Source organism: Vibrio sp. 10N.286.48.F5 (genome assembly GCF_041469785.1).
GTDB classification, from domain to species: Bacteria; Pseudomonadota; Gammaproteobacteria; order Enterobacterales; family Vibrionaceae; genus Vibrio; species Vibrio crassostreae_C.
Map to the genome: position 1 here is coordinate 1 of NZ_JBFRLG010000027.1, position 57671 is coordinate 57671.

Below are 57671 nucleotides of genomic sequence, written 5' to 3' on the forward strand. Positions count from 1 at the left end.
AAAACTTTTTTCAAGCGCTTGGCTTGGCTAATTTGGCTTGCTGATTCGTTCTGGTTTCCTAAGAAGCCATCCCGTGTCAGCGAGGTGGCATTATAGAGATTTCGATCACACTGGCAAGCCCTTTTTTAAGTTTTTTTCGTTTTTTTATTCGTTCGATTAAAAAGAACTCAAAACGCCTCAAAAGTAGGCTTTTATCTTACATATTCTTCAGTTTTTCAGTGAACAAAGATACTTTTTCCCAGTTTGTGTACTCAACTTCCTTCGTTGTATCCGTTTCACCACCTGTCATATTCATAATAAAGCGGATCATGGTTCTATCGAACCAGTTATAACGTGGGTAATAGAGGGCACCTGCAAATACACCGATTAAAGTCGGCTGCCATGGAGACTTGGTAAGGAACTTCTTAATATACGCACTGCCTTCTGGTGTATCTTTGCCTTGGTCTTCTTTACGCGCCGTTAAGTTAACACAGAAGAACGCAACCTTGCTTGATTGCAACTGAGTAAGGTTGGCATCAATAAATTGATATAGCTTCTTATTAAGGTGGCCATAACGAATCGATGCGCCAATCAACACTCTGTCGTACTGAGCAAAGTCCACCTTGCCAATAGTGTGCAGATCTTGAAGCTCACATTCGAACTCACTCATTTCTTCTTTTATATAGTTCAAGATTTTCTTGGTCTGCCCTTCACGGCTTGAATACAAAAATAGAGCTTTTGCCACAATGTTGTCCTTAGCTACGCCAAAACGTAGGGGTCAATAAGATTAATAAGGTGAATATTTCTAATCGGCCAAACAGCATAGATACGATAAGTACCCATTTTGCTTTGTCGTTCACATCGCCAAAGTGCACCGCGACTTCACCAAGGCCCGGGCCAAGGTTATTTAATGTCGCCGCTACCGCAGAGAAAGCACTCAACTCGTCCATACCAGTTGCAATAAGAGCCAGCATACAAACCACAAACACTAATGCGTATGCAGAGAAGAAGCCCCAGACCGCATCTACAACACGTTGTGGTAGTGCAGAACCGCCAACCTTGATGGTATAGACAGCCCGTGGGTGAACAAGACGCTTCATTTCACGAGCACCTTGCAGAGTAAGTAGTAAGATTCGAATCACTTTCATACCACCACCCGTAGAACCTGCACATCCCCCTATAAAAGAAGAGAACAAAAGCAGTACGGGTAAGAACAATGGCCACTCTGAGAAACCCGTCGTTGTAAAACCCGCGGTCGTAGAGATAGACACGGTTTGGAACAAGGCTTGGTCGAAAGCATCGTAGTACGAATCATAAGAGTGATGATTGAGCAGTAATAAGAAACAAACCAAGAACAGTACTGCTTGAATAAAGATAAAGGCGCGGAACTCAGGATCTTTCCAATAATACTTAGGATGCACACCACCTGAAGCAAATGCAGCAAAGTGAAGCGAATAGTTACATGCGGATATAAGAAGGAACACAACTGTAATCATGTTGATCGCAGGGCTATTGAAATACCCCATGCTCGCATCGTGAGTCGAGAAGCCACCAATCGCAATAGTAGAGAAGCTATGACTGATGGCATCAAAGAAGCTCATCCCAGCAAGCCAAAACGCCACTGCACAAGCAATGGTTAAGCTCAGGTAGATGTACCAAAGCGCTTTTGCCGTTTCAGCAATACGCGGAGTCATCTTGCTATCTTTTACTGGACCCGGGATTTCAGCACGATATAACTGCATACCACCGATACCCAGAACAGGGAGGATAGCTACCGCTAATACGATGATACCCATACCACCAAACCATTGTAGGAACTGACGATAAAAAAGAATCGCCTTAGGCAGATCATCGAGGCCGACAATTACGGTCGCACCTGTCGTAGTTAAAGCAGAGAAGGATTCGAAGAAAGCATCGGTTACCGACACATTGGGGTTATCGGCGATCAAAAACGGCAGCGCACCCGCACTACCGATTACCGTCCAAAACAGAACAACAATCAAAAAGCCATCACGCGCTTTCAATTCATGCTTATAACGTCGGTTTGGAAACCAGCAAGTTGCTCCACAAAATAAGAGAACGAAGAAGGTCGTCACAAATGGCACACCCGCACCATCTCGATAGATCAGTGCGACGAGCGCAGGAGCAAGCATTGATACACTAAAAAGTGCTAATAATAATCCGACGATTCGAATAATTGAGCGAAATTGCATGAGCTATTGAACGAAGCGAAATGCTTCACACTTCCTAGTTGTCTTTGACTTTCGTTACCAGTGCCTTAGCACCGCTTTTATTGATCATGGTTTGGGTAAACGAATCTACCTGAAGGAGCTCTATTTCAATAATAAGCTCAACTTGAACACCATAATCCGCTTGGACCTCAACAGCCTGATGCTGAGCCATGATGGATTGTGCGATCGGCACAAAGCCATAGTCTAACTCTAGCCGTAATTTTGTGGTTATTTTTTTCTCGATAGTTTGAAGCAGCTTGAGAGCTTGTTGTACGCCACCGCCGTAAGCCTTAACCAAACCGCCGGTTCCAAGCTTAATTCCGCCAGAGTAGCGCGTCACAACAGCCGTTAATTCACCGACACCAGAGCCCGATAGTTGCGCCAAGATAGGCTTACCCGCTGTACCCGAGGGTTCACCATCATCACTGAAACCCCAAAGCATTGAGTCTTCAGGTCGACCTGCAACAAAACCCCAACAGTTATGTCGTGCTGAAGAATGCTCTTTTTTCACCTGTTCTACGAACTGTTTTGCAGCTTCAACACTTGGAGTATGAGCAAGATGCGTAATAAAGACGCTCTTTTTTATCTCTTCTTCAAACAGAGCCGACGCAGAAGGTATTAAATAAGGCTGTTCATTCATATCGTTAACTTAGTTAATAAGAGCGACGAAGTGTATCACGCGTGAATAATAAGGGTTAGAGGATCTGTGCCATCGCACAATGTTAAACAATTGTTTAAAAAATGTATTGAAATTAATCAAGCAGAGGTACAGACTAAGATAACTGGTCTTACCAGGTATTCTACAATAATAGAAAGATAACAAGATTCTCTCAAACAATCGTGGATTGTATGTCATGGAGATAGACAATGATTTACCAAGCTAACACCCTACAGGTAAAGGAATTACAAGATGGTATTGCGGAATTAAGCTTCTGTGCACCAGCCTCTGTAAACAAACTCGACCTTGCTACTTTAGAATCACTAGATAAAGCGTTAGATGCTCTTAATGCTCACGCAGGATTACGTGGTTTAATCTTAACTTCAAACAAAGACGCGTTCATTGTAGGCGCAGACATCACTGAATTTCTTGGCCTATTTGCTAAGCCAGAAGCAGAACTTGATGAATGGTTAAGATTCGCTAATTCAATCTTCAGCAAGCTCGAAGACCTTCCTGTCCCAACTCTTTCAATGATGCGTGGCCATGCCCTTGGCGGCGGCTGTGAATGTGTACTCGCTACCGATTTCCGTATCGGTGACAAGACCACCAGCATTGGCCTACCTGAAACCAAACTTGGCATCATGCCTGGTTTTGGTGGTTGTGTACGCCTACCTCGTGTTATCGGTGCTGACAGCGCAATGGAAATTATCACGCAAGGCAAAGCATGCCGTGCAGATGAAGCGCTTAAAGTTGGCTTGTTAGATGCGATTGTTGAAACAGACCAGTTACTAGAATCGGCAATCAATACCGTTTCTCTGGCTGCTAATGAAAAATTAGACTGGCAGCTACGCCGTAAACAAAAGACATCAGCGCTTTCACTAAGCAAACTCGAAGCGATGATGAGCTTTACCATGGCGAAGGGCTTAGTTGCTCAAAAAGCAGGGCCTCATTACCCAGCTCCGATTACTTCTGTGATTGCGATTGAAGAAGCAGCACGCAGCAATCGCGATGCAGCACTCGACATCGAACGTAAGCACTTCGTTAAGCTAGCGAAATCGGAAGAAGCAAAAGCATTAGTTGGCTTATTCCTGAATGACCAGTACATCAAAGGCTTAGCGAAACAAGCGGGTAAGTCAGCAAACAAAGCAACTGAGCGTGCAGCCGTACTTGGTGCAGGTATCATGGGCGGCGGTATTGCTTACCAATCAGCTCTAAAAGGCGTGCCAGTGATGATGAAAGACATCGCACAAGCATCGCTTGATCTTGGTATGAATGAAGCGTCTAAACTATTGAATAAGCGTCTATCTCGCGGTCGCCTAGATGGTTTTAAGATGGCAGGTATTCTCTCTTCTATCACTCCAAGCTTGCATTACGCTGGTGTTGAACAGTCAGATGTGATTGTGGAAGCCGTTGTAGAAAACCCTAAAGTAAAAGCAGCAGTGCTGAGTGAAGTTGAAGGTCTCGTGGGTGAAGATACAGTTCTTACATCAAACACCTCAACAATTCCGATCAACCTGTTAGCGAAATCTCTAAAACGCCCTGAAAACTTCTGTGGCATGCACTTCTTTAACCCAGTACACCGCATGCCTTTGGTTGAGATCATCCGTGGCGAGCATACTTCAGAAGAGACCATCAATCGCGTGGTTGCTTACGCAGCGAAGATGGGTAAATCCCCAATCGTTGTTAACGACTGCCCAGGCTTCTTCGTTAACCGTGTACTTTTCCCTTACTTTGGCGGTTTCAGCATGTTGCTACGCGACGGTGCTGATTTCACTAAGATCGATAAAGTGATGGAGCGCAAGTTCGGTTGGCCAATGGGCCCGGCTTACTTACTAGACGTTGTAGGCCTAGACACTGCACACCACGCACAAGCTGTGATGGCGCAAGGTTTCCCAGAGCGTATGGGCAAAGAAGGTCGTGATGCGATTGATGCACTTTACGTTGCTGAAAAATACGGTCAGAAAAACGGTAGCGGTTTCTACACATACAGCGTAGACAAGCGTGGTCGTCCGAAGAAGACCTTCTCTGAAGACATTCTTCCTATCTTGGCTGACGTATGTCAAGCACCACAAGATTTTGATGACCAAACAATTATCCAGCGCGTGATGATTCCAATGATCAACGAAGTGGTGCTTTGTCTAGAAGAAGGCATTATCGCGACACCGCAAGAAGCGGATATGGCACTTGTTTACGGTTTAGGCTTCCCTCCATTTAGAGGCGGCGTATTCCGCTACTTAGACAGTGTGGGCATTGGTAACTTCGTTGAAATGGCGAAAGGCTACCAAGACTTAGGTGCAATGTACCAAGTTCCTCAGCTATTGCTTGATATGGCAGCGAAGGGCGAAAGCTTTTACGACAGCCAACAAGCCAGTTCTCTGTAACCCACATTTGGAAAAGGAATAGCAAAATGAAAAATGTAGTTGTTGTTGATTGCCTTCGCACCCCAATGGGACGTTCCAAAGGTGGAGCTTTCCGTCACACTCGTGCTGAAGATCTGTCTGCACATTTGATGAAAGGCATTTTAGAGCGCAACCCAGAAGTAAACCCTGTCGAAATTGAAGATATTTACTGGGGTTGTGTACAACAAACACTAGAGCAAGGCTTCAACGTTGCACGTAACGCTGCCTTGCTTGCTGGTCTACCGATTGAGATTGGTGCTGTAACAGTCAACCGTTTATGTGGTTCATCTATGCAAGCTTTGCATGATGCAACTCGCTCTATCATGGTTGGTGATGCTGAAATCTGCCTGATTGGTGGTGTGGAGCACATGGGCCACGTACCAATGAACCATGGTGTTGATTTTCACCCAGGCATGTCAAAACACGTAGCAAAAGCGGCCGGCATGATGGGGCTAACCGCTGAGATGTTAGGCAAAATGCACGGTATTAGCCGTGAAGACCAAGATGCATTCGCAGCACGATCACATGCTCGCGCTCAAGCAGCTACGGTTGAAGGTCGTTTCAAAAATGAAATCCTGCCAACCGAAGCTCACGCTGCAGACGGTTCTCTGTTCACTCTGGATTACGACGAAGTCATTCGCCCAGAGACAACAGTTGAAGGCTTATCCCAGCTGCGTCCGGTATTTGACCCAGCAAACGGCACAGTAACAGCAGGTACTTCATCAGCTCTGTCTGATGGTGCTTCTGCAATGCTTATCATGAGCGAAGAGAAAGCTAACGCACTTGGCCTTAAGATTCGCGCTCGCGTGAAGTCTATGGCTATCGCTGGCTGCGATCCTTCAATCATGGGTTACGGCCCAGTACCAGCAACCCAAAAAGCACTTAAACGTGCAGGACTAACCATTGAAGACATGGGTGTGATTGAGTTAAACGAAGCGTTTGCTGCTCAATCTCTACCTTGTGCTAAAGACTTAGGTCTACTGGATGTTGTTGACGAGAAAGTAAACCTTAACGGCGGTGCGATTGCTCTGGGTCACCCACTAGGCTGTTCTGGTTCTCGTATCTCGACGACGCTAATCAACCTGATGGAAGCACAAGACGTGAAATACGGCTTGGCGACTATGTGTATTGGTTTAGGCCAAGGTATTGCAACGGTATTTGAACGCCCATAGCGTTTACTGACTGTAATATTTGAAGGGTAATCTTTTGTGCAGCTATATTTATATAGCTGCACTTTTTATTGCTTGGCATCCAACAATGCATCGATTGTGTTCAGCGAACTCAACGAGAGAAAAACCAACCCTGACATCTATGCACAAAACGCATATATTCAATGTTGATGTTTCATTATTTTTTCTCGGATGATTCAACTAAAGTTACTTCAGTTTCCTAATATTCCTCCACGGAGCAGATCATGTTTAAAGCACTTGTACTAAACCAAGAAGACAAAAAAACTATCGCGTCAGTTTCTCAAATTGAAGAATCTCAATTACCAGAAGGTAACGTGAAGATTGATGTTAGCTACTCTTCTTTGAACTACAAAGATGGTTTGGCGATTACAGGTAAAGGGCGCATTGTTCGCAACTTCCCTATGGTTCCTGGTATCGACCTTTCTGGTGTGGTTTCACAATCTGATGACCCTCGCTACAAAGCAGGCGACGAAGTGGTTCTAACTGGTTGGGGTGTTGGTGAAGGTCACTGGGGCGGCATGGCTGAGAAAGCAAACCTAAACGGTGACTGGTTAGTGCCGATGCCTAAAGGTCTAGACGCTAAGAAAGTAATGGCGATTGGTACAGCAGGCTTCACAGCAATGCTTTGTGTTCAAGCTATTGTCGATGCTGGCATCAAGCCTGAAGACGGTGAAATCCTAGTTACCGGCGCAAGTGGCGGTGTAGGTAGCGTATCTATCACTCTACTAAACCAACTGGGCTACAAAGTGGCAGCAGTGACTGGCCGTGCTTCTGTAAACGGTGAACTACTTAAATCACTAGGCGCGACACGTATTGTAGAGCGTGCTGAACTAGAAGAACCAGCTAAGCCACTAGAAAAACAACTGTGGGCTGGCGCTATCGATACGGTAGGCAGCAAAGTGCTTGCGAAAGTATTGGCGCAAATTGATTACAACGGTGCGGTTGCGATGTGTGGTCTAGCAGGCGGTTTTGACTTACCAACCACGGTAATGCCATTCATTCTGCGTAACGTTCGCCTACAAGGTGTTGATTCTGTAATGTGCCCTCGTGAAAAACGTATTAAAGCGTGGGAACAACTGGCTGAGCTACTACCAGAATCTTTCTACGCTCAAGCAACCAAAGAAGTGTCTTTAGACGGTGCAATTCAAGCAGCAGAAGACATCACTAACGGTCAAATCACTGGTCGCGTAGTCATTAAACTATAGGCTCTCAAACATAAAGTTATCAAACCTTAAGCAACAGCTTTAGGCTTGGATAACCCAAAACAACAAAGGGCTGATTTTTATCAGCCCTTTTGCGTTTTTGTCATTCGGGTCAAGTGAACTCAGACTCAGATCCGGTTAACCCAAACCGACATCCGCAATCCGTTTTTGAATCAACTCACCACACTCTTCTTTTACCACTCTTCTTAACCATTGTTGTGAAGCAGAAGAATCGCAACGCGAGTGCCAGATCAGTGAGTAATCAAACGGCATAAATTCAAATGGTAATGGCTTAACAACCAAGTCATAACGCTCTGCTACCAAATAAGCCAAATCAGCAGGCACAGTAATCACCAACGGCATTCTATCGACAATCGCCAATGCCGCTTCAAGGTGATAAGCACGCAGTACCATTTTTCTGGGTTGTTGATTAGCTAAAGCGTTGTCCAATAAAGCCTTAACACCATCACTGATCGCAATCATCGCATGTGGGAGTGAAACATAGTCTGCAAGGCTTAAAGGTTGATCGGCTAATGGATGGTTTTTAGATAACAGACACGACACACCAACCGGCCCCAAGACTTCTTGATGAAGTGGTGCAATGCTGCCACTCGGACGACAGATCGCCATATCAACGCGTTCGGTGCTGAGCTGTTTAAACAAATGCTCATGCTGCAACGGAGCAAACTCCAAAGAGATATTGGGTGCTTGTTCATAAATCTTAGGCAACGCATAAGGCAAGATGGTTTGCATCGCATAATCGGTGGTAGCGATCAGAAAACGTTCGCTGCAATAGTAAGGGTCAAAGTCACTCGGACTCAGCAATTGGCGAAAAGACTCCAAAGGCTGATCAATACGCTGACTGATCTCGAGTGCTTTCTTGGTAGGAATAAGGTGCTGACCTTGACGTGTAAACAACGGATCGTTTAGTAATTCTCTTAAACGCCCTAATACTCGACTGGTTGCGGATTGGCTTAAGTTAAGACGAAGCGCGGCCTGGCTTACGCTGCCCTCTTCAATCAATACCTTTAAAGCGACCAATAAATTAAGGTCTCTACGATAGATGTCTTCTAATTCCACGCCACTTACCTAGCTGTATACGATTGCCATTAGTCACTAAGTTGTTTATAGCATGCTTTAGATAAAAAAAATCCCGCAATTACGCGGGGAAGCCCAAGAAAATTGGGGGATAGTGTCGGAATGTTGTCGTATCGGAATTCGCTTGCTGTATTCGGGTTAGTGCTCTTGCTCTTCGGCTATGCCTTGCCAACGGCGCATCTCTACCCAAATACCAATAATCGTTGCTACTATGCCAAAAATAGGCATCAGTGAGGTCTCTGTCGATGAGCGTAGTACTAACGCACAAAAAGAAATAAAACAGAGAACCGAATAAATTGTTAATCTATCTAATCCTGTCAACATCGCCACTCCTTAGCTAGTTGCCTTTGCTTCAAGTTGTTATCAACTTGTTAACTAAGTTATAGGAAATGATTCTGTTTGCCAAGCACTTATTGCATATTTTTTCTGCAGACGTATTATTCACTCGTTAGATAGATATAGAGATACAAACCATGACATTCAAACCTGAACTGGCAACCCATACTTTAGAAGCTGAAGGCCTGCGTTGCCCGGAACCAGTAATGATGGTCAGGAAGACAATTAGAAACATGCAGGATGGCGATGTGTTACTGGTAAAAGCTGACGATCCTTCGACAACTCGAGATATTCCGAGCTTTTGTCGATTCATGGATCACCAGTTGGTAGGCCAAGCAACAGAAACGTTGCCTTACCAGTATTTGATCAGAAAGGGATTGGAGGCGTAACGCCCCACCGACTATCAAGTATCAAAAAAGCCGCTCGTACCTTATGTTCTTAAACAGAACTCAGAGTACGAGCGGCTTTTTGTTTATTCGCTTCTAGATTTGTTTTGCAGATGCTCCAGCTGATGCTGAATTTCTCGGATATCTTTGCGCATCGGAATAATATGCGCGACCCGAATCCAAGCCTCTACCGCAAGTGCAGTCATGATGATGGCACCCGCGACCATTGGCAGCCACATGTCCGTCAACACCATGCCTAACAGTGTAAGTGCAAGACCAAAAGTAAATAGATAACTTTGGCTTTGTGGAGTAATACCCATATAACGCGTCAACATAATCATGCCCTCGTGTTCTTAACTCACAAGATTAAAATATCATGACAAGTATGACAGTTATATGTCCATTCGCTCGATAAACCCCACAATACTGTAAGAGTATGACCTACAACACATTACTCTACTGATTGAGTATAATAAGACTCAATACCACCTGTTAATAGAAAGCAGCAGCGATAGCTAAACCCACGAATAGCAAGGCTGTGATCTTACGAATCAGATCAAGCGGCATCTTATCCGCAGAGAGCTTACCGATGATCACCACAGGCACATTCGCCAGCAGCATACCGATCGTAGTACCCAGAATCACCCACGTTAATGCATCAGAATATTGAGCCCCTAGAATAGAGGTCGCAATTTGGGTTTTATCACCGATCTCAGCAATGAAGAAGGCGATGAAACTGGCGACAAACGGGCCTCGGTTTGATATCTGCTCATCGTCATCCAACTTATCCGGAATCAGAATCCAGCCCGCCATAGCGATGAAACTAACCACCAGCACCCACTTTAATACTTCAGGTGAAAGATAGTCGGCGACCACAACCCCGAGCCATGCAGCAAGGGCATGATTGGCAATGGTGGCAAAGAAGATAGCCGCAATGATAGGTATCGGTTTTCGATATCGACTGGCTAATAAAAGGGATAGCAACTGGGTCTTATCACCGATCTCGGCTAAGGCGACAGTTGTAATTGAAATTGCTAAAACGCTCACGACATGCTCATTTGGGATGGAGATTATTATATTTAACCAAAGACAAACCTCGCGCCCCATCCCGGTTCACGATGCTTGTCTAAGGTCTTGCTAAGCGCCACCAAGGTGGTGGTTGCCTCGAACGCCATGATGATTTTGCATCAATTATGTTGACGAACGAACTCATTCAATAGGATATGAATAAGTAAGCTACTCCCCAAAGACCGCGAGATTTTAATCACCCACGCTTTCAAACACAAGTGTCAAACTTATCAAAATATCCACTTGTGCCGAAAAACAAACATTAAAGGCAAAAAAATCCACTAAACGACATTTTAGACCACTAATTAAACAAGATTACCCCTACTCGCTTTACGAATATCTCGGTATACTCAGAGGTTATTTTTCTCATTCATTTAAAAGAATCGCGCGAACCTGACTATGCAAAAATACGATATCAAAACCTTCCAGGGAATGATCCTCGCGCTGCAGGATTACTGGGCTCAAAACGGTTGTACCATTGTTCAACCTCTAGATATGGAAGTAGGTGCAGGCACCTCTCACCCAATGACATGTCTACGAGCACTTGGCCCAGAGCCAATGTCTACAGCTTACGTTCAACCTTCTCGTCGTCCGACCGATGGCCGTTACGGTGAAAACCCTAACCGTCTGCAGCACTACTACCAATTCCAAGTAGCGCTAAAACCATCGCCAGACAATATCCAAGAGTTGTACCTAGGCTCCCTAGAGGTTCTTGGTGTTGACCCACTTGTTCACGACATTCGCTTCGTTGAAGATAACTGGGAAAACCCAACACTAGGCGCATGGGGCCTTGGTTGGGAAGTATGGCTAAACGGCATGGAAGTAACTCAGTTTACTTACTTCCAACAGGTTGGCGGCCTTGAGTGTAAGCCAGTAACTGGCGAGATCACTTACGGTATCGAGCGTCTAGCAATGTACATCCAGGAAGTAGATTCTGTTTACGACCTAGTATGGAACGTAGCACCAGACGGTTCTAACGTGACTTACGGTGACATCTTCCACCAAAACGAAGTTGAGCAATCGACGTACAACTTCGAGCACGCAGACGTAGATTTCCTATTCACTTTCTTCGACCAGTGCGAGAAAGAGTGTAAAGAGCTACTTGAGCTTGAGAAGCCACTGCCGCTTCCAGCTTACGAGCGCATTCTAAAAGCAGGTCACGCATTCAACATCCTTGATGCGCGCAAAGCTATCTCTGTAACAGAGCGTCAACGTTACATCCTTCGTATCCGCAACCTGACTAAATCAGTTGCTGAAGCGTACTACGCGTCACGTGAAGCGCTTGGCTTCCCAATGTGTAAGAAGGAAGGTAAATAATCATGGCGAAGAATTTTCTAATTGAACTGGGTACGGAAGAGCTTCCACCAACAGCACTTCGTTCTCTAGCAGAAGCGTTTGCTTCTAACTTTGAAGCAGGTCTTAAAACGGCTGAGCTTTCTCACGAAGGCATCAAGTGGTACGCAGCACCTCGTCGTCTAGCACTTAAAGTAACTGCACTGGCTGAAGGCCAAGCAGACAAAGTGGTTGAGAAACGTGGCCCTGCTGTTTCTGTGGCATTCGATGCTGAAGGCAACGCGACCAAAGCGGCACAAGGTTGGGCTCGTGGTAACGGTATTACTGTTGAGCAAGCTGACCGTCTGAAAACAGACAAAGGCGAGTGGCTTCTTTTCAAACAAGAAGTAGCTGGCAAACCAGTTCAAGAATTGGTGATGGACATTGCTGCGAAAGCACTGGCTGGCCTACCAATTCCTAAAGCAATGCGCTGGGGTAACTCAGACATTCAATTTATCCGTCCAGTAAAAACACTGACAGTACTACTAGGTGATGAGCTTGTTGAAGGCGAAATCCTAGGCGTAGCATCTGCTCGTACTATCCGTGGCCACCGTTTCATGGGCGAACAAGAGTTCACAATCGACTCTGCTGACCAATACCCTGCGATCCTAGAAGAGCGCGGTAAAGTAATGGCAGATTACGAAGCGCGTAAAGCGATCATCCTTGCTGATTCGCAAAAAGCGGCAGCTGCGGTTGGCGGTACAGCTGACCTAGAAGATGACCTTGTTGAAGAAGTAACGTCTCTGGTTGAATGGCCAGTAGTACTGACAGCGAAGTTCGAAGAAGAGTTCCTAAAAGTCCCTTCTGAAGCGTTGGTTTACACCATGAAAGGTGACCAAAAGTACTTCCCTGTTTACGATGACAACAAGAAACTACTACCGAACTTCATCTTCGTATCGAACATCGAGTCTAAAGAGCCTCGTCACGTTATCGAAGGTAACGAGAAAGTGGTACGCCCACGTCTTGCTGATGCTGAATTCTTCTTCAACACAGACCGTAAGCGCCCGCTTATCGACCGTCTTGCTGAACTAGACCAGGCTATCTTCCAGAAGCAATTGGGTACTATCAAAGACAAAACAGACCGCATCACAGAGCTTGCAGGCTACATTGCTGAGCAAATCGATGCTGACGTTGAAAAGTCTAAGCGTGCTGGCCTACTGGCTAAGTGTGACCTAATGACCTCTATGGTATTCGAATTTACGGATACTCAAGGTGTGATGGGCATGCACTACGCGACTCACGACGGTGAAGACGAGCAAGTTGCACTGGCACTTTACGAGCAATACATGCCTCGTTTCGCGGGTGACGATCTACCAAGCACGGGTATCTCTTCAGCAGTTGCAATGGCAGACAAGCTAGACACTATCGTAGGTATCTTCGGTATTGGCCAAGCACCAAAAGGTTCTGACCCATTCGCGCTACGTCGTGCATCACTAGGTGTACTACGTATCATCGTTGAAAACGGCTACAACCTAGACTTAGCAGATTTGGTTGCAAAAGCAGCGTCACTATTCCCTAAGTATGAAACAAGACTAGACGGCACAAAAAGGTCTGTAGTTTCGTTGACTAACGACAACGTAGAAGCTGACGTTATCGACTTCATGCTAGGTCGTTTCCGCGCATGGTACCAAGATGCTGGTTTCAGCGTTGATATCATCCAAGCGGTACTAGCACGTCGTCCAACTAAGCCTGCTGACTTTGACCAACGTGTTAAAGCGGTTTCTCACTTCCGTGAACTGGAAGCAGCAGAAGCACTAGCAGCAGCGAACAAGCGTGTAGGTAATATCCTTGCGAAATTCGATGGCGAGCTACCAGCTGAAATCGACCTAACGCTTCTTCAAGAAGACGCAGAGAAAGCACTGGCTGAAAACGTTGAAGTAATGACGGAAGCACTAGAACCAGCATTCGCAACAGGTAACTACCAAGAAGCCCTAAGCAAGCTTGCTGATCTACGTGAACCAGTTGATGCATTCTTCGATAACGTAATGGTTATGGCTGATGACGAAGCGCTTAAGAAGAACCGTCTAACGCTACTGAACAACCTACGTAACCTGTTCCTACAGATTGCTGACATCTCTCTACTGCAAAAATAAGCACAAGTGAGACAATTACTCTAAGTCATACTCTGAGTAATTAACGGTAAACACCCAAAGGGAAGCGAAAGCTTCCCTTTTTGTTTTTGTGAACCAAGCATTTGTTTGTAGAGGTCTTATTGATTAACTGAATGAAACAGCACTCAGACTGTAGAGGGCATTGTTTGCTATAACTGACCTGTTTATTCAGGGGAAGGGAACAATGAAAAAAACAGTACTCGCGCTTTCAATACTCGCACTCAGCGCATGCAGCCAAACCAGTGACAACAACCTATTACTGACAATTGATAACGACACTGTCGTATTCGAATCATCCGGTAAAGGCACCGTGATTGCAGAACAGGAACTCGCGAAAGGTAGCTATACCTTCTCTATCAGCGATACTCAAAATACCTGTGGCACCAACTATGCGCTGGCTGAAGAAAACCGCATCAAATTCAATAAACCCCTTCGCCTAGACGACTGCGCCGAGAAGTCTGAATTAGATATCAAGATCTTTCGCGCTAACACCTATCAGTTTATGCTCAACCCACAAACCAATGAACTGACCGTTCAGATAAAGCCGAAGCAACAACAAGTACAAAGCTTTGCTTGTCCGGTTCCTAGTGACGAACCAACCATCATCGACGTTGCTCAAACCTTTGATGATGGCACCGTGGTTAGAGACGCTCTTTCAGGCAAACAAGTCACAGTAACGAATGGCAGCGTCACCATGCAGCCAGCAGAAAATAGCCAAGGTGTTCTGCTGCTTGAGAAAGTAGAACCAGAAACCAAAGCTGACTTTAGTTGGGATAACGCCACGGTTTACTTCGTAATGACTGACCGTTTCCACAATGGTAATCCTGATAACGACAACAGTTACGGTCGCAGCCAAGATGGACAAGACGAAATCGGCACCTTCCACGGTGGTGACTTGGCAGGCTTAACCGAAAAACTCGATTACATAGAATCACTCGGTGCTAATGCTATCTGGATAACGTCTCCGTTAGAGCAAATCCACGGCTGGGTTGGCGGCGGTGATCGAGGTGACTTCAAACACTACGGCTACCACGGCTACTACCATCAAGATTGGACCAAGCTCGATGACAACATGGGCACCGAAGACGAGCTAAAAACCTTCATCGATACCGCGCATAGCAAAGGCATTCGTGTTGTTTGGGATGTGGTAATGAACCACACCGGCTATGCGACGCTTGCCGACATGCAAGAGTTTGATTTTGGTAAGCTCAACCTAACTGACGAAGAAGCCAAACAAACACTTGGCGAAAACTGGACAGATTGGCAACCTGCCAAAGGTCAGAACTGGCACTACTTCAACAACTACATCTCTTACAGCGACAAAGAAGCGTGGGAAAAGTGGTGGGGCAAAGCTTGGCTACGCAGCGATATCGGCGCCTATGACTCTCCGGGCTACAATAACCTCACCATGTCTTTGGCGCATCTGCCCGATTTCAAAACAGAGTCGACAGAGACAATCGGGCTGCCTAATTTCTATCGCAATAAGTCCACCAGCGCGACCGATGAACTCAAAACACCTCGTAACCATTTAATCACTTGGTTATCGGATTGGGTGCGCGAATATGGTGTCGATGGTTTCAGGGTCGATACCGCTAAACACGTTGAACTCGAAGCATGGGCAGAACTGAAAGAGAGCACCAACCAGGCACTTGCCGAGTGGAAACAGAACAACCCAGACAAGGCCTTGGATGACTTACCCTTCTGGATGACTGGCGAAGTATGGGCACACAGCGTGGTCAAATCAGATTACTTCGCTAACGGATTTGATTCGATCATCAACTTTGAATTCCAGAGTGATATCGCACCAAAGGCGCTCAAGTGCCTATCCGATCTTGATGCTGATTACCTTCGATACGCAGAGAAGATCAACAACGACAGCGAGTTCAACGTACTGAGTTACCTTTCGTCTCACGACACCTCGCTATTCTGGACACAACATGGCAGTGACTTTGCAAAACAAACCAAAGCTGCAAACGCGTTGATGCTGGCTCCCGGTGCGGTACAGATCTATTACGGCGATGAAATCGCCCGAGACTTTGGCCCAACGGGTTCTGATCCAATGCAAGGCACACGCTCAGACATGCCTTGGGATCAAATCACTGGCGAACGTGCAGAGCTGCTAGAACACTGGCAAGCGCTTGGCCAATTCCGCCAACGCCACCCAGCCGTTGCTCAGGGTAAGCACATCATCCGTAACAGCAAGGGCTACTATGCGTTCGAACGCCAATACCAAGATGACAAGGTATTAGTCGTTTATACCGGTTCGAACTAAACCTTCATTAACATAAACACCAGAAACTAAAGGGGAAGCTTAGGCTTCTCCTTTTTTTATCGCTAAAGGTACGTTCAATAAGCAAGCTGTCACTCATTAACCAAACTTTATAGAAGTTTTTTACGTGTTAGAGCATTTGGCGCTATGCGTCGCAAAAACATTGCGGTATGTTCAAGGAATACACTGATGGCAGACATAAGGTCTGCCTTAATGACACGTAACAAGCAATCACAATGAATTAGGTAAAATTAGTAATGCAGTTCTCTAAGTTTGGCGAAAAGTTTAATCGATACTCTGGAATCACTCGTTTAATGGATGATTTGAATGATGGCCTGCGCACTCCTGGCGCTATCATGCTCGGTGGTGGCAACCCAGCCGCTATCCCTGCCATGCTCGATTACTTTAACCAAGCCAGTGCCGACATGCTCGCCAGTGGAGAACTCATCGCCGCCCTCGCCAACTACGATGGTCCGCAGGGTAAAGACAGCTTCATCAAATCGTTAGCAGCAATGCTGAAAGAGACCTACGGTTGGGACATCAGCGAGAAGAACATCAGCCTGACTAATGGCAGTCAAAGTGGCTTCTTCTACCTATTCAACCTGCTAGCAGGCCAACAGCCTGACGGCTCACATAAGAAAATCCTACTGCCGATCGCACCGGAATACATCGGCTACGGCGACGCGGGTATTGATGACGATATTTTTATCTCTTACCACCCAGAGATCGAACTGCTAGAAAACCGTCAGTTTAAATACCACGTTGATTTTGAACAACTAAAGGTTGATGACTCAGTCGCGGCTATCTGTGCATCTCGTCCAACCAACCCAACGGGTAACGTACTGACCGACGAAGAAGTGCGTAAACTGGATAAACTGGCGCGTGAAAACAACATCCCACTGCTGATCGACAATGCTTACGGCCTGCCGTTTCCTAACATCATCTTTGAAGATGTCGAACCGCTCTGGAATGAAAATACGATTCTGTGCATGAGCCTTTCTAAGCTTGGTTTGCCGGGTGTGCGTTGCGGTATCGTAATTGCGAGTGAAGAAGTAACACAAGCATTGACCAACATGAATGGCATCATTAGCTTAGCGCCAAACAGTGTTGGCCCTGCAATTGCCAATCACATGATTGAAAAAGGCGATTTACTGCGCTTAAGTAGCGAGGTAATCAAACCTTTCTATAAAGATAAGTCACTACGTGCAGTTGAACTGTTACAAGACGCTATCGACGACCCTCGCTTCCGTATTCACAAGCCTGAAGGCGCTATCTTCTTATGGCTATGGTTTGATGAGCTGCCGATCACCACAATGGAACTGTACGACCGCCTTAAAGCTCGCGGCGTATTGATTGTTCCGGGTGAATACTTCTTTATCGGCCAAGAAGACGAGTGGGATCATGCTCACCAGTGCTTACGCATGAACTACGTACAAGATGATGAGGCGATGCAGAAAGGCATTGCTATCATTGCTGAAGAAGTGAAAAAGGCTTACTCAGAGCAGTAATAAGAGCTTTTAGCTTACCGCAGGTCAAATACAAAAAGAGCACCTCATTAGGTGCTCTTTCACTTTTACTTCCCGATATTTTTTAGCTCTAAGGAGCTAACAGTAATTAGCCTTCTAGTAAACTATTACCATTGATAGCAATCTTACGTGGTTGCATCGCTTCTGGGATTTCGCGTTCGAGGTCGATGTGAAGAAGACCATTTTCCATGCTTGCACCTACCACTTTTACGTAGTCAGCCAGTTGGAATTTACGCTCGAAATCGCGCTCTGCGATACCTTGGTATACGAAGGTTTTCTCTGCTTCTGCTTTACGCTCACCTTTCACAATTAGCATGTTCTCTTTCTGAGTCAGATCTAATTGGTCATCAGCAAAACCAGCGACTGCCATAGTAATACGGTAGTTGTTCTCGTCTTTTTGCTCGATGTTGTATGGAGGGTAACCGCCAGAAGAGTTCTTCGATGTATTCGCTTCCATCATGTTGAATAGACGATCGAAGCCGATTGCGTTGCGGTAAAGTGGAGTGAAATCTACAGTTCTCATAATGCTATCCTTTTAGTAAGCAATAGTCTTAGCTGCGAATTTTACTTGGATCTAACCTGTGTGTGACCCAGTAAACAGCTAAGAGATTCAATTCGCATTCCTCGGGTTTCACCTCTATTGGCGACAACGCTGGGACATGGCAATGAATCAATTTTTAAGTTGTGTGCTGCCAAAGTTATCCTCTATTGAGCGATACTTCGTTAGCGGTAATGAAGGTTCTGTTTCTTCTCTTGTAGAGCAAGACAGTCATCCTCTTCACAAATAGATATATGGATTGAGCAAAATAGTTTCAAGGGGTTATTTTCAATTATTTTTGCAACTCAATATTTTTCAATATCTTACAAAGATAAAAAAGCACCATCCAAAGGATAGTGCTTTAAAATGATTTTAGTTTTTTGAGACGAAGCTATTTGGCTTTAGTTCAAGGAAGAGGCGCGGAGCATACGAATGTATGTGAGCACCTCTGACACAGAAATTAAGCCAAAGAGCGAAGTATCAAAGAGACTAAACGTCTAGGTTTGCTACTTTCAGTGCATTCTCTTCGATGAAGTTACGACGAGGTTCAACTTGGTCACCCATTAGCGTCGTAAACAACAAATCAGCACCAACAGCGTCTTCAATTGTTACTTGCATCATACGGCGAGTTTCAGGATCCATCGTGGTTTCCCAAAGTTGATCAGGGTTCATCTCACCTAGACCTTTGTATCGCTGTAGGCTTAGACCACGACGAGACTCTTTCACTAACCAGTTCAGAGCATCAACGAAGCTAGAAACTTCTTGAGTACGCTCACCACGCTTAATGTAAGCGCCTTCTTCAATCAAGCCATCAAGAGCTTCAGAAAGATCCGCTAGCTTACCAAACTCTTTAGAGTTAATAAGATCGATGCTTAGTAGGTGTTCATGAGTCACACCATGAGTACGAACCACAATCTTAGGAACGCTTAAGCCTAGCTCTTCGTGTTTTTCAACTTCAAGGCTGTATTGGCTTGCACCTACTTCTTTCGCGTTTAGCTGTTCAACAAGCTGCTTACCCCAAGCTTCAACTGCCGCGTCATCATGACACTGCTCGGCCGTTAGACGAGGAACGTAAATCAGTTCGTGAACCAATGCGCGTGGGTAACGGCGGCTCATACGATCAACAAGCTTGATGCCTGCATTGTATTGCTGAACAAGCTTCTCTAAACCTTCACCTGCAAATGCTGGCGCTTCAGGGTTTACGTGCAGTTCTGCGTTGTCTAAAGCCAAAGATACTTGATACTGGTTCATCGCATCTTCATCTTTAATGTACTGCTCTTGCTTACCTTTCTTCACTTTGTAAAGTGGCGGTTGAGCAATGTAGATGTAGCCACGTTCAATCAGCTCTGGCATTTGACGGTAGAAGAACGTCAGTAGCAGGGTACGGATGTGAGAACCATCGACATCGGCATCGGTCATGATGATGATGTTGTGGTAACGCAGTTTATCTGGGTTGTATTCGTCACGACCAATACCACAACCAAGAGCGGTGATTAGCGTTGCTACTTCTTGAGAAGACAGCATTTTATCGAAACGTGCTTTCTCTACGTTAAGGATTTTACCTTTCAGCGGTAGGATTGCTTGGTTCTTACGGTTACGCCCCTGCTTAGCTGAACCGCCAGCAGAGTCTCCTTCCACAATATATAGTTCAGACAGTGCAGGATCTTTTTCCTGACAGTCAGCAAGCTTACCAGGAAGACCCGCTAAATCTAATGCGCCTTTACGACGAGTCATTTCACGAGCTTTACGCGCTGCATCACGAGCACGTGCTGCATCAATGATTTTAGAACAAACTGTTTTCGCTTCACCTGGGTTCTCAATAAGGAACTCAGACAACTTCTCACCCATTGTAGATTCAACGGCAGACTTCACTTCTGAAGAAACCAGCTTATCTTTAGTTTGGCTTGAGAACTTAGGATCAGGCACTTTAACAGAAACAATCGCCGTCAGACCTTCACGAGCATCATCACCAGAGGTCGCAGTCTTCGCTTTCTTAGAGAAGCCTTCCTTGTCCATGAAGCTGTTCAGAGTACGCGTTAGCGCCGCACGGAAACCTGCTAAGTGAGCACCACCATCGCGTTGAGGGATGTTGTTGGTGAAACAGTAGATGTTTTCTTGGTAGCCGTCATTCCACTGCATCGCAACTTCAACGGTAATACCGTCTTCGCGCTCAGAGTTAAAGTGGAAGATTTTTTGGATGATTGGCGTTTTGTTAGTATTAAGGTGTTCAACAAACGCTTGGATACCGCCTTCGTATTCGAAGTGATCCATTTTGTCTTCTTCGCGCTCGTCAATTAGCTTAATTGATACACCTGAGTTCAAGAATGATAGCTCACGTAGACGCTTAGCTAAAATGTCGTAATGGAACTCGATGTTAGTGAAGGTTTCTTCACTCGGCCAGAAACGAATCTCTGTACCTGTTTTATCCGTGTCACCGATAACCGCTAGTGGCGCTTGAGGCTCACCGTGGCTGTAGGTTTGAGTGTGGATTTTGCCACCGCGGTGGATAGTAAGAGTAACTTGCTTAGAAAGTGCGTTAACTACTGAAACACCAACACCGTGCAGACCACCAGATACCTTGTACGAGTTATCATCGAACTTACCACCAGCGTGAAGAACCGTCATGATTACTTCGGCTGCAGATACGTTTTCTTCTGGGTGCAATTCTGTTGGAATACCACGGCCGTCATCGCTCACAGACACAGAACTATCTTCATGGATAGTTACAATGATGTCATTACAGTGACCAGCTAGCGCTTCATCAATAGAGTTATCTACCACCTCAAAAACCATGTGGTGCAGACCGGTACCATCATCCGTGTCGCCAATGTACATTCCAGGACGCTTACGTACCGCATCCAGACCCTTCAGTACTTTAATACTCGATGAATCGTAATTATCTGACATAGTTACTCTCTGACTAATTATCCTTGCTCTATTTTGCCATGTTCCACATGAAACATCCTGCTATTTTCGTCATGCATATCTGCAATCTGATCAGCGGTAATAGAGCTTACAAAAACTTGAGCCTGGGTCGCCTTTAAACACTCAGCAAGACGTGCTCGGCGTTGGCTATCTAATTCGGAAGCGAAGTCATCTATCAAATAGATGCACTGCTTACCTGTCATTTGAGTGAGGTGTTGCCCTTGTGCTACTCGTAGCGCGCACACCATCAACTTCAATTGACCTCGTGACAAGACATCTTCCACTGGAGTGCCGTTCACTTTTATCTTCAGATCCGCTTTGTTTGGCCCACCAAAGGTGTAACCAAGCTGCTGATCCCTTTCAAAATTCTTTTCTAATATATCGGCGTACGGGGTGTCTTTGTCCCAGCCACGATAGTAGTTAATCTTTATCTCAAACTCAGGAAGGAAGGTCGCACAGATTTCTTCGGCGACTTCTTTGAGCTGATCAACGTAGGTGGCACGCCACTGACTGATGCTTTCTGCTAAACGGGCCAATTCTTGGTCCCAATAGCTCAGCTCTCGATAGTGGGTTGCCGTTTTCAATAAGGCGTTTCGCTGCTTATTGAGGCGCTTTACCCTGCCCCACGCATCATAAAAGCCCGACTCACTGTGGAAGACTCCCCAATCAATGAATGCTCGGCGATGCTTAGGTCCATCGGTTAGTAAATCAAACCCTTCAGGGTGAATCAACTGCAAAGGTAAGACTTGAGCTAACTGAGCCAACTTTTGCCCAGTTTGACCGCTTATTTTAACCTCTGTCGTGCCATCGCGCTGCTTATTAATGCCAATTGGCAGCTCAAATTGATCCGAGGTCATAAAACGGCCATGTACAAACAGCTCACTACACTCGTTTTGTATGATACGACCGGTAAGTGAACTCTTGAATGAGCGACCATGTCCGAGCAGATACACCGCTTCAAGGACACTGGTTTTGCCGCTTCCGTTAGCCCCTATAAGAAAGTTAAAGCCTGATGACGGTTGAATGTCACAGGCTTCAATATTTCTAAACTGCTTAACGATTAAGCGCGATAAAGGCATAACGTCTTCATATTAATCTTCAATCACGACTCGGTAGGTCAACATAGGGCTGCTTATAAGCGAATTGGCATAACAACGTACATCGCGCTGTCATCTTGTGCGTTCTCGATAAGAGCACTCGCATTGGCGTCTGACATTGAGATGCGAACCTGTTCACAACGCAGTGTGTTCAGAACATCCAATACGTAGCTTACGTTGAAGCCAATCTCTAGCGCGTCACCGTCGAAGTTAACATCGAGTACTTCTTCTGCTTCTTCTTGCTCTGGGTTGTTCGCGGTAATGCGCATCTCGCTATCCGCAAGGTTAACGCGAACACCACGGAATTTTTCATTCGATAGAATCGCAGCACGAGAAAATGCTGAACGTAATTCATCACAGCCAGCTTCAAGTGTCTTGGTGGTATTTTGCGGCATTACGCGGCGATAATCAGGGAAACGACCATCAACCAGCTTAGAAGTGAAGACATAGTTGTTCACTTCAGCTCGCACGTTAGAGTTACCAATTTGCAGTGTTACTGGCTGTTCAGGTGCATCCAATAGCTTCACTAACTCTTGAACACCTTTACGAGGAACAATGATCTGCTTCTGAGCAAAATCCGCACCCAGTTGTGCTTGAGATACTGCCATACGGTGACCATCGGTCGCTACGCTGCGCAGGATAGAGCCTTCAATCTCAAACAACATACCGTTGAGGTAGTAACGAACATCTTGGTTCGCCATTGAGAATTGTGTTTTCTCGATAAGACCGCGAAGTTCAGCTTGTGTCACTGACACTTCAACTTCACTGCTCCAGTCTTCAATATTTGGAAAATCTGCCGCAGGTAATGTTGCTAAAGAGAAGCGGCTACGACCAGAGCGAACCTGAATACGGTCACCATCCAATACCACCGTGATCACTGAGTTATCTGGCAATCCACGGCAGATATCTAGGAATTTACGTGAAGGTACGGTAATGCTACCCGCTTCGAAATCACCTTCAAGCGTTACACGGCTGATCAGTTCAACTTCTAGATCCGTCGCTGTCATCGACAACACGTTATCTTCTACTTTAATCAGTAGGTTTCCTAGAATTGGAAGCGTTGGCCTGCCACCGAGTGCGCCAGATACTTGTTGTAATGGCTTAATCAGGTGACTACGTTCAATGGTAAATTTCATATCTTGCTCTTACGGTCTAAATGGCACTGCGTAATAGTACGTGGCCAAGATTCTGCTTATTAAGGTTAAGAATACTGTGTATTAAGAAGAAAGGGTACGAATCAAGTTCGAATAATCTTCTTTAATGTCGTGGCTCTCTTCACGCAGCTGAGCAATCTTACGACAAGCATGCAGTACCGTCGTGTGGTCACGACCACCGAATGCATCGCCAATCTCAGGCAAGCTATGGTTTGTTAGCTCTTTCGCCAGTGCCATCGCCAATTGACGTGGACGAGCAACAGAACGAGAACGACGCTTAGACAATAGATCAGCGACTTTGATTTTGTAGTACTCGGCTACTGTCTTTTGAATGTTATCAATAGTGACCAGTTTTTCTTGCAGTGCAAGTAGGTCACGCAGTGCTTCACGCACGAAGTCGATCGTGATCGGGCGGCCAGTGAAGTTTGCATTCGCAATAACACGGTTCAATGCGCCTTCCAGTTCACGAACGTTAGAGCGTAGACGCTTGGCAATAAAGAACGCCACTTCATCCGCAAGGTGAATTTGGTGGTCTTCGGCTTTCTTCATCAAGATCGCAACACGTGTCTCAAGCTCTGGTGGCTCAATCGCTACCGTCAAACCCCAGCCGAAACGAGATTTAAGACGATCTTCTACCCCGTTGATCTCTTTTGGATAACGGTCAGACGTTAGGATGATCTGTTGATTGCCTTCAAGCAGCGCGTTAAAGGTATGGAAGAACTCTTCTTGAGAACGCTCTTTATTAGCAAAGAATTGGATGTCATCGATAAGCAATGCATCAACACTACGGTAGTAGCGCTTAAATTCTTCGATCGCGTTGTTTTGCAGAGCCTTTACCATATCCTGAACAAAACGCTCTGAGTGCATGTAAACCACTTTCGCATTCGGCTTATTATCAACAATGGCGTTACCCACCGCATGCAACAAGTGCGTTTTACCTAAACCAGTGCCGCCGTATAGGAACAACGGGTTGTAGGCTGTACCTGGGTTATCAGAAACCTGACGTGCCGCAGCCAAACCGAGTTGGTTCGACTTACCTTCAACAAAGTTATTGAACTTATGTTTTGGGTTCACGTTTGAGCGGTGATTCAAGTCAACCGCGACAGGCTCTTCATCACGCCAGATATTATGGACAGGTTTGCGAGCTTGTAATTGCGCAGGTGCTGATGACTCAGCGGCCACATCAGCTGCAGTGCGAGTCTGAGTTGGTGTCGGTGTCGCAGGCTTTGGTGCAATCACACGCTTGCTTCCCACTTCAAAATGAAGATGTGGGATATCGTTACCGCAATATTCTTGCAGCAGACGGTTAATGCTATTTAGATACTTATCACGAACCCAATCGAGTACGAAACGGTTCGGTGCAAATAGAGTTAGAGTATTGTCATTGAGTTCCGCTTGTAACGGACGAACCCACATACTGAATTCTGTAGCTGGTAACTCTTCTTGAAGCTGTTGCAAACACTGCAACCAAAGCGAAGATGACACGGTGCCCTCACTCTATTTAAAGTAATATGAAATGACCGCTAATTTTACCTGTTGATAAGTCAGATCACCAGCAATTGATCACAGATCCAGTGAATAAGATCCAAGTTATTCACAATAAATTTGTAATTTATCGGTGGATCCACACATCTTGCCCCTAATTTACTCACACAATGATCCACTTATGCCCGGATCCTTGCTAGTTATCCCCAAATCGAGAATTCAATCTGGTTATGGTTAATAACATCTGGTTATTTATTCTAGTGAGCATTTTCCCAGTAACATCCAAACCCATAAATATAAGGAGTTACCAAATGAATAACTGGATTAAGGCTGCAATTGCGGCTATCGCACTCTCTGCTGCTACTGTTCAAGCTGCGACTGAAGTTAAAGTCGGCATGTCTGGTCGCTATTTCCCGTTTACGTTCGTTAAACAAGACCAGCTACAGGGTTTTGAAGTGGATTTATGGGATGAGATCGGTAAGCGTAACGATTACAAGGTTGAATACGTAACGGCAAACTTCTCTGGTCTGTTTGGTCTTCTTGAAACGGGTCGCATCGATACCATTTCAAACCAAATTACAATGACGGATGCACGTAAAGCGAAATACCTATTCGCAGACCCATACGTAGTAGACGGCGCACAAATTACCGTTCGTAAAGGTAATGACAGCATTAAAGGCATCGAAGACCTTGATGGCAAGACGGTTGCGGTAAACCTAGGCTCAAACTTTGAACAACTGCTTCGCAGCTACGACAAAGATGGCAAGATCAATGTAAAAACCTACGATACAGGTATTGAACATGACGTGGCACTGGGTCGTGCCGATGCATTCGTAATGGATCGCCTATCAGCACTAGAGCTTATCAAGAAGACTGGTCTACCATTACAACTAGCAGGTCAGCCATTCGAAACAATTGAAAACGCTTGGCCTTTCGTCGACAACGATAACGGCAAAAAACTGCAAGCAGAAGTAAATGAAGCATTAGCAGCAATGCGCGCAGATGGTACGCTAGAAAGTATCTCTCAGAAATGGTTTGGTGCGGACATTACTCAGAAGTAATTACTCACTTTCTCCATTCAAGGCCCACTGCTTTATACAGCGGTGGGCTTTTTGCTTTTGTGCACTAATTAAAAAACCTGATACAACAGTACTTACATATAGAACAACACTGCCAATAAAAATACGAGATAGATTATGGGATTTGACTTTAATTACATGCTAGAGCTGTTGCCAATACTACTGAAGTATTTAGGCACCACGATGGAGATGGCGACCTGGGGCTTGTTCTTTGCTCTGATCCTGTCTCTGATACTGGCGAATATTCGTGTATTCAAAATCCCAGTGCTCGACCAACTGAGCCAGCTGTACATTAGCTTCTTCCGAGGCACACCACTGTTGGTGCAGCTGTTCCTCCTTTATTACGGCTTACCACAAGTCTTCCCGTGGATGGTTGGGTTGGATGCCTTCAGCGCCGCTGTGATTGGCTTAACCCTGCACTTTGCCGCGTATATGGCAGAAAGTATTCGTGCCGCGATTATCGGTATTGATCGCAGCCAGATGGAAGCCAGCCTTTCGGTCGGTATGACAACCAGCCAAGCGATGCGCCGAGTGATCTTACCGCAAGCAACTCGCGTGGCACTGCCGTCGTTGATGAACTACTTCATCGATATGATCAAGTCGACTTCACTTGCCTTCACCCTAGGTGTCGCCGAAATCATGGCTAAAGCTCAGATGGAGGCTTCTTCAAGTTTCCGCTTCTTCGAGGCTTTCTTAGCAGTCGCACTGATTTACTGGGGCGTGGTGGTTATCCTCACTCGTATTCAAATTTGGGCCGAAGTGAAACTGAATAAGGCGTATGTACGATGATCAAATTACAAAATATCCACAAGCAGTTTGGTGACACCGAAGTTTTGAAAGGGATCGACCTAGAAATCAAACAAGGTGAGATAATTGTCATCATAGGTTCAAGTGGTACGGGTAAATCTACCCTACTGCGTTGTGTGAATTTTCTAGAGCAAGCCGATCAAGGCACGATTTCGATTGATGATATCAAGGTTGATACTCAGAAACACACTAAGGCAGAGGTGCTTGCACTGCGTCGTAAGACCGGTTTTGTGTTCCAAAACTATGCACTGTTCGCTCACCAAACCGCGAGACAGAATATTGCTGAAGGTTTAATTACCGTTCGTGGTTGGAAAAAACAGCAAGCCCATGAAAAAGCACAACAAATACTTGATGATATTGGCTTAGGTGACAAAGGTGATAGCTACCCAGCCGCGCTCTCTGGTGGCCAGCAACAACGGGTGGGTATTGGCCGTGCAATGGCACTACAACCCGAGCTTTTACTGTTTGATGAGCCGACTTCAGCGCTCGATCCTGAGTGGGTTGGCGAAGTGCTTAACCTAATGAAAAAACTGGCAAATCAGCATCAAACCATGCTGGTGGTTACCCATGAAATGCAGTTCGCGAGAGAGGTCGCAGACCGAGTGATCTTCATGGCTGACGGTCATATTATCGAGCAGGGATCTCCACAGGATATTTTTGGTAATCCACAGGATCCTAAATTAAAAAAATTCTTAAATAAGGTTGGGATCGACTAAGGATCCTTGTGATTTTAGTTATTCTACGTATAATCCCCCGACCGGAATTTTAGTTAACCCAATCATTGACACTTTTTGTGACAGTGATTACAATTCCGCCTCTTTGTTGAGAGGCGTCGGTTTTCCTTTCTTATATAAAGAAGAGAAAAAATGCCCACGCCGGGTTTAACAAAAACCTAAAACTACTGATCAGTAAGGTAATTACAATGAAACGCACTTTTCAACCTACAGTTCTAAAGCGTAAGCGTACTCACGGTTTCCGTGCTCGCATGGCTACTAAGAACGGTCGCGCAACAATCAATGCACGTCGTGCAAAAGGCCGTAAGCGTCTTTCTAAGTAATCTTTGATTATTTTGAATAAGCTAGCCTTCGGTCGGGAGTTACGCTTGTTAACTCCCGAACATTATCAAAATGTCTTCAAGCAAGCTCATCGAGCTGGCTCCCCTCATTTCACCATCATTGCCCGAAATAACTCTCTTTCAAATCCTCGTCTTGGATTAGCCGTTCCGAAAAAGCAGATTAAAACCGCCGTGGGTCGTAACCGATTCAAGCGTCTTACTCGTGAAAGCTTTCGTAACACTCAACACAAACTTCCTAACAAAGATTTTGTTGTAATCGCTAAGAAGAGCGCGCAAGATTTAAGCAATGAAGAAATGTTCAAGCTACTCGACAAATTATGGCTTCGCCTGTCTCGCCCTTCGCGTGGATAGCGCTAATACCCATCTATTTTTATAGATGGTTTATTAGTCCACTCATCGGCCCACGCTGCCGATTTACTCCAACCTGCTCTTTATATGCGATAGAAGCGTTGAAAGCTCACGGTTTTGTAAAAGGGTGTTGGTTATCAGGCAAACGTCTATTAAAATGCCATCCTTTGAACGAAGGGGGCTTTGACCCCGTTCCACCAGTCCAAAAACAAGACAGAGATAAATAACGATGGATTCTCAACGTAATATCCTGTTAATCGCATTGGCTTTGGTTTCTTTCCTACTGTTCCAACAATGGAACGTAGCTCAGAATCCAGCACCACAAGCGGTTGAGCAGGCACAATCTGGCAGCACCCTACCAGCGCCATCTTATGCAGATGATCTAGACCCGGCTCCTGGTCAAGTTGCTTCTTCTGCTAAAACTATCACAGTAACAACTGATGTACTGACTCTGTCAATTGATACGGTTGGTGGTGATGTCGTTAAAGCAAACCTAAACGATTACTCTGCTGAGTTCGATTCTGAAGATACGTTTGTTCTTCTTAAAAACGAACCAGGTCACCAATTTATCGCACAAAGCGGTCTAGTGGGTCCTCAAGGTATCGATTTAAGCAGCACAAACCGCCCAAGCTACACAGTTTCAGCAGACAGCTTCACGCTTGCTGATGGTCAGGATGAACTACGCATCCCGATGACTTACCAAGCGAACGGCCTTGATTACACGAAAACATTCATCCTTAAGCGTGGCAGCTACGCAATGGATGTTGAATACGATGTAGTCAACAACTCTGGTAACAACGCGACATTCGGCATGTACGCTCACCTGCGTCAGAACGTAATGGATGACGGCGGTAGCCTAACAATGCCAACTTACCGTGGTGGTGCTTACTCTACGGAAGATACGCGTTACAAAAAATACAGCTTCGACGACATGCAAGATCGCAACCTGTCTCTTAACCTAGCAAACGGTCAAGGTTGGGCAGCGATGATTCAGCACTACTTTGCAAGTGCATGGATCCCACGCGACGAAGCAGGCAGCAACCTTTACACTCGTGTAATTGGTAACCTTGGCGACATCGGTGTTCGCATGCCGAACAAAACCATCGCTACTGGCGACGAAGCAAACTTCAAAGCAACGCTTTGGGTTGGTCCTAAACTTCAAGACCAAATGGCTGCTGTTGCACCTAACCTAGACCTAGTAGTTGACTACGGTTGGTTATGGTTCATTGCTAAACCACTTCATACTCTGCTTTCGTTCATTCAAGGCATCGTTGTGAACTGGGGTCTGGCAATCATCTGTCTAACTTTCATCGTTCGTGGTGCTATGTACCCACTAACGAAAGCTCAGTACACGTCTATGGCGAAAATGCGTATGCTTCAGCCTAAGCTGACTGCAATGCGTGAGCGTATCGGCGACGACCGTCAACGCATGAGCCAAGAAATGATGGAGCTTTACAAGAAAGAGAAAGTAAACCCACTAGGTGGCTGTTTACCTATCCTTCTGCAAATGCCTATCTTCATTTCGCTATACTGGGCACTAATGGAGTCTGTTGAACTGCGTCACTCACCGTTCTTCGGTTGGATTACTGACCTTTCAGCACAAGACCCATACTACATCTTGCCACTTCTGATGGGTGCTTCAATGTTCCTAATCCAGAAGATGAGCCCGACAACTGTAACGGATCCAATGCAGCAGAAGATCATGACCTTTATGCCGGTTATGTTCACATTCTTCTTCCTGTTCTTCCCTTCAGGTCTGGTTCTATACTGGCTAGTATCGAACATCGTAACTCTGATTCAGCAAACGCTTATCTACCGCGCGCTGGAAAAGAAAGGCTTACATTCTAAGTAAGTTCGATAATAGAAAGAAACAAAGAAAGGCGACCAAAAGGTCGCCTTTTTGTTTTTAGCTGATTACAATTCAGCTAATTGATTAATCGTGAGCGCCCCTTTTTGGCTTTCACATGCTAGCAGGCACAACTATGACTACAGATACGATTGTTGCTCAAGCGACTGCACCCGGCCGTGGCGGCGTCGGTATTATTCGCGTTTCAGGCCCACAAGCAGCCCAAGTTGCGCTTGAAGTTACCGGCAAAGTACTGAAACCACGTTACGCTGAGTACACCCCTTTTAAATCTCACGATGGTTTAGAGCTAGACCAAGGCATCGCGCTTTACTTTCCTAACCCGCACTCGTTTACCGGTGAAGACGTTTTAGAGCTGCAAGGCCACGGTGGTCCTGTGGTAATGGATATGCTCATCAAGCGCATCCTCGCTATTCCAGGTCTACGCGCAGCACGCCCAGGTGAGTTCTCGGAGCGTGCCTTCTTGAACGACAAGATGGATTTAACCCAAGCAGAAGCGATTGCTGACCTCATTGATGCCAGTTCAGAAGAAGCGGCGAAATCAGCTCTGCAATCGTTGCAAGGTGAGTTCTCGAAACGCATTAATACGCTGGTGGACTCTCTGATTCACTTACGCATCTATGTTGAAGCCGCTATCGACTTCCCAGAAGAAGAGATTGATTTCCTTGCTGACGGTAAAGTAAGTGCTGACTTACAAGCTATCATCGACAACCTCGAAGCGGTTCGCCAAGAAGCCAATCAAGGTGCCATCATGCGTGAAGGTATGAAGGTGGTGATTGCAGGTCGTCCTAATGCCGGTAAGTCGAGCTTACTGAATGCATTATCGGGTAAAGACTCCGCGATTGTGACTGATATTGCAGGTACAACCCGTGATGTACTTCGTGAACATATCCATATTGATGGTATGCCACTGCACATTATTGATACCGCAGGCCTGCGTGAAGCCTCGGATGAAGTCGAAAAAATCGGTATTGAACGCGCTTGGGAAGAAATTGCTCAAGCCGATCGCGTTTTATTTATGGTCGATGGCACCACTACCGATGCAACCGACCCGAAAGATATCTGGCCAGATTTCGTTGATCGTCTGCCGAATAACATCGGAATGACCGTGATTCGTAACAAAGCCGATCAAACCGGTGAAGATCTCGGGATTTGCCATGTTAATGATCCAACTCTGATTCGACTATCAGCAAAGACGGGACAAGGCGTTGATGCACTACGTAATCACTTAAAAGATTGCATGGGCTTTGCTGGTGGCAATGAAGGTGGCTTCATGGCACGTCGTCGCCACTTAGATGCCCTAGAACGCGCATCTGAGCATCTAGATATTGGCCAGCAACAGCTCGAAGGCTATATGGCAGGGGAAATCTTGGCAGAAGAACTGCGTATAACGCAGCAACACCTTAACGAGATTACTGGTGAATTCAGTTCCGATGACCTACTCGGCCGTATCTTCACCTCTTTCTGTATTGGTAAATAACCTTTAAAGGCCGGCTCATGCTGGCCTTTTTCTTTAGTAAGGACAGCTTAATGATCCACATTATTACAGGCAGCACCTTAGGTGGTGCAGAGTACGTTGGCGATCACCTTAATGATCTTCTTGAAGAGCAAGGCCACGAGATCACCCTTCATAATCAGCCTGAATTCGATGATATTCCCCAACAAGGCTTTTGGTTGCTGGTGACTTCAACTCATGGTGCGGGTGAATTTCCAGATAATATTAAGCCGTTTATCGACGCATTGACCCAGCAATCTCCAGATTTAAGCCCGGTTCGCTTTGCTGTCGTGGCGCTTGGTGATTCGAGTTACGATACCTTCTGTTTGGCGGGAAAATCAGTCCACAGCCAGATGAAAGAGCTCGGTGCTCAGCCTATTTCTGACTGTTTTACCATCGATGTATTGGAAACTCCGGTACCAGAAGACGCAGCAGAAGCTTGGTTCAACGATCATAGCGACCAGTTTTAACCTCTCTCCTCTCTCAAAAAGCGGCTTATGCCGCTTTTTTTGTCTCTGAACATCGTGATTGTGAATAACTTTTTTTCAAAAACATCGAAAATTAGCGATCTATTTTCAATTTCTGCTGTGGATAAGATCATACATATACGGTGATTAACCTATAGTTATCCAAATAACAAGTTTTAGGCTAATTTCCTCCTGTGAATAAGTAGCCATTTTGATCCCAGCTAATCCTCATCCTGATCAAAGTTAGATCACATCATTTGATCCAAAAAAGATCCATGATCTCGTTGATCATTTCCGACTTATCCACAGATACCCTCGATCCTAATAATAGATCTAATAAAAGATCTCCTTAAAGATCTTATCTATATTAATTAAAAACAGCTTTTTCGAAAAATCCCAAAAACGTTTTCTCAGGCTATGAAAACAGGTAGAATATCGCTCCTTTTTATCAATCTAGAAAACGTTTGAATACCTGAGGTCGGTTCATGCTTTATCACGAAAAATTTGACGTCATCGTTGTTGGTGGTGGCCATGCAGGAACGGAAGCCGCACTCGCATCTGCACGTACTGGTCAAAGTACGTTATTACTTACTCATAATATCGATACACTAGGACAAATGTCTTGTAACCCAGCCATTGGCGGGATCGGTAAGGGCCACTTGGTAAAAGAGGTCGATGCAATGGGTGGATTAATGGCGCAAGCTATTGATAATGCAGGTATTCAGTTCAGAACATTGAACGCATCAAAAGGCCCTGCGGTTCGTGCTACTCGTGCACAAGCTGACCGCGCACTGTACAAAGCCTTTGTTCGTAACGTTCTTGAAAACACGCCAAACCTGACTTTGTTCCAACAGTCGGTTGATGACTTGATCGTTGAACAGGATCAAGTGGTAGGTGTGGTAACGCAGATGGGCCTTAAGTTCCGCGCAAGCGCTGTGGTTCTGACTGTGGGCACATTCCTAGGCGGCAAGATCCATATTGGTATGGAAAGTTCTTCAGGTGGCCGTGCTGGTGATCCACCATCGATCGCACTGGCTGACCGTCTTCGTGATCTTCCATTCCGAGTTGATCGCCTGAAAACAGGTACTCCTCCTCGTATCGATGCGCGTAGCGTTGATTTTTCTGAGCTTGAGGTTCAGCACGGTGATAACCCGACGCCTGTTTTCTCGTTCATGGGCAGCCGAGCTCAACAACCTCGTCAAATTCCATGTTACATCACGCATACCAATGAAAATACGCATGACGTAATTCGTGCCAACCTTGATCGCAGCCCTATGTACGCGGGTGTGATTGAAGGCATTGGCCCTCGTTACTGCCCTTCGATTGAAGACAAAGTAATGCGTTTTGCTGACAAGAACAGTCACCAAATTTTTATTGAGCCAGAAGGTCTAACGACTCACGAGCTATACCCGAATGGTATCTCTACCAGTCTGCCGTTTGATGTACAGGTTCAAATTGTTCGTTCGATGAAGGGCTTTGAAAATGCTCATATCGTTCGCCCTGGCTATGCGATTGAGTACGATTTCTTTGATCCTCGCGACCTTAAGCTGACTTACGAAACTAAGTTTATCAAAGGTCTATTCTTTGCGGGTCAAATCAACGGTACCACTGGCTATGAAGAAGCGGCTGCACAAGGCTTGATGGCCGGTCTGAATGCAAGTTTGTTTACTCAAGGCAAAGAAGGCTGGAGTCCACGTCGTGACCAAGCTTACATGGGCGTGCTTATCGACGACCTATCTACCATGGGTACCAAAGAACCTTACCGCATGTTTACGTCTCGCGCGGAATACCGTCTGCTGCTTCGTGAAGACAACGCCGATATCCGCTTGACTGAAAAGTCGCGTGAACTTGGCCTTGTTGATGACGCTCGTTGGGCTCGTTTCAACGAGAAGATGGAAAACATGGAGAAGGAGCGTCAACGTCTGAAAGAGACTTGGATTAATCCAAAATCTGAAGATATTGATCAACTGAACCAAATTCTGAAAACACCAATGTCTCGTGAAGCGAGCGGTGAAGATCTTCTTCGTCGCCCTGAAATGACTTATTCACAGTTAACCGCATTGGATCGTTTTGGTCCTGCACTGGAAGATCAACAAGCGTCTGAGCAAGTTGAGATCCAAGTGAAGTACGATGGTTACATTCAGCGTCAACAAGACGAAATTGAAAAATCACTGCGTCATGAAAACACCAAACTGCCTGCTGATATCGATTACAGCAAGGTAAAAGGACTTTCTAACGAAGTGGTTCTTAAACTAACGACAGCTAAGCCTGACTCAATTGGTATTGCTTCGCGAATTTCAGGTATCACACCTGCAGCAATCTCAATTCTGTTGGTTTACTTGAAAAAACACGGTCTGTTGAAAAAAGGTGAGGAAGCATAATGAGCGCATTACGCGAAAAACTGGATCACCTTATTGGCCAGACTGAACTTGAAGTATCTGAAAAACAACGTGGCCAGTTGGTTGGCTACGTTGAGTTACTGAACAAGTGGAACAAAGCTTATAACCTAACATCAGTTCGTGACCCACAAGAAATGATGGTGAAACATATCTTAGATAGCATCATTGTTAGCACTCACTTACAAGGTAAGCGCTTTATCGATGTGGGTACGGGACCTGGTCTTCCTGGGATTCCGCTCTCAATCATGAATCCAGACTGCGAGTTTTACTTGCTAGACAGCCTAGGTAAGCGTATTCGTTTTATCAAACAGGTGATTCATGAGCTGGGTATCGACAACGTGGTACCGGTTCAAAGTCGCGTTGAAGAATTTCAACCAGAAGAAAAGTTTGATGCAGTGCTCAGTCGTGCATTTGCGTCAATGACAGACATGGTAGAGTGGTGTCACCATTTACCTAAAGAGCAATCCGGTGTATTTTTGGCTCTTAAGGGACAACATCCTAGAGACGAAATCGACCTGTTACCTGAATGGTGTTCAGTGACAGACATTAAAGCTTTGCAAGTGCCAGAGCTTGATGGAGAGCGTCATCTAGTTACTTTATCGCGTCAGGGATAATCAGCGAGGCCATAGTGGGTAGAATCGTAGCAATTGCCAACCAGAAGGGTGGCGTAGGAAAAACAACAACTTGCATTAATTTAGCAGCATCAATGGCGGCAACAAAACGCAAGATATTGGTTGTTGACCTCGATCCTCAAGGTAATGCCACTATGGCGAGCGGTGTCGACAAGTATCAAGTTGAAGCAACAGCTTACGATTTGTTGGTTGAAGACACCCCATTTGATGAGGTGGTTTGCCGGAGTACATCTGGCAATTATGACCTCATCGCCGCGAACGGTGATGTTACTGCGGCAGAAATCAAGCTGATGGAAGTGTTTGCTCGTGAAGTTCGTTTAAAAAATGCACTCGAACCCATTCGCAATAATTATGATTTCATCTTTATTGATTGCCCGCCCTCATTAAACCTTCTTACAATCAACGCGATGGCTGCGGCCGACTCCGTATTGGTTCCTATGCAATGTGAATACTTTGCTTTGGAAGGTTTGACTGCATTGATGGATACCATCAGTAAGCTAGCGGCTGTTGTAAACGAGAACCTGAAGATCGAAGGTCTTCTGCGTACTATGTACGATCCTCGCAACCGCTTATCGAACGAAGTATCTGATCAACTCAAAAAACACTTTGGTAGCAAAGTCTACCGAACTGTGATCCCTAGAAATGTGCGTCTGGCAGAAGCCCCGAGTCACGGCAAGCCAGCAATGTACTACGACAAATATTCCGCAGGAGCTAAGGCTTACCTTGCTCTTGCTGGCGAAATGTTGCGTCGTGAAGAAGTCCCAGTATAGGTCCAACCAAAGGAATTCGCTCAATGTCTAAGCGTGGTTTAGGAAAAGGGCTAGATGCATTGCTTGCAACTAGCTCATTGGCTCGTGAAAAACAGCAAGTTGCTTCTCATAGTCAGGCGTTGTCGGCTGATGGTGAGCTTATTGAACTGGCTGTTGGTTGCTTGAAGCCTGGTGTATATCAACCGCGTAAGGATATTGCGCCTGAAGCGCTAGAAGAGCTGGCAGCATCAATTCAATCTCAAGGCATTATCCAACCGATCGTAGTTCGCCCATTGGCGCACGACCAGTTTGAGATTATTGCTGGTGAACGTCGTTGGAGAGCGGCTCGTCAAGCTGGTCTTAAACAAGTTCCATGCTTGATCAAGAGAGTAGAAGACAAGGCCGCGATTGCGATGGCATTGATCGAGAACATTCAACGTGAAGATCTGAATGTTATCGAAGAATCACAAGCGCTAGAGCGCTTGCAGAACGAGTTTTCACTGACACATCAGCAGGTCGCCGATGTGATTGGTAAATCGAGAGCTACCGTTAGTAACTTATTACGTCTAAATCAGCTCGAAAATGAAGTAAAAGGTTTAGTTTCCAATAAACAACTAGAAATGGGGCATGCTAGAGCACTGCTTGCACTTGAAGGTGTTACCCAGGTTGAGGCAGCGAATACTGCAGCAACCAAAAAAATGACCGTGCGTCAAACTGAGCAACTTGTCAAAAAGTGCTTAAAACCAGACGTTGAAGCTGAATCGAAGCCCGAAGACACTGAGGCCATCGAACTTTCACGAAGACTCACGGAAAAATTGCAAGCAAACGTTTCAGTTACTCGTTCTGTTAGCGGTAAGTCAAAAGTGACAATTACTCTTGATGAGCCTCACAAATTAGAGCAACTTATTGCTAAACTAGAGTACTAGATGAGATAATTGATTTAGGTCAATTATGTAATAAACAAGTAATTTCTTACAAAAGTTGTCGGTTTGTATACAGAAATGTAAATGATTGCTGCATTCTTATTGCAATCAATTTGGCTGAACGTATAATTTTCGCCAATTTCTCAGCACGCTTTTAAGCGAGTGGTAAAGTGGGCTTAAAGAGGAACGAATACATGGTAGCGGCGTTAGCAAGACCAGGACGAGTGCTTGCAAAGCAAATGTTATTGATCGAGCTTAGCGCGGTTATATTAGTGGCGATAGGGTTAGGTTTAGCTGTTAATCCTGATTGGGGTTTTGCTGCATTGGTTGGTGGCGGTATTTTTGTCATCGCGAATGTGGTTTTTTGTGTGTGTGCTTTCCTATTTTGTGGAGCTCGCGCAACTAAGTTAGTTGCGGCGTCGTTCTATGCAGGTGAAGCACTAAAGATCCTTATCACAGTTCTACTATTCTCTATTGTCTACATGTATATGCAGGTGGAATTAATTCCCCTCAAACTGACCTATTTACTGGTTCTAGGTATTAATATCTTTGCGCCAGTGCTTTTCATTAACAATAAAAAATAGGATGAGTTATGGCTGCGCCAACAGCATCCGGATACATTGAACACCATTTACAAAACCTTTCTTTAGCTAAGTTTGGTCTTGTAGAGGAGACAAGTTTCTGGAACGTACATATAGACAGTCTGTTTTTTTCGGTGTTGACAGGGATGTTATTCCTTTGGGTTTTTCGCTCAGTCGCTAAGAAAGCAACAGTAGGTGTACCTGGTAAGCTTCAGTGTTTTGTTGAAATGGTAGTGGAATTCGTTGGCGACAACGTTAAAGAAACTTTCCATGGTCGCAACCCTCTGATTGCCCCACTAGCACTGACTATATTCTGCTGGATTATCATTATGAACTTGATGGACTTAGTGCCTATCGATTTCTTACCATATCCTGCAGAGCATTGGCTAGGTATCCCTTACTTGAAAGTGGTTCCTACAGCTGATGTAAATATAACCATGGCAATGGCTTTGGGTGTTTTTGCTCTGATGATCTACTACAGCATCAAAGTGAAAGGCCTAGGCGGATTTGCTAAAGAATTGGCACTGCATCCATTTAATCACCCAATCATGATCCCATTTAACTTGGTACTTGAGGTAATTTCGTTATTAGCGAAGCCACTATCTCTAGGTATGCGTTTATTTGGTAATATGTTTGCGGGTGAGGTGGTGTTTATTCTTATCGCGGCAATGCTACCGTGGTACTTACAATGGGTAGGTGCACTACCTTGGGCTATCTTCCATATCTTAGTTATATTGATTCAAGCGTTTGTTTTCATGATGTTGACAATCGTTTACTTATCAATGGCTCATGAAGATAGTGATCACTAAAAAATTTTTAAGCTTTATTCTAACTATTAATGTTAATCGGAGAACGTAAATGGAAACTGTACTAAGTTTTTCAGCAATCGCTGTTGCTATTATTGTTGGTCTTTGTGCCGTAGGTACTGCAATTGGTTTTGCTATTCTTGGTGGTAAATTCCTAGAAGGCGCTGCGCGTCAACCTGAAATGGCTCCAATGCTACAAGTTAAGATGTTCATCATCGCTGGTCTACTGGATGCTGTTCCAATGATCGGTATCGTAATCGCACTACTATTCACGTTTGCTAACCCATTTGTTGGTCAACTAGCAGGCTAATTAACTCTTTAATAGTTAATTAAATTTTTGTAGTTGATTCTTAACGAGGGGTAGCTGTTGTGAATATGAACGCAACTCTGCTAGGTCAAGCAATTGCTTTTTCACTGTTTGTTTGGTTCTGCATGAAATATGTATGGCCACCAATCATGCAAGCAATTGAAGAACGTCAGAAAAAAATTGCTGACGGTCTTGTAGCCGCTGAACGCGCTGCTAAAGACTTGAACCTGGCACAAGCCAACGCTTCTGAGCAAATGAAAGAAGCAAAGCGCACTGCAACTGAGGTTATTGATCAGGCAAACAAACGTAAAGCTCAAATTATTGATGAAGCACGCGAAGAAGCTCAGGCAGAACGCCAGAAAATCTTAGCGCAAGCTGAAGCAGAAATTGAAGCAGAGCGTACACGTGCCCGTGATGACCTGCGCAAACAAGTCGCAACTCTGGCTATAGCTGGTGCTGAGAAAATCCTTGAGCGTACAATCGATAAAGATGTACACGATGATCTTCTTAACAACATTACTGCAAAACTTTAAAGCAAGGGGCTGTATATGTCTGATTTGACTACAATCGCACGCCCCTATGCTAAAGCAGCGTTTGACTTTGCGGTAGATAAAGGTGAGCTAGACCAATGGGGTCAAATGCTTACTTTTGCTGCCGAAGTGGCACAAAATGATGATGTTCACAATTTATTAAGCGGTTCTATGACTGCTGAAAAATTAGCTGAAGTATTCATTGTAATTTGTGGCGAACAATTTGATGAATTCGGCCAGAACTTAATTAAAGTGATGGCAGAGAATGGCCGCTTAATGGCTTTTCCTGATGTTTGTAAAGAGTTCTTTATACTCAAAAAAGAGTATGAGAAAGAGATCGACGTTGAAGTTACTTCAGCTGTTGAACTTTCTGAAGAACAACGCACAAGCATTATCAGCAAATTGGAACTGCGCCTTGCGCGCAAAGTTCAGCTGAATTGCAGTATAGATGAGACTCTACTTAGTGGAGTTATTATTCGAGCCGGAGACCTAGTCATCGATAACTCAGCGCGCAGTCGTTTAGACCGCCTGAGCGATGCATTGCAGTCTTAATGGGGATTGGAGCATGCAACTTAATTCCACTGAAATTAGCGATCTAATTAAACAACGTATTGAATCTTTCGACGTTGTTAGTGAAGCTCGCAATGAAGGTACTATCGTTTCTGTAAGCGATGGCATCCTTAGCATCCACGGCCTAGCGGACGTGATGCAAGGTGAAATGATCGAACTACCGGGTGGCCGTTACGCTCTAGCACTGAACTTGAACCGTGATTCGGTTGGTGCTGTTGTAATGGGCCCGTATGCTGACCTACAGGAAGGCATGAAAGTTACAGGTACTGGTCGTATTCTAGAAGTACCAGTAGGTCCTGAAATGCTTGGTCGTGTTGTAAACACGCTAGGTGAGCCAATTGATGGTAAAGGTCCAATCGAAGCTAAATTGACTTCGCCTGTAGAAATTATCGCACCAGGTGTAATCGACCGTAAATCGGTAGATCAACCTGTTCAAACTGGTTACAAGTCTGTTGACTCAATGATCCCTATCGGTCGTGGTCAACGTGAACTAGTAATCGGTGACCGTCAGACTGGTAAAACAGCAATGGCGATCGATGCGATTATTAACCAAAAAGATTCTGGTATTTTCTCTATCTACGTAGCTATCGGCCAAAAAGCGTCGACTATTGCTAACGTAGTTCGCAAACTAGAAGAGCACGGCGCACTAGCAAACACTGTTGTTGTTGTTGCATCGGCTTCTGAATCTGCAGCGCTGCAATACCTTGCACCGTATGCTGGTTGTGCGATGGGCGAATACTTCCGTGATCGCGGTGAAGATGCACTGATTGTTTATGATGATCTATCTAAGCAAGCTGTCGCTTACCGTCAGATCTCACTACTGCTTAAGCGTCCACCAGGTCGTGAAGCGTTCCCTGGTGATGTTTTCTACCTTCACTCTCGTCTACTAGAGCGTGCTGCTCGTGTAAGCGAACACTACGTAGAAGAATTCACTAAAGGCGAAGTGAAAGGCAAGACGGGTTCTTTAACTGCTCTTCCTATCATCGAAACGCAAGCTGGTGACGTATCTGCATTCGTACCGACGAACGTAATCTCGATTACCGATGGTCAGATCTTCCTACAAACTGAGCTATTCAACGCGGGCGTACGTCCAGCTGTTGACCCTGGTATCTCAGTTTCTCGTGTAGGTGGTTCGGCGCAGACTAAAATCATCAAGAAGCTATCTGGCGGTATCCGTACTGCTCTAGCTCAATACCGTGAACTTGCAGCATTTGCTCAGTTCTCTTCGGATCTTGATGAAGCGACTAAGAAGCAGCTAGACCATGGTCAAAAAGTTACAGAACTGATGAAGCAGAAGCAATACGCTCCTATGTCTGTATTTGACCAAGCTCTAGTAATCTTCGCTGCAGAGCGTGGATACCTTCAAGACGTTGAACTTTCTAAAGTTCTAGACTTTGAAGCTGCTTTACTGTCGTTTGCTCGTGGTCAATATGCCGATCTAGCAACACAGATCGACACAACGGGTGCTTTCAATAAAGAAATCGAAGCTGAGCTGAAGAAGCTTGTTGACGATTTCAAGGCAACCCAGACCTGGTAATTGGTAGGTGGTCTTAGGGCCACCTCATACCATTAACGGAGAGTAACGATGGCCGGCGCAAAAGAGATACGTAATAAAATCGGTAGTGTTAAAAGCACACAGAAGATTACGAAAGCAATGGAAATGGTAGCAGCTTCAAAAATGCGTCGTTCTCAAGACGCAATGGAAGCTACTCGTCCATATGCAGAAACAATGCGTAAAGTGATCGGTCATTTGGCTAATGGTAGCCTCGAGTATAAGCATCCTTATCTTGAGGAACGTGAAGCCAAACGTGTTGGTTACATCATCGTTTCTACAGACCGTGGTCTTTGTGGTGGTTTGAACATTAACTTGTTCAAAAAAGCCATGAACGACATGAAAGATTGGTCTGAGAAAGGTGCTGACGTTGAACTTGCAATTGTAGGTTCAAAAGCGACAGCATTTTTCAACAACAGCGGCGCGAAAGTAGCAGCTCAAGTTTCTGGTCTGGGCGATCGCCCAAGCCTTGAAGACTTGATTGGCTCTGTAAGCGTTATGCTGAAGAAATATGATGAAGGCGAATTAGATCGCCTGTTCGTAGTGTTCAACAAGTTTGAAAACACTATGGTTCAAGAACCAACGATCGATCAATTACTTCCTTTGCCTAAATCAGACAGCGAAGAAATGAAACGCAGTCATTCTTGGGACTACATTTATGAGCCCGAGCCAAAACCACTACTAGATGCACTACTGGTTCGCTATGTCGAATCTCAAGTGTACCAAGGTGTGGTTGAGAACCTTGCTTGTGAGCAAGCGGCTCGAATGATTGCAATGAAATCAGCAACAGATAACGCTGGTGACATTATTGATGACTTAGAACTTGTGTATAACAAAGCGCGTCAAGCGGCGATTACACAAGAACTTTCTGAGATCGTTTCAGGCGCAGCTGCGGTTTAAGCTTAGGTAAAACTAAATAGTTAGAGGATTAACGATGGCTACAGGTAAGATCGTACAGATCATCGGTGCGGTAGTCGACGTAGAGTTCCCACAGGGTGAAGTACCTCGTGTATACGACGCTCTGAATGTTAATGAAGTACAAGAACGTCTAGTTCTTGAAGTTCAGCAACAACTTGGCGGTGGCGTAGTTCGCGCAATCGTAATGGGTAGCTCTGATGGTTTACGTCGTGGTTTGACAGTTGAAAATACTGGCGCTCCAATCTCAGTACCAGTAGGTACTAAGACATTGGGTCGTATCATGAATGTCCTAGGTGACGCGATTGATGAGTGTGGCGAGATTGGTGCTGAAGAGCATTACGCCATTCACCGTGAAGCTCCAAGCTATGAAGAGCAGTCTAACGAGACAGCTCTTCTAGAAACTGGTGTTAAAGTAATCGACTTGATTTGTCCATTCGCTAAGGGTGGTAAAATCGGTCTATTCGGTGGTGCTGGTGTAGGTAAGACCGTTAACATGATGGAACTTATCAACAACATCGCACTTCAACACTCAGGCCTATCTGTATTTGCAGGTGTAGGTGAGCGTACTCGTGAAGGTAACGATTTCTACTTTGAGATGCAGGAAGCAGGTGTTGTAAACATCGAAAAACCTGAAGAATCAAAAGTAGCGATGGTTTACGGTCAGATGAACGAGCCACCAGGTAACCGTCTACGTGTTGCCCTGACTGGCCTAACAATGGCAGAGCGCTTCCGTGACGAAGGTCGTGACGTTCTACTGTTCGTTGATAACATCTACCGTTACACACTAGCAGGTACTGAAGTATCAGCACTTCTAGGTCGTATGCCTTCTGCGGTAGGTTACCAACCTACACTGGCTGAAGAAATGGGTGTTCTACAAGAGCGTATCACGTCAACTAAAGCTGGTTCTATCACGTCTGTACAGGCGGTATACGTACCTGCGGATGACTTGACTGACCCGTCTCCAGCAACAACGTTCGCTCACTTGGATGCAACGGTTGTACTTAACCGTAACATCGCATCTATGGGTCTATACCCTGCGATCGACCCGCTAGATTCTACTTCACGTCAACTGGATCCATTGGTAGTTGGACAAGAGCACTACGACATCGCTCGTGGCGTTCAGTCTACTCTTCAGCGCTATAAAGAGCTGAAAGATATCATTGCTATCCTAGGTATGGACGAGCTATCTGAAGAAGATAAGCAAGTTGTATCTCGTGCTCGTAAGATTGAGAAGTTCCTAACTCAGCCTTACCACGTAGCGGAAGTATTTACAGGTGACCCAGGCATTTACGTACCTCTTAAAGAGACTCTACGTGGCTTCCAAGGTCTTCTATCTGGTGAATACGATGACATTCCAGAGCAAGCGTTCATGTACTGTGGTGCAATTGACGAAGCTATCGAGAATGCTAAGAAGCTATAAGGCTAACTAGGAGGCGATATGGCAGCAATAACCTTTCACCTAGACGTTGTAAGTGCAGAGAAACAAATTTTCTCAGGCCTTGTTGAGACGTTTCAGGTGACCGGTAGTGAGGGTGAGCTTGGTATTTTCCATGGTCATACTCCACTGCTGACCGCTATCAAGCCTGGTATGGTGCGTATTGTTAAGCAGCACGGCCACGAAGAAATCATTTATGTTTCTGGTGGTATGGTAGAAGTTCAGCCTGGTACAGCGACTGTACTGGCTGATACAGCTATCCGTGGTGAAGAACTAGACGCAGCAAAGGCGGAAGAAGCTAAACGCAAGGCTGTGGAGAATATCCAAAATCAGCATGGCGACATAGACTTCGCACAAGCGGCCGGTGAACTGGCTAAAGCCATTGCTCAGTTACGAGTTATCGAACTGACAAAACAGCGTCGTTAATCTTTTTAAGATTACAGACTCTGAGATAAAGGCGACCTAAGGGTCGCCTTTTTGCATTTTTAGATTCTCAAAAATGCTTCTTTTACGTATCACTACTGGTTAAATGGTTATTGCGATTTAATTTTTTGCCCAAAAACGGTTACAATATCGGCTTAATAAAAATAACGTTGGATAGGTTTACAATGAAGTTTAGCGCGGTAATTCTCGCGGCGGGCAAAGGCACTCGCATGTATTCAAACACACCAAAGGTTCTGCACACACTTGCGGGTAAGCCAATGGTGAAGCATGTTATCGATACATGTAATGGTCTAGGCGCTCAAAACATCAACCTGGTTTACGGCCACGGTGGTGATCAGATGAAGGCTACCTTAGCTGAAGAATCTGTAAACTGGGCACTGCAAGCTGAACAGCTCGGCACAGGTCACGCTGTGGATCAAGCATCTGCACATTTCGCTGATGATGAAAAAGTATTGGTGCTCTACGGTGATGTTCCACTAATCTCACCTGAAACCATTGAAAACCTATTAGACGCTCAACCAAACGGTGGCATCGCGCTACTTACTGTCGTGTTAGACAACCCGATGGGCTACGGACGTATTATTCGTCGTAATGGCCCTGTTGTGGCTATCGTTGAACAGAAAGATGCAACGGATGAGCAGAAGCTTATCAAAGAGATCAACACTGGCGTTATGGTGGCGACTGGTGGCGATCTCAAGCGCTGGTTGTCTGGCCTAAGTAACGACAACGCACAGGGTGAATATTACCTGACTGACGTTATCGCAGCGGCTCACGACGAAGGTCGTGCAGTTGAAGCGGTACACCCAGTAAGCCCAATTGAAGTGGAAGGCGTAAACGACCGCTCTCAACTGGCTCGTCTAGAGCGCGCTTACCAAGCTGAGCAAGCAGACAAACTATTGAAGCAAGGCGTAATGCTACGCGACCCAAGCCGCTTTGATCTGCGTGGTGAACTGCAGTGCGGTATGGACGTTGAGATTGATACTAACGTTATCATCGAAGGCAGCGTAAGCATTGGCGATAACGTGGTTATCGGCACTGGCTGCGTGCTGAAAGACTGTGAGATCGATGACAACACAGTTATTCGTCCATACAGCGTAATCGAAGGAGCGACTGTTGGTGAAGACTGTACGGTTGGTCCATTTACTCGCCTACGCCCTGGTGCAGACATGCGTAACGATTCGCACGTTGGTAACTTTGTTGAAGTGAAGAACACTCGCCTTGGTGAAGGTTCTAAAGCGAATCACCTAACGTACTTGGGCGATGCTGAAATTGGTCAGCGTGTAAACGTAGGGGCGGGTGCAATTACTTGTAATTATGATGGTGCGAATAAGTTTAAGACCATCATTGGCGACGACGTATTCGTTGGTTCAGACAGCCAATTAATCGCGCCTGTTACGATTGGTAATGGTGCGACGGTTGGTGCTGGCTCTACAGTGACGCGTGATGTGTTGGAAAATGAGCTGGTTATCAGCCGAGCTAAAGAGCGCAAGATCGCTGATTGGAAACGTCCGACTAAGAAAAAGTAGTCTCTTAACAAATAAGATGATTTAAATGAAAGTCAGTAGTACCGCTACTGGCTTTTTCTTATTTATCTAGATATAAAAAAAGAGCGAGTAATCTCGCTCTTTTTTGTTTTCGTTAACTTAGAAACTAGTCTTGTTTCTCGTCAGCGACTACTCGAGAGTTGTCAGGTGTCGCGAAGTGTTCAGAAAGCTCTTTGTTCGAAACAATATAGCCAACCCACAACGCACCCAAACAGATCACAACGGCAATACCCGTCGCGCTTAGTGCTTGGCTAGCCATTGCCGCGACCAATGCACTTGATAGGCCACTGATACTGATTTGCAGGCTGTTTTGTAGACCAGCAGCTGTTGCTGGGCTTTGTTTAGCGCTTGATAGAGCACGGTTTACTACGATTGGGTAAAGTGCGCCGTTTGCGACAGCAATCAAACAGAAAGGCGCAAGTAGAGGCCAGATTGACGTCAGTTCCCACTGTGATGCGATAAAGATAAGCATCGCCGCTACACTGAACAAACCGATAAGGTTTCTTAGTACAACGCCATCGCCATATTTCTTCACTGCTTGCTTACCGAAGTAACCACCCGCCATGAACGCGATTGTTTGTGGGATAAAGCTCAAACCGATGTCTTTTGCTTCATAACCTAGCTGAGCCATGATCTCAGGCATACCCGTTAGGTAAGCGAAGAACGCTGCCGATGCTGATGCAAACATTAAAACATTACCCATGTAAGGCTTTGATTTAAGCAACATCTTGATGTCTGTCTTAATCGATGTTTGTTTTACTTCGGGCGCTTCTTTTGGTTGAGCCATTGTTGTTGCCACTAGCAGTGCACCCATCAAGGTTAATGTGATGAAGATGCTGTGCCAGCCAAAGCTATCCGCCAGTAACACACCTAGCTGAGGTGCTAATGCAGGAGATAGCGCAACCAAAGGCATGATGGTTGCAAAAATTTGTTGGCTACTGCTTTGTGAGTAACGCTTGATAACCATTGCTTGCCAGATTACCGCAGGAGCACATACGCCGATCGCTTGAATGAAGCGCAGTGTCAGTAGATGCCATACCTCGGTGCTGAATGCTAAGCCGAATGAAGCTGCAGTAAAGATAACAAGACCAACCGCCAGCGTATTACGGTGACCATACTTGTCACTCGCCAGACCCCAAAGAAGCTGACCCATTGCCATACCGCCAAGGAATACCGTTAAAGACAGGGCAATCTGCTCTGGGCCGGTTGCGAAATCAACTTCCATTGCCTTAAATGCAGGAAGGTACATATCGGTCGCAATAAAGCCAAGCATTGAAAGAACTGCAAGGTAGACCAATTGAAATTTAGAAATATTCATAAGATGCCATTAAGCTAAAGGTAGTGATGTTTTTATCATCAAAAAAATTGTTTGATATACAGAAGTGAAAGCCCCTGTTTATTTATGCTGACATTCTATTTTTCAGACCTGATAAAATAAAACGCTAAAATATGTGGTTATCAATCAAAAAATTTGAAGGCTTATGTTCTCTAAATCCTCTTTAGAAATGCTCGATACGGTAGCGCGCTTGGGCAGTTTTACCGCGGCGGCTGAGCAGTTGCACAAAGTGCCCTCGGCGATCAGTTATGGTGTCAGACAGGTCGAACAAGAACTGGATGTGCTGCTTTTCAGGCGTTTACCGAGAAAGGTTGAGCTCACTCCGGCAGGTGAACTGTTCATTGAAGAGGCGCGTGCACTACTGAGGCAAATGGAAGAGGTCAGTGCCCAGACTCGTCGAGCAGCTCGAGGTTGGAAGAAAACCTTGCGTCTGACGCTCGATAATGTGGTGAAGCTCGACAAGATGAAGCCGATGATTGAAGAGTTCTATCAAACCTTTGAGTTTGCCGAACTTCAGATCAACATGGAGGTGTTTAACGGCTCATGGGAAGCGATTGCACAGGGCAGGGCGGATATCGTGATTGGCGCCACCTCAGCTGTGCCAGTTGGTGGCGATTTTGAAGTCAAAGACATGGGGCAATTAGATTGGGCATTTGTAATGTCGCCAAGTCACCCGTGTGTGCGCGAACAGAACCTCAATGAAGAGTTCGTGAGCCAATATCCAGCCATCTGCTTGGATGATACCTCCAGTGTGCTCCCTAAGCGACACACAGGCCACTACTCAAGTCAAAGACGCCTGTTGTTACCCAATTGGTATAGCGCAATTGAATGCCTTAAAAATGGAGTAGGGGTGGGTTATATGCCGAGGCACATTTCCGCGCCAATTATCGAACAAGGCTTGCTGGTGGAAAAAATACTGCCTGAACCGAGTCCGCAGAGTCATTGTTGTTTGGTGTGGCGAAAAGACGATAACCATAAGTTGATCGAGTGGATGGTGAAATACCTAGGATCGAGTGAACAACTTCACCAAGATTGGTTGGATCATCGCAAGGCGATCTAATGATCTTAGCGAGAAGATCCTTTTCAAGTTTGAGTTGAATCAGCACCAATAAAAAGAGCGAGTAAATACTCGCTCTTTTTGATTCGGTCGTTAACTCTTATGACAAGAAGAACTTGTAGGAAGGGTTATCGGTTTCATCTTTACACTGATAGCCAAGCTCTCGTAGATGTGTTGAGAACTGAGCTAAATCATCATCATCCAGTTCGAATCCACACAATACACGGCCGTAATCAGCGCCGTGGTTACGGTAGTTGAACAGGCTGATATTCCAATGGGTACCTAAGGTATCAAGGAACTTAATCAATGCTCCTGGGTATTCAGGAAACTCGAAGCTGTATAGGCGCTCTTTCAATGGTTTTGATGGTTTGCCACCAATCATGTAACGAATGTGCAGTTTTGCCATCTCATCATCAGACAGATCGACGACTGGATAGCCACCTTCACGCAGGTCGTTGATGATGTGATCGAGTTCTTCTTGTCCACCATTGAGACGTACACCGACGAAGATGTTCGCTAGGCTGTCATCGTTATGACGGTAGTTAAACTCAGTCACAGCACGGCCGCCAATGATATTACAGAACTCTAGGAAGGCACCTTGTCGCTCAGGAATAGTAACCGCAAGTAGACCTTCGCGCTTTTCACCCAGCTCACAACGTTCAGACACATAGCGCAGACCATGGAAGTTGGTATTAGCACCAGAAAGTACAGTTGCCAGTTGTTTGCCTTGCAGTTGGTTCTGCTCTGCAAACTTCTTTAAACCAGCCAGAGCAAGCGCACCAGAAGGCTCGGCAATCGCACGAGTGTCTTCAAAGATGTCTTTGACCGCAGAGCAGATCTCATCGCTAGACACGGCAATGTGACCATCGATGTACTGCTGACACAGACGGAATGTCTCTTCACCAATGCGTTTAACCGCAACGCCATCGGCAAACATGCTGACTTGATCCAGTACTACTGGCTCACCGGCATCCAGTGCTGCTTTCAAGCAAGATGAATCTTCAGGTTCAACCGCGATGACTTTTATTTCCGGCATCAATTGCTTAACTAGCACGGCAACACCCGCAGCCAAACCACCACCACCGACAGGCACAAAGATGTAATCCATGTGACCATTTTGCTGAAGCATTTCCATACCCATGGTGCCCTGTCCGGCGATCACCAATGGGTGATCGAATGGAGGCACAAAGGTGTAGCCATGTTCAGCGGAAAGGCGTTCTGCTTCAGCTTTAGCTTCATCAAAGTTGCTGCCGTGTAGAACTACGTTACCGCCAAAGCCACGTACCGCATCAACCTTGATGTCTGGTGTGGTTTTTGGCATCACAATCGTGGTTTGAATACCAAGCTTAGAACCGGACAGCGCCATACCTTGAGCATGGTTACCTGCCGATGCTGCAATCACACCTGCGGCTTTCTGTTGCTCTGAAAGGCTTGATACCATGTTGTAGGCACCACGTAGCTTGAACGAGTGGACCGGCTGACGGTCTTCACGCTTTAGCTGAACCTGATTACCAATGCGAGCACTTAAGCGAGGCATCTCTTGCAGAGGTGTCACGATTGCGGCTTCGTAAACTGGCGCTCTCAGGATCTGACGCAGATAATCTGCGCCAGTTTGTTTTTGGGGACTGACCGTGTCATCACTCATAGACTAGCCCTCTAGCTTAGACTTATCACGCACGGCGCCTTTGTCGGCACTGGTCGCCATGCTTGCGTAAGCTTTCAGTGCGAAAGACACTTCACGCTGACGGTTTTCTGGTTTCCAGCCTAGTGCGTCTTGCTTAACACGACGCGCTTCTAGTTCAGCTTCAGGCACATCAAGTGTGATCGAACGGCTAGGGATGTCGATAGTGATGATATCGCCAGTGTTTACTAGACCAATCACACCGCCACTTGCTGCTTCTGGAGAAGCGTGACCGATAGACAGACCCGATGTACCACCCGAGAAACGACCATCTGTTAATAGAGCACAAGACTTGCCTAGACCCATAGATTTTAGGTAAGTGGTTGGGTAAAGCATTTCTTGCATGCCCGGACCACCTTTAGGACCTTCGTAACGAATAACAACCACTTCGCCCGCTTTCACTTTGCCACCTAAGATGCCATCAACAGCACTATCTTGGCTTTCAAATACGATAGCAGGACCTTGGAATTTCAGGTTCTCTTCATCAACACCTGCTGTCTTAACGATACAACCGTCAACGGCGATGTTGCCTGAAAGTACGGCTAGGCCACCTTCTTGGCTGAATGCATTCTCTTTAGTACGGATACAACCTTCTTTACGGTCGTCATCAAGACGATCCCAACGGCAATCTTGTGAGAAGGCTTTGGTGGTACGAATACCTGCTGGGCCCGCGCGGAAGAACTTAAGTACCGCTTCGTCTTCTGTCTGCATGATGTCGTATTGAGCTAGCTGCTCTTGCATGCTTAGGCCAAGTACAGTGCGAGTTTGGTTGTTCAGTAGGCCTGCGCGGTCTAGTTCACCTAGGATAGCCATAACACCACCAGCGCGGTGAACGTCTTCCATGTGGTATTTAGGTGTTGAAGGCGCAACCTTACATAGGTGTGGAACGCGGCGAGACATCTCGTCGATATCACCCATATCAAAGTCGACTTCACCTTCTTGAGCTGCTGCCAATAGGTGAAGAACGGTGTTACTCGAGCCACCCATTGCGATATCTAGAGCCATTGCATTTTCAAAGGCTGCGCGGTTCGCGATGTTACGAGGCAGTGCTGATGCGTCATCTTGCTCGTAGTAACGCTTAGTCAGGTCAACGATACGCTTACCAGCATTGATGAATAGCTCTTCACGGTCAGCGTGCGTTGCTAGCATAGAACCGTTACCAGGCTGAGATAGGCCTAGCGCTTCAGTTAGACAGTTCATTGAGTTAGCCGTGAACATACCTGAACAAGAACCACATGTTGGACATGCAGAACGTTCTACTTGCTCACTTTGCTCATCAGAAATCGTTGGATCGGCACCTTGGATCATTGCGTCAACAAGGTCGAGCTTGATGATCTGATCTGAAAGCTTGGTTTTACCCGCTTCCATTGGGCCACCAGAAACAAAGATCACTGGGATGTTAAGGCGCATTGCAGCCATCATCATTCCCGGAGTGATTTTGTCACAGTTAGAGATACATACCATCGCATCCGCACAGTGAGCATTCACCATGTACTCTACTGAGTCCGCGATAAGCTCACGTGATGGCAGTGAGTACAGCATGCCACCGTGACCCATTGCGATACCATCATCAACTGCGATGGTGTTGAATTCTTTAGCGATACCGCCCGCTTTCTCGATTTCACCTGCTACCAATTGACCCATATCTTTAAGGTGAACGTGGCCTGGTACGAATTGAGTGAAAGAGTTTACAACTGCGATGATTGGCTTACCGAAGTCATCATCTTTAACGCCAGTTGCACGCCATAAAGCGCGCGCACCAGCCATGTTGCGTCCGTGGGTAGTCGTTGCTGAACGATAGATTGGCATTGCTTAAATCCTTATAAAATATTTGGCTGTTGCTTACTTAGTTGTTTGCGTTTGGTTTTCTGAAGTTTGGTCTGCTGGGTAGACGTAGTCTAACCAGCCCCACTTATCTTCAGTGGTTCCATTGAATAGACCAAAGTAAGCCGCTTGAACTTTTTCAGTGATAGGACCGCGTTTGCCTTCACCTACTGTAATTTTGTCTACACTGCGAACCGGAACGATCTCTGCAGCTGTGCCTGTCATGAATACTTCATCGGCAAGGTATAGCGCTTCACGAGCAATGTTCTCTTCACGGATTTCGTAACCCATGTCTTTTGCTAGTGTCATGATTGAATCACGGGTGATGCCTGGTAGAATCGCGCTGGTTGCTGGTGGCGTTGATAACACACCATTACGAATCACAAAGATGTTCTCGCCTGCACCTTCTGAAAGGTAACCATCGACGCTCAGTGCGATACCTTCATCGTAACCATGACGACGAGCTTCACCACCAACCAGTAATGAAGATAGGTAGTTACCACCGGCTTTCGCAGCGGTAGGGATAGTATTTGGAGCGGCACGATTCCAGCTTGAGATCATTGCGTCTACGCCATTCTCTAGCGCTTCTTCACCTAGGTAAGAACCCCAAGGGAAAGCAGCGATGATAAGTTCCATCTCAGTGTTTTCTGGAGGGCATACGCCCAAACCTACGTTACCAACAAAGCCGAGAGGGCGGATGTACGCTGACTCTAGCTTATTTTGACGTAGCGTTTCGCGAGTCGCTTCCATAATTTCTTCCTCAGTGTAAGGAATAGGGAAGCGGTAGATTTTTGCTGAGTCTTTTAGGCGCTTAGCGTGCTCAGGGTGACGGAAAATAACCGGACCCTTTGGTGTGTTGTAGCAACGAACACCTTCAAATACGGAAGTACCGTAGTGCATTGCGTGAGTCAGGACGTGAACGTTCGCCTCTGCCCAAGGAACCATCTCACCGTTAAACCAAATATAGTCTGCCGTTTTAGCTGTCATGTTTGTGGTTCCTTATGCGTTTATCTTTTGTTGTAAGTTGTTGTTTGGCAATTCATTACGACTGATAGAGATAACGTCAACGGTACGCACATCCCACAGCTTTTCGATTTGATTGACTAAGAAAGAGATCGGACGGTCACTGTCTACAATGATCTCAACACTCGCCACTTTGCTTTCGTGGTTTTGAGTGCCCGCTACTTGCTTAACAATAAAGCCACGGTGGCGGATAACACGAAGAACACGCTCTAGTAGTACAGGCTTATCATCGGCTTTGATGTCTAATAGGTATCTTTTCATGTTATGTGTTCTCCAACATCTCACTGTTTGAAGCACCTGGCGGTACTAGTGGCCATACGTTCTCTTCTTCATCGATAAGAACATGAAGTAGGTAGGCGGTTTTGCTCTCTAGCATCTCTTTTAGTGCTGGCTCTACTTCTTCTTTACGCGTGATGGTTTTACCCGGGATATCGAACGCTTTCGCTAGCATTACGAAGTCTGGGTTGTCATCTAGGATAGTTTCACTATGGCGGCCATCGAAGAACAACGATTGCCATTGGCGAACCATACCCAAGCGAGAGTTGTTAAGAAGTACCATCTTCACTGGGATTTGGCGGCGTTTCAGCGTGCCAAGCTCTTGCACGTTCATCATGAACGAGCCATCACCAGAGATAAGAATAGATTGGTCATCAGGACGCCCAACCGAAGCACCCATTGCAGCTGGCAAGCCAAAGCCCATGGTGCCTAAACCGGCAGAGGTAATGAAGTTCTGTGGATCGCGAGGCTGAATGTGCTGAGCTGCCCACATTTGGTGTTGGCCCACATCAGTCGATACGATAGAGCTTGCTGGCATCATGTCTGACAGTTGCTTCAACAGCAGTGGAGCAAAAATCAGATCACCAGGGTGGTCGTAACGCCATTTGAATGAGCTACGAAGACCTTCAGAGTGATGAACCCAAGAGGAGATGTCTTGGCTTAGCTCTAGTTGAGGCATGATCTTGTTGATGTCACCGCGAATTGGCGCATTGGCAAGACGCAGTTTGCTGAACTCAGCGGCATCGATATCGATATGGATAACCTTAGCATGCGGCGCAAAGGTATCGAGTTTGCCAGTTACTCGGTCATCAAAACGAGCACCGACAACAATCAACAGGTCACTCTCTTGAACCACAAGGTTAGCGGCTTTAGTGCCGTGCATACCCAGCATGCCAAGGTAGTGTGGGTCGTCACGTTCGATAGTGCCCAAGCCTTTCAGTGTGCTTACTGCTGGCATTGGGTTTAGGCGTAAAAACTCACGAACCGCATCGGTTGCTTTAGCAAGTTGAACACCACCACCTACGTATAAAACAGGACGGGTCGCTTGAGACAAAAAGTACTGTGCCTGTTCAATGGCATCAGTTGTCGCAACAGGAATTGCGGGTGGAGTAAATTCAGGAAGAGCATTAACAGGTGCTTCTGCTAGTTGAACGTCTTTAGCGATATCGACGATAACCGGGCCAGGGCGGCCAGACTTTGCTACCACAAACGCTTCAGCGAGGGTTGGAGCTAGCTCTTCAATATCAGTTACTAGGTAGCTGTGTTTAGTACATGACAGAGACATACCAATCACATCCATTTCTTGGAATGCATCGGTACCAATGTGGGAACTTGCAACCTGACCTGTGATAGCAACCAATGGGATTGAATCCATAAAGGCATCAGCAAGGCCAGTGACTAGGTTGGTTGCACCTGGTCCCGAGGTTGCCATACAAACAGCGACATCTTGTGTTGCTCTAGCCATGCCGATCGCGGCCATAGCGGCGCCTTGCTCATGGCGACATAGGATATGTTCAACCCCGCCGTCATAGAGTGCATCGTAGATTGGCATGATGGCACCACCGGGGTAACCAAATACGGTCTCAATTCCTTGTTGCTTGAGTGCGGATACGACTAGTTCTGCGCCTTTCATCGGAATTCTCCCGTATTACCTTTATTTTGGTAACTGTTTCCTTTGTCTCTGCACATCTTGTGCTCCCATTCTTCCTGTAAATCGGCAAAGCCGAAAATGCTCAAAAATATAAAAATCGAATGTTTAAATTAGAAAAAACCCCCGGACTTGTCAGTGCGGGGGTTTTTTCTAATTCGTGGTTACTTTCTTCCCACTCGCCCCCGCGCAGTCTTAATAATGACTACGATAATCAGGTTAATCAGTGCGTAAATGCGAGCGTTAAAAATCATAATATTCGAGTTTTCTCGTTTATTGTCTTCAGTAAATGTCTACATCTCTAGTGTTATCACACAAATCTGCCGCATGACAAGGGAAATGTCATTCTTTTTTCACATTAAAATACCATTCCACCAAGCTATATAACAACCTTATCGCTTTGGTGAGCAACGAATATCCAGAGCGAATACTTTTAAATCAAAGACAAAGGAAAGTTATGGGACTCGCGATAATTCATAGCCGAGCTAGTGTGGGTGTAGAGGCGCCAGAAGTGACCGTTGAGGTGCATATAAGCAACGGAATGCCTGGCTTCACGCTGGTGGGTCTACCTGAAACAACGGTCAAGGAATCTAAAGACCGAGTGAGAAGCGCGATCATCAATTCTCGCTTTGAGTTTCCATCGAAAAGAATCACGGTCAATCTCGCCCCAGCCGATTTGCCCAAAGAAGGTGGCCGTTTTGACCTGCCCATCGCGCTTGGGATTTTGGTGGCGTCAGATCAGCTTCCGACATCAAAAATAGCTCAACATGAATTTATCGGTGAGTTGGCATTGTCAGGAGAACTTCGCTCGGTAAAGGGCGTTTTGCCTGCGACGTTAGCCGCCGACAGTGTAGAGCGATGCTTAGTTGTCCCACATCATAACGGTGATCAGGCTGCGCTGGTGGGCAAGGGAGCGCATAAATCTGCACAAACCTTGTTGGAGGTTTGTGCTGACATGTGTGGACAGGCTCAGCTTGGGCTATATAGAACGGAACATCATCAGGCTGATGTTTCAGTGCTTCGCGACCTACAAGATATTATCGGCCAACAACAAGGAAAGCGAGCTCTAGAGATAGCCGCTGCTGGGAATCATAACTTATTGTTTCTTGGCCCACCCGGAACCGGAAAAACTATGCTCGCTTCTCGACTGCGTGACCTATTACCTGAAATGAGTGATGACGAAGCGATGGAAACCGCGTCGGTGGCCTCGTTAACGCAACAAGAAATCAATCAATACAACTGGAAGCAACGACCTTTTCGCTCTCCTCACCATTCCAGTTCAATGGCGGCATTAGTGGGTGGTGGTTCGGTGCCTCGCCCCGGAGAGATCTCTTTAGCGCATAACGGCTTATTGTTCTTAGATGAGATGCCGGAGTTTGAGCGCAAGGTGCTTGATTCATTACGAGAGCCACTAGAGTCGGGCGAGATCATTATCTCCCGTGCTGCGGGCAAGACTCGTTTTCCTGCGCGTTTTCAATTGGTCGGTGCACTTAACCCAAGTCCAACGGGTTATTACGAAGGTAACCAGGCGCGCGCCAACCCACAGATCATCCTGCGTTACCTCAATCGCTTATCTGGGCCCTTGCTGGATAGGTTCGATATGTCATTGGAGATACCTCTGTTGCCAAAAGGAATGTTGGCCGAAGGCGGTGATCGCGGTGAAACCACTCAAGTAGTTAAGCAAAGGGTTAGGCAGGCGCGAGAGTTAATGCTATCTCGCAACCATAAATCGAATGCACTGTTAGGTAGCCGAGAAATTGAGAAGTATTGCCCACTGCGACGCGAAGATGCAGAGTTTCTTGAGACAGCACTACATCGCTTGGGTTTATCGATTCGTGCTTATCATCGAATTATTAAGGTGGCACGAACCATTGCCGACCTTGACGGTAACGAGCAGATCGAAAAGAAACATCTATCAGAAGCGCTAGGCTATCGCGCGATGGATCGCTTGCTGAAACAACTCACGGCTCAAGCTGTCTAGCAAGCAGAAAAAGCCTGCTTAGATGCAGGCTTTCGTTGGATTGCAGTTCATACTCGCTAAGGTTAGAACTTGTAGTTCAAGCCAACTGAAACGATATATTGAGACTCGTCGTAGAAGGTAATGTTCGAGTCGCTGGTGCCGTAGCCTGCCAGTGAAATAAACGACCAGTTTTCCCAATCCATGAATTGATCATACTCATAGGCGGCGAATAGGTTGATATTGTCGTCGCTGCGTTTCTTGTCGTAGATCGGGTTGCTCGCATCGTAAGAGCGTTGGTTGTAACCCGCTGTTAGTGCGTACTTGTGACGCCCCATGCCACCAAACAAGCTTACCTCACCACCGAATTGGTCGTAAGATTCAGCTTTACCATCAGCATCACGTGTTTGATAGATGACGGATGGAATAAGCATCATGGTACGACTAAGTGGCAGGCGATATTGACCTTTCAAGTAGAGAGTATTGGCATCTCGTTTGAGCTCTTGATCTTGAATATCATCCTTGTCGACATCTTTGGTCGCATAGGCCATGTCTAGCGAGAAAGCTGAGCCCGCAATGTTGCTTAGCTTCAAACGAAACGCATTGCCAGTTTCATCGGTCTTGGTGCGAGCTGATGTGGTGTTGTATGGATCAGCCCAAGTTTCACCAGACATAATGGTTGGCAGCAGTGAAGCGTCGATCACCATGCCTGACTCAAGTTGGTATTTGTAACCGACTTCGAGAACTACAGTACCTGTTGCTACATCATCTCGCGCGGTACCTGTGTATACCTGATGGTTTAGCTTTTCACCAAAGGTATAAGCAACACTACCTAAAGGAGCAACCAGAAAAGAGCTTTCCGAAGAAGCCTTCTGATCTGTGGATGAAAGATTGCTATCAGCATCGGTATTAAAGTTCGAGGTGGAAGAGGTAACCCCGGTATTGAGAGAGATTTCACCACTGAAACCTTGTTGGTCTGCAAGCTTGGCAAAAGCGGGAGAAGCCGCAACGCTCAATGCCAAGAGAGTTATTTTTATTTTCATTCAAGGGCTCCTTGCCCACCGGTTCTTAGGACGGGTTATTAATAGCAGTAAAGCTTTAAACTTCCAGGTTAATTATTTATCAATAATGATTTTTGAACTAGCAAAAAAAAAGGAAGCCGAAGCTTCCTTTCATCAATGGCTTACTTCTTTAATAAGAAGTTCACGAGCTCGAAGTACTCATCAAGAGAGTTGATACCTTGAGCTTCTACTAGGTAGCGGTTGTTAACCACAACAGCGGGTACACCTGAAAGGCCGCTGTCTTTGAATGCTTTGTCGAAGCGACGAACCATAGAATCTACAGCAAAGCCGTTATACGC

The 57671-nt window shown here is 45.8% G+C and carries 54 protein-coding genes and 1 riboswitch (1 of these 55 running past the window's edge); of the genes, 34 read left to right on the forward strand and 20 right to left on the reverse strand.

Annotated elements, in window-relative coordinates:
* Positions 1 to 196: 196 nt before the first annotated feature.
* From hemG to AB4185_RS14735, 3 genes are read right to left on the reverse strand one after another with little or no spacing between them, the layout of a single operon-like run.
* On the reverse strand, positions 197 to 724 hold the full coding sequence (hemG, locus tag AB4185_RS14725; RefSeq protein ID WP_065584162.1) for a menaquinone-dependent protoporphyrinogen IX dehydrogenase: 528 nt from the start codon (positions 722 to 724) through the stop codon (positions 197 to 199).
* A gap of 10 nt (positions 725 to 734) precedes the next feature.
* Positions 735 to 2192: a TrkH family potassium uptake protein gene (locus tag AB4185_RS14730; RefSeq protein WP_008223210.1), complete on the reverse strand. Its 1458-nt coding sequence runs from the start codon at positions 2190 to 2192 to the stop codon at positions 735 to 737.
* Between the two features lie 34 nt (positions 2193 to 2226).
* Entirely contained in the window at positions 2227 to 2850 is a 624-nt protein-coding gene (locus AB4185_RS14735; RefSeq protein WP_017058823.1) for a YigZ family protein, read from the reverse strand.
* A gap of 227 nt (positions 2851 to 3077) precedes the next feature.
* On the opposite strand from AB4185_RS14735, the gene fadB reads away from it, so the two are divergent.
* The 3 genes from fadB (at position 3078) to AB4185_RS14750 (ending at position 7662) form a co-directional block, all read left to right on the forward strand.
* Entirely contained in the window at positions 3078 to 5249 is a 2172-nt protein-coding gene (gene fadB / locus AB4185_RS14740) for a fatty acid oxidation complex subunit alpha FadB (protein WP_372135609.1), read from the forward strand.
* A gap of 26 nt (positions 5250 to 5275) precedes the next feature.
* Complete coding sequence (fadA, locus tag AB4185_RS14745) at positions 5276 to 6439, forward strand: acetyl-CoA C-acyltransferase FadA (protein WP_017058821.1); 1164 nt, start codon at positions 5276 to 5278, stop codon at positions 6437 to 6439.
* Between the two features lie 242 nt (positions 6440 to 6681).
* Entirely contained in the window at positions 6682 to 7662 is a 981-nt protein-coding gene (locus AB4185_RS14750; protein ID WP_372135610.1) for an MDR family oxidoreductase, read from the forward strand.
* A gap of 135 nt (positions 7663 to 7797) precedes the next feature.
* Here AB4185_RS14750 and AB4185_RS14755 read toward each other — a convergent pair whose 3' ends face one another.
* Together AB4185_RS14755 and AB4185_RS14760 are read right to left on the reverse strand one after the other, a co-directional pair.
* The gene (locus AB4185_RS14755; protein ID WP_017058819.1) at positions 7798 to 8739 is read right to left on the reverse strand and encodes a LysR family transcriptional regulator; all 942 of its coding nucleotides are present in this window, start codon (positions 8737 to 8739) and stop codon (positions 7798 to 7800) included.
* 156 nt (positions 8740 to 8895) lie between these two features.
* On the reverse strand, positions 8896 to 9081 hold the full coding sequence (locus AB4185_RS14760) for a hypothetical protein (protein ID WP_004736674.1): 186 nt from the start codon (positions 9079 to 9081) through the stop codon (positions 8896 to 8898).
* A gap of 149 nt (positions 9082 to 9230) precedes the next feature.
* Between AB4185_RS14760 and tusA the strand changes: the two genes are divergently transcribed.
* Positions 9231 to 9482 carry a sulfurtransferase TusA gene (gene tusA, locus AB4185_RS14765; protein ID WP_004736675.1) on the forward strand — a complete coding sequence of 84 codons (252 nt, stop codon included), beginning with the start codon at positions 9231 to 9233 and terminating at the stop codon, positions 9480 to 9482.
* An 83-nt stretch (positions 9483 to 9565) separates the two neighbouring features.
* Here the strand turns inward: tusA and AB4185_RS14770 are convergent, their stop codons facing one another.
* On the reverse strand, positions 9566 to 9820 hold the full coding sequence (locus AB4185_RS14770; protein WP_017058818.1) for a hypothetical protein: 255 nt from the start codon (positions 9818 to 9820) through the stop codon (positions 9566 to 9568).
* Between the two features lie 151 nt (positions 9821 to 9971).
* Positions 9972 to 10526, reverse strand: a complete 555-nt coding sequence (locus AB4185_RS14775) for a TMEM165/GDT1 family protein (protein WP_017055491.1) — start codon at positions 10524 to 10526, stop codon at positions 9972 to 9974.
* Positions 10527 to 10560: 34 nt separating this feature from the next.
* A riboswitch (yybP-ykoY riboswitch) is annotated at positions 10561 to 10736 on the reverse strand.
* 210 nt (positions 10737 to 10946) lie between these two features.
* On the opposite strand from AB4185_RS14775, the gene glyQ reads away from it, so the two are divergent.
* The 4 genes from glyQ to AB4185_RS14795 all read left to right on the forward strand — a co-directional run bounded on the left by glyQ (position 10947) and on the right by AB4185_RS14795 (position 17767).
* Positions 10947 to 11864 carry a glycine--tRNA ligase subunit alpha gene (glyQ, locus tag AB4185_RS14780; RefSeq protein ID WP_017058815.1) on the forward strand — a complete coding sequence of 306 codons (918 nt, stop codon included), beginning with the start codon at positions 10947 to 10949 and terminating at the stop codon, positions 11862 to 11864.
* A 2-nt stretch (positions 11865 to 11866) separates the two neighbouring features.
* Positions 11867 to 13972 carry a glycine--tRNA ligase subunit beta gene (gene glyS / locus AB4185_RS14785; RefSeq protein WP_372135611.1) on the forward strand — a complete coding sequence of 702 codons (2106 nt, stop codon included), beginning with the start codon at positions 11867 to 11869 and terminating at the stop codon, positions 13970 to 13972.
* 202 nt (positions 13973 to 14174) lie between these two features.
* On the forward strand, positions 14175 to 16262 hold the full coding sequence (locus AB4185_RS14790) for an alpha-amylase (RefSeq protein ID WP_017058813.1): 2088 nt from the start codon (positions 14175 to 14177) through the stop codon (positions 16260 to 16262).
* A gap of 254 nt (positions 16263 to 16516) precedes the next feature.
* Complete coding sequence (locus AB4185_RS14795) at positions 16517 to 17767, forward strand: valine--pyruvate transaminase (RefSeq protein ID WP_017058812.1); 1251 nt, start codon at positions 16517 to 16519, stop codon at positions 17765 to 17767.
* A gap of 106 nt (positions 17768 to 17873) precedes the next feature.
* On the opposite strand, the gene AB4185_RS14800 is transcribed toward AB4185_RS14795, so the two are convergent.
* The gene (locus AB4185_RS14800; RefSeq protein WP_009848140.1) at positions 17874 to 18308 is read right to left on the reverse strand and encodes an Hsp20 family protein; all 435 of its coding nucleotides are present in this window, start codon (positions 18306 to 18308) and stop codon (positions 17874 to 17876) included.
* A gap of 142 nt (positions 18309 to 18450) precedes the next feature.
* Here AB4185_RS14800 and AB4185_RS14805 point away from each other — a divergent pair, with 142 nt between their 5' ends.
* Positions 18451 to 18573 carry a hypothetical protein gene (locus AB4185_RS14805; protein ID WP_267869012.1) on the forward strand — a complete coding sequence of 41 codons (123 nt, stop codon included), beginning with the start codon at positions 18451 to 18453 and terminating at the stop codon, positions 18571 to 18573.
* A gap of 239 nt (positions 18574 to 18812) precedes the next feature.
* On the opposite strand, the gene gyrB is transcribed toward AB4185_RS14805, so the two are convergent.
* The 4 genes from gyrB to dnaA form a co-directional block, all read right to left on the reverse strand.
* The gene (gene gyrB, locus AB4185_RS14810; RefSeq protein ID WP_017058811.1) at positions 18813 to 21230 is read right to left on the reverse strand and encodes a DNA topoisomerase (ATP-hydrolyzing) subunit B; all 2418 of its coding nucleotides are present in this window, start codon (positions 21228 to 21230) and stop codon (positions 18813 to 18815) included.
* A 17-nt stretch (positions 21231 to 21247) separates the two neighbouring features.
* Positions 21248 to 22327, reverse strand: a complete 1080-nt coding sequence (gene recF, locus AB4185_RS14815) for a DNA replication/repair protein RecF (protein ID WP_371725269.1) — start codon at positions 22325 to 22327, stop codon at positions 21248 to 21250.
* A gap of 53 nt (positions 22328 to 22380) precedes the next feature.
* Complete coding sequence (dnaN, locus tag AB4185_RS14820; RefSeq protein ID WP_017058809.1) at positions 22381 to 23481, reverse strand: DNA polymerase III subunit beta; 1101 nt, start codon at positions 23479 to 23481, stop codon at positions 22381 to 22383.
* Between the two features lie 81 nt (positions 23482 to 23562).
* Entirely contained in the window at positions 23563 to 24984 is a 1422-nt protein-coding gene (gene dnaA / locus AB4185_RS14825; RefSeq protein ID WP_017058808.1) for a chromosomal replication initiator protein DnaA, read from the reverse strand.
* 311 nt (positions 24985 to 25295) lie between these two features.
* Between dnaA and AB4185_RS14830 the strand changes: the two genes are divergently transcribed.
* The 23 genes from AB4185_RS14830 to glmU all read left to right on the forward strand — a co-directional run bounded on the left by AB4185_RS14830 (position 25296) and on the right by glmU (position 45491).
* Complete coding sequence (locus tag AB4185_RS14830) at positions 25296 to 26045, forward strand: amino acid ABC transporter substrate-binding protein (protein ID WP_009848135.1); 750 nt, start codon at positions 25296 to 25298, stop codon at positions 26043 to 26045.
* 135 nt (positions 26046 to 26180) lie between these two features.
* Positions 26181 to 26852, forward strand: a complete 672-nt coding sequence (locus AB4185_RS14835) for an amino acid ABC transporter permease (RefSeq protein ID WP_009848134.1) — start codon at positions 26181 to 26183, stop codon at positions 26850 to 26852.
* Positions 26849 to 27586: an amino acid ABC transporter ATP-binding protein gene (locus tag AB4185_RS14840; RefSeq protein WP_017058807.1), complete on the forward strand. Its 738-nt coding sequence runs from the start codon at positions 26849 to 26851 to the stop codon at positions 27584 to 27586. The genes AB4185_RS14835 and AB4185_RS14840 overlap by 4 nt, the downstream gene beginning before the upstream one ends.
* A 206-nt stretch (positions 27587 to 27792) precedes the next feature.
* Positions 27793 to 27927: a 50S ribosomal protein L34 gene (rpmH, locus tag AB4185_RS14845; RefSeq protein WP_004735800.1), complete on the forward strand. Its 135-nt coding sequence runs from the start codon at positions 27793 to 27795 to the stop codon at positions 27925 to 27927.
* 45 nt (positions 27928 to 27972) lie between these two features.
* Positions 27973 to 28296 (forward strand): ribonuclease P protein component, encoded by a 324-nt coding sequence (rnpA, locus tag AB4185_RS14850; RefSeq protein ID WP_017055478.1) that lies wholly within the window; start codon positions 27973 to 27975, stop codon positions 28294 to 28296.
* The gene (gene yidD, locus AB4185_RS14855) at positions 28263 to 28520 is read left to right on the forward strand and encodes a membrane protein insertion efficiency factor YidD (protein ID WP_004735802.1); all 258 of its coding nucleotides are present in this window, start codon (positions 28263 to 28265) and stop codon (positions 28518 to 28520) included. Before rnpA ends, yidD begins: the two co-directional genes overlap by 34 nt.
* Positions 28521 to 28522: 2 nt before the next feature.
* A complete protein-coding gene (gene yidC, locus AB4185_RS14860; RefSeq protein WP_017058806.1) occupies positions 28523 to 30145 on the forward strand; it encodes a membrane protein insertase YidC in 1623 nt (540 codons plus the stop codon).
* Between the two features lie 130 nt (positions 30146 to 30275).
* Positions 30276 to 31637 (forward strand): tRNA uridine-5-carboxymethylaminomethyl(34) synthesis GTPase MnmE, encoded by a 1362-nt coding sequence (gene mnmE, locus AB4185_RS14865; protein WP_029235098.1) that lies wholly within the window; start codon positions 30276 to 30278, stop codon positions 31635 to 31637.
* Positions 31638 to 31687: 50 nt separating this feature from the next.
* Complete coding sequence (gene mioC / locus AB4185_RS14870; protein WP_017058804.1) at positions 31688 to 32122, forward strand: FMN-binding protein MioC; 435 nt, start codon at positions 31688 to 31690, stop codon at positions 32120 to 32122.
* Between the two features lie 482 nt (positions 32123 to 32604).
* Positions 32605 to 34500 (forward strand): tRNA uridine-5-carboxymethylaminomethyl(34) synthesis enzyme MnmG, encoded by a 1896-nt coding sequence (gene mnmG, locus AB4185_RS14875; RefSeq protein ID WP_372106603.1) that lies wholly within the window; start codon positions 32605 to 32607, stop codon positions 34498 to 34500.
* Positions 34500 to 35132: a 16S rRNA (guanine(527)-N(7))-methyltransferase RsmG gene (gene rsmG, locus AB4185_RS14880; RefSeq protein ID WP_017058801.1), complete on the forward strand. Its 633-nt coding sequence runs from the start codon at positions 34500 to 34502 to the stop codon at positions 35130 to 35132. Before mnmG ends, rsmG begins: the two co-directional genes overlap by 1 nt.
* A 14-nt stretch (positions 35133 to 35146) precedes the next feature.
* Positions 35147 to 35920: a ParA family protein gene (locus AB4185_RS14885; protein ID WP_029235097.1), complete on the forward strand. Its 774-nt coding sequence runs from the start codon at positions 35147 to 35149 to the stop codon at positions 35918 to 35920.
* Between the two features lie 23 nt (positions 35921 to 35943).
* Complete coding sequence (locus AB4185_RS14890) at positions 35944 to 36825, forward strand: ParB/RepB/Spo0J family partition protein (protein WP_372106605.1); 882 nt, start codon at positions 35944 to 35946, stop codon at positions 36823 to 36825.
* A gap of 191 nt (positions 36826 to 37016) precedes the next feature.
* Positions 37017 to 37406 (forward strand): F0F1 ATP synthase subunit I, encoded by a 390-nt coding sequence (locus AB4185_RS14895; protein WP_010433210.1) that lies wholly within the window; start codon positions 37017 to 37019, stop codon positions 37404 to 37406.
* Positions 37407 to 37414: 8 nt separating this feature from the next.
* Positions 37415 to 38212, forward strand: a complete 798-nt coding sequence (atpB, locus tag AB4185_RS14900) for a F0F1 ATP synthase subunit A (RefSeq protein ID WP_009848124.1) — start codon at positions 37415 to 37417, stop codon at positions 38210 to 38212.
* A 49-nt stretch (positions 38213 to 38261) separates the two neighbouring features.
* Positions 38262 to 38519 carry a F0F1 ATP synthase subunit C gene (atpE, locus tag AB4185_RS14905; RefSeq protein WP_004411110.1) on the forward strand — a complete coding sequence of 86 codons (258 nt, stop codon included), beginning with the start codon at positions 38262 to 38264 and terminating at the stop codon, positions 38517 to 38519.
* A 59-nt stretch (positions 38520 to 38578) separates the two neighbouring features.
* Positions 38579 to 39049: a F0F1 ATP synthase subunit B gene (gene atpF, locus AB4185_RS14910; protein ID WP_010433231.1), complete on the forward strand. Its 471-nt coding sequence runs from the start codon at positions 38579 to 38581 to the stop codon at positions 39047 to 39049.
* Positions 39050 to 39064: 15 nt separating this feature from the next.
* Positions 39065 to 39598 carry a F0F1 ATP synthase subunit delta gene (atpH, locus tag AB4185_RS14915; protein WP_010433233.1) on the forward strand — a complete coding sequence of 178 codons (534 nt, stop codon included), beginning with the start codon at positions 39065 to 39067 and terminating at the stop codon, positions 39596 to 39598.
* A gap of 13 nt (positions 39599 to 39611) precedes the next feature.
* Positions 39612 to 41153 (forward strand): F0F1 ATP synthase subunit alpha, encoded by a 1542-nt coding sequence (gene atpA, locus AB4185_RS14920; protein WP_017063023.1) that lies wholly within the window; start codon positions 39612 to 39614, stop codon positions 41151 to 41153.
* A 48-nt stretch (positions 41154 to 41201) separates the two neighbouring features.
* Entirely contained in the window at positions 41202 to 42068 is an 867-nt protein-coding gene (atpG, locus tag AB4185_RS14925; protein WP_016794171.1) for a F0F1 ATP synthase subunit gamma, read from the forward strand.
* Positions 42069 to 42102: 34 nt separating this feature from the next.
* Positions 42103 to 43506, forward strand: a complete 1404-nt coding sequence (gene atpD, locus AB4185_RS14930; protein WP_017058792.1) for a F0F1 ATP synthase subunit beta — start codon at positions 42103 to 42105, stop codon at positions 43504 to 43506.
* An 18-nt stretch (positions 43507 to 43524) separates the two neighbouring features.
* Complete coding sequence (locus AB4185_RS14935) at positions 43525 to 43947, forward strand: F0F1 ATP synthase subunit epsilon (RefSeq protein ID WP_004735742.1); 423 nt, start codon at positions 43525 to 43527, stop codon at positions 43945 to 43947.
* 182 nt (positions 43948 to 44129) lie between these two features.
* Positions 44130 to 45491, forward strand: a complete 1362-nt coding sequence (gene glmU, locus AB4185_RS14940) for a bifunctional UDP-N-acetylglucosamine diphosphorylase/glucosamine-1-phosphate N-acetyltransferase GlmU (RefSeq protein ID WP_372135612.1) — start codon at positions 44130 to 44132, stop codon at positions 45489 to 45491.
* Positions 45492 to 45615: 124 nt separating this feature from the next.
* Here glmU and punC read toward each other — a convergent pair whose 3' ends face one another.
* Positions 45616 to 46827, reverse strand: a complete 1212-nt coding sequence (gene punC, locus AB4185_RS14945) for a purine nucleoside transporter PunC (RefSeq protein WP_017063021.1) — start codon at positions 46825 to 46827, stop codon at positions 45616 to 45618.
* Positions 46828 to 46990: 163 nt separating this feature from the next.
* Here punC and punR point away from each other — a divergent pair, with 163 nt between their 5' ends.
* On the forward strand, positions 46991 to 47905 hold the full coding sequence (punR, locus tag AB4185_RS14950; RefSeq protein ID WP_372106610.1) for a DNA-binding transcriptional activator PunR: 915 nt from the start codon (positions 46991 to 46993) through the stop codon (positions 47903 to 47905).
* Between the two features lie 97 nt (positions 47906 to 48002).
* On the opposite strand, the gene ilvA is transcribed toward punR, so the two are convergent.
* Genes ilvA through ilvG form a run of 5 tightly spaced genes read right to left on the reverse strand, consistent with a single transcriptional unit; the run spans position 48003 to position 54339 of the window.
* Positions 48003 to 49547 carry a threonine ammonia-lyase, biosynthetic gene (gene ilvA, locus AB4185_RS14955; RefSeq protein WP_102426595.1) on the reverse strand — a complete coding sequence of 515 codons (1545 nt, stop codon included), beginning with the start codon at positions 49545 to 49547 and terminating at the stop codon, positions 48003 to 48005.
* Between the two features lie 3 nt (positions 49548 to 49550).
* Complete coding sequence (gene ilvD, locus AB4185_RS14960; protein WP_065584155.1) at positions 49551 to 51392, reverse strand: dihydroxy-acid dehydratase; 1842 nt, start codon at positions 51390 to 51392, stop codon at positions 49551 to 49553.
* A 33-nt stretch (positions 51393 to 51425) separates the two neighbouring features.
* Positions 51426 to 52394 carry a branched-chain amino acid transaminase gene (locus AB4185_RS14965; RefSeq protein WP_372116946.1) on the reverse strand — a complete coding sequence of 323 codons (969 nt, stop codon included), beginning with the start codon at positions 52392 to 52394 and terminating at the stop codon, positions 51426 to 51428.
* A gap of 12 nt (positions 52395 to 52406) precedes the next feature.
* Positions 52407 to 52691: an acetolactate synthase 2 small subunit gene (gene ilvM, locus AB4185_RS14970; RefSeq protein ID WP_017055442.1), complete on the reverse strand. Its 285-nt coding sequence runs from the start codon at positions 52689 to 52691 to the stop codon at positions 52407 to 52409.
* Between the two features lies 1 nt (position 52692).
* Entirely contained in the window at positions 52693 to 54339 is a 1647-nt protein-coding gene (gene ilvG, locus AB4185_RS14975; RefSeq protein ID WP_017058784.1) for an acetolactate synthase 2 catalytic subunit, read from the reverse strand.
* 472 nt (positions 54340 to 54811) lie between these two features.
* Between ilvG and AB4185_RS14980 the strand changes: the two genes are divergently transcribed.
* Positions 54812 to 56335: a YifB family Mg chelatase-like AAA ATPase gene (locus AB4185_RS14980; RefSeq protein ID WP_017058783.1), complete on the forward strand. Its 1524-nt coding sequence runs from the start codon at positions 54812 to 54814 to the stop codon at positions 56333 to 56335.
* 62 nt (positions 56336 to 56397) lie between these two features.
* On the opposite strand, the gene AB4185_RS14985 is transcribed toward AB4185_RS14980, so the two are convergent.
* Positions 56398 to 57354, reverse strand: coding sequence for a DUF2860 domain-containing protein (locus AB4185_RS14985; RefSeq protein WP_017066751.1), 957 nt, complete (start codon positions 57352 to 57354; stop codon positions 56398 to 56400).
* A gap of 140 nt (positions 57355 to 57494) precedes the next feature.
* Positions 57495 to 57671: the end of a thiol:disulfide interchange protein DsbA/DsbL gene (locus AB4185_RS14990; protein WP_017063015.1), read on the reverse strand. The gene runs 423 nt beyond the window's last position; the window shows 177 of its 600 coding nt (coding positions 424–600); its start codon lies beyond the right edge, outside the window — the gene reads right to left on this strand; its stop codon occupies positions 57495 to 57497.

Excerpts from the sequence above, each read along its gene's own strand:
- AB4185_RS14730 (WP_008223210.1), bottom strand. The coding sequence starts at position 2,192 with ATGCAATTTCGCTCAATTATTCGAATCGTCGGATTATTATTAGCACTT.
- AB4185_RS14735 (WP_017058823.1), bottom strand. The coding sequence starts at position 2,850 with ATGAATGAACAGCCTTATTTAATACCTTCTGCGTCGGCTCTGTTTGAA.
- fadB (WP_372135609.1), top strand. The coding sequence starts at position 3,078 with ATGATTTACCAAGCTAACACCCTACAGGTAAAGGAATTACAAGATGGT.
- fadA (WP_017058821.1), top strand. The coding sequence starts at position 5,276 with ATGAAAAATGTAGTTGTTGTTGATTGCCTTCGCACCCCAATGGGACGT.
- AB4185_RS14750 (WP_372135610.1), top strand. The coding sequence starts at position 6,682 with ATGTTTAAAGCACTTGTACTAAACCAAGAAGACAAAAAAACTATCGCG.
- AB4185_RS14760 (WP_004736674.1), bottom strand. The coding sequence starts at position 9,081 with ATGTTGACAGGATTAGATAGATTAACAATTTATTCGGTTCTCTGTTTT.
- tusA (WP_004736675.1), top strand. The coding sequence starts at position 9,231 with ATGACATTCAAACCTGAACTGGCAACCCATACTTTAGAAGCTGAAGGC.
- AB4185_RS14770 (WP_017058818.1), bottom strand. The coding sequence starts at position 9,820 with ATGATTATGTTGACGCGTTATATGGGTATTACTCCACAAAGCCAAAGT.
- glyQ (WP_017058815.1), top strand. The coding sequence starts at position 10,947 with ATGCAAAAATACGATATCAAAACCTTCCAGGGAATGATCCTCGCGCTG.
- glyS (WP_372135611.1), top strand. The coding sequence starts at position 11,867 with ATGGCGAAGAATTTTCTAATTGAACTGGGTACGGAAGAGCTTCCACCA.
- AB4185_RS14790 (WP_017058813.1), top strand. The coding sequence starts at position 14,175 with ATGAAAAAAACAGTACTCGCGCTTTCAATACTCGCACTCAGCGCATGC.
- AB4185_RS14795 (WP_017058812.1), top strand. The coding sequence starts at position 16,517 with ATGCAGTTCTCTAAGTTTGGCGAAAAGTTTAATCGATACTCTGGAATC.
- AB4185_RS14800 (WP_009848140.1), bottom strand. The coding sequence starts at position 18,308 with ATGAGAACTGTAGATTTCACTCCACTTTACCGCAACGCAATCGGCTTC.
- AB4185_RS14805 (WP_267869012.1), top strand. The coding sequence starts at position 18,451 with ATGAATCAATTTTTAAGTTGTGTGCTGCCAAAGTTATCCTCTATTGAG.
- gyrB (WP_017058811.1), bottom strand. The coding sequence starts at position 21,230 with ATGTCAGATAATTACGATTCATCGAGTATTAAAGTACTGAAGGGTCTG.
- recF (WP_371725269.1), bottom strand. The coding sequence starts at position 22,327 with ATGCCTTTATCGCGCTTAATCGTTAAGCAGTTTAGAAATATTGAAGCC.
- dnaN (WP_017058809.1), bottom strand. The coding sequence starts at position 23,481 with ATGAAATTTACCATTGAACGTAGTCACCTGATTAAGCCATTACAACAA.
- AB4185_RS14830 (WP_009848135.1), top strand. The coding sequence starts at position 25,296 with ATGAATAACTGGATTAAGGCTGCAATTGCGGCTATCGCACTCTCTGCT.
- AB4185_RS14835 (WP_009848134.1), top strand. The coding sequence starts at position 26,181 with ATGGGATTTGACTTTAATTACATGCTAGAGCTGTTGCCAATACTACTG.
- AB4185_RS14840 (WP_017058807.1), top strand. The coding sequence starts at position 26,849 with ATGATCAAATTACAAAATATCCACAAGCAGTTTGGTGACACCGAAGTT.
- rpmH (WP_004735800.1), top strand. The coding sequence starts at position 27,793 with ATGAAACGCACTTTTCAACCTACAGTTCTAAAGCGTAAGCGTACTCAC.
- yidD (WP_004735802.1), top strand. The coding sequence starts at position 28,263 with ATGGCTTCGCCTGTCTCGCCCTTCGCGTGGATAGCGCTAATACCCATC.
- yidC (WP_017058806.1), top strand. The coding sequence starts at position 28,523 with ATGGATTCTCAACGTAATATCCTGTTAATCGCATTGGCTTTGGTTTCT.
- mnmE (WP_029235098.1), top strand. The coding sequence starts at position 30,276 with ATGACTACAGATACGATTGTTGCTCAAGCGACTGCACCCGGCCGTGGC.
- mioC (WP_017058804.1), top strand. The coding sequence starts at position 31,688 with ATGATCCACATTATTACAGGCAGCACCTTAGGTGGTGCAGAGTACGTT.
- mnmG (WP_372106603.1), top strand. The coding sequence starts at position 32,605 with ATGCTTTATCACGAAAAATTTGACGTCATCGTTGTTGGTGGTGGCCAT.
- rsmG (WP_017058801.1), top strand. The coding sequence starts at position 34,500 with ATGAGCGCATTACGCGAAAAACTGGATCACCTTATTGGCCAGACTGAA.
- AB4185_RS14890 (WP_372106605.1), top strand. The coding sequence starts at position 35,944 with ATGTCTAAGCGTGGTTTAGGAAAAGGGCTAGATGCATTGCTTGCAACT.
- AB4185_RS14895 (WP_010433210.1), top strand. The coding sequence starts at position 37,017 with ATGGTAGCGGCGTTAGCAAGACCAGGACGAGTGCTTGCAAAGCAAATG.
- atpB (WP_009848124.1), top strand. The coding sequence starts at position 37,415 with ATGGCTGCGCCAACAGCATCCGGATACATTGAACACCATTTACAAAAC.
- atpE (WP_004411110.1), top strand. The coding sequence starts at position 38,262 with ATGGAAACTGTACTAAGTTTTTCAGCAATCGCTGTTGCTATTATTGTT.
- atpH (WP_010433233.1), top strand. The coding sequence starts at position 39,065 with ATGTCTGATTTGACTACAATCGCACGCCCCTATGCTAAAGCAGCGTTT.
- atpA (WP_017063023.1), top strand. The coding sequence starts at position 39,612 with ATGCAACTTAATTCCACTGAAATTAGCGATCTAATTAAACAACGTATT.
- atpG (WP_016794171.1), top strand. The coding sequence starts at position 41,202 with ATGGCCGGCGCAAAAGAGATACGTAATAAAATCGGTAGTGTTAAAAGC.
- atpD (WP_017058792.1), top strand. The coding sequence starts at position 42,103 with ATGGCTACAGGTAAGATCGTACAGATCATCGGTGCGGTAGTCGACGTA.
- AB4185_RS14935 (WP_004735742.1), top strand. The coding sequence starts at position 43,525 with ATGGCAGCAATAACCTTTCACCTAGACGTTGTAAGTGCAGAGAAACAA.
- glmU (WP_372135612.1), top strand. The coding sequence starts at position 44,130 with ATGAAGTTTAGCGCGGTAATTCTCGCGGCGGGCAAAGGCACTCGCATG.
- punC (WP_017063021.1), bottom strand. The coding sequence starts at position 46,827 with ATGAATATTTCTAAATTTCAATTGGTCTACCTTGCAGTTCTTTCAATG.
- punR (WP_372106610.1), top strand. The coding sequence starts at position 46,991 with ATGTTCTCTAAATCCTCTTTAGAAATGCTCGATACGGTAGCGCGCTTG.
- ilvA (WP_102426595.1), bottom strand. The coding sequence starts at position 49,547 with ATGAGTGATGACACGGTCAGTCCCCAAAAACAAACTGGCGCAGATTAT.
- ilvD (WP_065584155.1), bottom strand. The coding sequence starts at position 51,392 with ATGCCAATCTATCGTTCAGCAACGACTACCCACGGACGCAACATGGCT.
- AB4185_RS14965 (WP_372116946.1), bottom strand. The coding sequence starts at position 52,394 with ATGACAGCTAAAACGGCAGACTATATTTGGTTTAACGGTGAGATGGTT.
- ilvM (WP_017055442.1), bottom strand. The coding sequence starts at position 52,691 with ATGAAAAGATACCTATTAGACATCAAAGCCGATGATAAGCCTGTACTA.
- ilvG (WP_017058784.1), bottom strand. The coding sequence starts at position 54,339 with ATGAAAGGCGCAGAACTAGTCGTATCCGCACTCAAGCAACAAGGAATT.
- AB4185_RS14980 (WP_017058783.1), top strand. The coding sequence starts at position 54,812 with ATGGGACTCGCGATAATTCATAGCCGAGCTAGTGTGGGTGTAGAGGCG.
- AB4185_RS14985 (WP_017066751.1), bottom strand. The coding sequence starts at position 57,354 with ATGAAAATAAAAATAACTCTCTTGGCATTGAGCGTTGCGGCTTCTCCC.